Origin of the sequence: Zunongwangia sp. HRR-M8 (assembly GCF_027594405.1) — a bacterium.
GTDB lineage: Bacteria > Bacteroidota > Bacteroidia > Flavobacteriales > Flavobacteriaceae > Zunongwangia.
This window is the reverse complement of sequence record NZ_CP115161.1, coordinates 1,211,097-1,268,767: the sequence shown is the minus strand read 5'-3', so window position 1 is coordinate 1,268,767 and position 57,671 is coordinate 1,211,097. Positions and strand designations below refer to the sequence as shown.

Genomic DNA, 57,671 nt, shown 5'->3' with positions numbered 1-57,671 from the left:
ATACCTCTTCTAACTCTCAAATGTCTTAATATTACATTGTGAGTATTTATATTAAGAGTCCCGGCGATACATATACCATCACCAGGAGCAGATTGACCAGCTACAGTGATATCTGGATTATTGATATTTAAGTCTCCGTCAATTTTAATAGTTCCTGCTACCCTGAATATAACTATTCTGGCTCCTTTTGTTTCTAATGCTTCGCGAAGACTACCTGGCCCACTATCTTTTAAATTTGTAACTGCAATTACTTTTCCTCCCCGGCCTCCGCTGGTAAACATTCCTGCTCCCCAGGCTCCGGGAAAAGCTGGTATGACTTCTTCAGGTAAACGAGGTGGATGTGGTGGTTCTCGTTCTGCTAGTTTTTTTTCGCTTTCTTCTATTCTTTTTTTCCAATCTTCGCCCGCTTTAGCAAGGTCATACCCCCTAGACGACAAATAATTGTTTATTTTACCTTTATATTTCCCAAACCACCAATGTTTTTTATGGGAAGATCCGGCATCCATAGCCTTCTCTCTGGCTTCTTTAAGATTTTTTAGAACAAACTCTTTTTCTTCTTCAGCTAGTTCTGGTAACATTTCTTGAAAAGCACGATACGTTTTTGGAACTACACCGTAAGTCATTCCATCTTTTACCTGTTCGATTTGTTTCTCGTCCAAGTATTTTGATAAATCTCTTAAGAATGATCTATGCAATTTCGCTATTTTTTTGTCGGAATTATCTCTAATTTCCTGGGCTTTTAATTCGTACTTCTCTGGATATTTATCTTTCGGTAACTTTTTCTTAATTTCTTCAATTTCGCTATCTCGTTCTTCGTGAATTTGACTAAGAGATCGATATTGATTTGCAATAGTATTTTTTACTTGTAATTTTTCAGCTTCGTTCTCTATAGAGATATTAGCCACTATTTTTTCTGCTCTTTCATTAGTTACCTTTATATATTCAGGGTCTAAATTCTCCTGTGAAATAGTAGTTGAGATAGAAAGCATACTTAATACTAAAAAAAGTATTTTTTTCATTTTTTTATTTTTTGTATTCATTCAGACCATTCTTTAAATCGGCAAGAGTATCATGATTGTTTTCTAGTTTGGTCCAGTCAGTTTTCTTATTTGGGTCTAATCCGTTTATATACATTTCAATATTGGTATACCCATCTCCATTTAAATCTTTAATAGCATCAGAAGCATAATTGGGATTAAGACCGACAGCTTTCTCATATGCATCTGGCATACCATCTTTATCGGAATCTAAATATTTCTTTCCTTTATACTCTGGGAATCCGCCTACTTGTTTAATATCTGTAATAATTCCCTGCTTATAAGAATCTGCTGGTAATCTTCTGTGCTCAAATTGATAAAATGATTCTGGATCTACATCTTTTTCATAAATAGCCTCTCCTGTTCTAACCGTTTTAATCACACGCTTATCAACCGCATCCCTAACTGGTAGTGTAGCACCTACGTTTTCCAAAACAAATGAATAACTTTCTTCAGCTGTCATAATATTTTTTAACCATGGCATAGGCATTGATTCTTGAGCTTTCATATAAGGGAAATATTTATTGGCTTCTGTATAATCCATTAATTCTCCGCTTTTTCCTTCAATTTGAACACCATCATTCCAGTTATTAGCCGTAATTTCAGGATAATTTTTCATTATATTCCCATCAACATAAGCTCTTCCAAATACCACTGTATCAAGATCGCTTCTACCAGATTCAGGTTTTAATATTCGATGACCAACTCTGTCTTCGCTTGAGGTAATAGGCCCTGGCTTAAAGTAATTATTTATAATATTATAGCTTGCTTTATAATCGCCACCATCTATTGATCTATGCTTCCAATTATAAACAACATTATTTACGAAGTTAAAAATTCCATTCCAGCCAATCGAGGGATTTCTACCCGCATTACTAGCCCATAAATTTTTTGTAAACATGCAATTTTCCCCACCTAGGGTACTCCCAAAAGCATGATTATAAGTATCTAAATCTTCTGAAAAAATACTATTTTGAATAGTAATATTAACCGTAGGTAGTTTTTCGTCTTTGTAGTCTGCTCCTGGGCTATACATATGTCGATATATAGACATGTTCTCATCTAATCCCCAGCTTGCTGAAACATGATCTATCATTATGTTTCCAACGGGATTTCCTCCAATAGCATCATCTCTTCTTGAAACATCTGTAGCTCCTCTTCTAAAACGCATATGCCTTATAACTACATCATGTGTATCTATCCAAACTGTTTCTCCTGCAATACATACACCGTCACCAGGAGCAGTCTGACCTGCAATAGTTACATAGGGTGCTCTTATTATGAGAGGTGTTTTTAATTTTATAATTCCGGCCACATTAAATACTATTATCCGGGCTCCACCAACTTCTAAAGCTGCTCTAAGAGATCCTTCTCCGCTATCCTTAAGATTTGACACAGTAAGTATTTTACCTCCTCTTCCTCCATAAGTAAACATACCTCCGCCTTCAGCTCCAGGAAATGCTGGTATTTTGGCTTGAGGTATATCTGTGGGTCTGGCGGCCCATGGAATGTATGGTTTACCCTCTCTAGCTTCTTTTAAAACTATTTTTTCTGCTACCTTCCAGGCACTATCTGAATGGTTGTAGGCATTTTCAACTATATTTTTTTCACGTTGTCGATCTTCCTCTGTAAGATTTGGATATTGCGCTTTTAAAGTATTCACAATTCCCAAGATGAACAGTATTATCAATATTTTTTTCTTAATCATAAAAACAATTTAAATTTTGAAATTTTAGAAATAAAAAAGAAACTTATCTTTAAAAGATAAGTTTCTAAATCTGTTTTGCTTAAAAATTATTCTAATGGATCAAAAGTTCCTCCCCAACCGATTGTTTGTTCTAAATATGGATTAGTTTCAATTAAATCCTGATTAATTCCTAAGAAATAGTACTCATTGTACCAGGAAAAGGTCCAATTATTATCTGTTGGATCTAAGTTATCCCTAATCTGTATTCGGAAATAATTATCTCTCCACCATTCAACGTATTCGCTTTGATTAGTGATTCCTTCAGGAAACTCTCCGGGCACCCTACTAACTATTGGTACAACTCCCTCTTCATTAGGAGCAAAAGGATCGTCTGCCCCAATATAATCATCACCATTTTCGTTTTGAGCTATAAAATAAAAACCAGTTCTTCGTGTGCCATCAATAGGTTCTATTCCCAATCTAGTACATGTTCCAAAATCACCATTAAATAACATCCAGCGCTTTAGAGTATAATATCTTTTTTGCCTTTCATAGGCTAGTTCTACTTGCCTTTCTTTAACAACTGCTCCAAATAATTTATCTCTAGAATTAACATCCGCTAAACCAAAGCTACCGTCAAGATTTTCTAAACCTGCTCGTTGCCGAATCTCAATAATACCTTGTTTGCCCTCATCTAAATTATTTATTCCAATTGCTGCCTCAGCTAGATTAAGAACCACCTCTGCAAACCTAATTTCTATGTAATCATTGCCTGATTGTGCAAATCGATCGGCATTAGAGACGTTTGGATTGGTCATCTTTTTAACGTAAAAACCACTAGCATTCGCAGCAGCATCAGTATCCTCATTTGGCTGTTCTGAGCCCTCATCGCTAAACCAAGTATAATTCCAAGATCTGTAATCTGAATCTTCCGCATAAGGATATAAATCACCTGGAAATGCAAATGTGGCATAAAAGCGAGGATCCCGATCTTTATAGAAACTTTGCAAATCATAATCATAAGTATCAGATTCACCAATAGGTTTACCATCTTTCATAGGAAAAGCATCTACCGTCTGTTTAGTTGGTTTAGCTGCATAAAATGATGATTGATCACTTGGCCTATTAACAGTTTCCCAACCGCTATTTAACTGCCTATCATTAGTAAGAGTATTAAAGCTCCACACCCAAACTGCTTCTGGATTACCAACTTCCTGATTCCAAATATTAGCCCATTCACCTTCATATAATCCAAATCCATTGGATTCAAGAATATTCCTAGCCTCTAAGTTAGCTTCATATGCCGCCTGCCAGCGTTCCTGATCATCATCCCTATTAAACTGAGGGCTCGCCCATAATAAAGCTGCCCTACCTTTTAGTGCAGCTGCAGTTCCACTAGTTACTCTACCCCAATCTCCAGCATCGTTCCATCTTCCAGGCAATAGCTCTTTCGCCATATCTAAATCAGACATTGCTTGTCCTAATGTTTGCTCCGCTGAGGATCTAGGTGTTTGTCCGGCTGGATCCACTATTGGATTTTGAGCTTCTAATTCTATTGGAACACCACCATACCAGCTTGCTAAATCCAAATATTGATAACCACGCCAAAAATACATTTGACCTTTAAGGTAATTCTTTGTATCCTCATCCATGGTATCGTAATCGTCCACATTATTTATAAATAAGTTAATCTGACGTATTCTTGTATAGGTGGTATTTTCAATTTTTGAAGTCATTTTCCGACCGATATAATCCCATGCATGGCTCTCATTTGGTGAAATAGTTGCCCACTCCTGATTCCATCTGGTTTGACCGAAATATTCATCACTAGTCTGTAACAAATCATCATTATGCGAATGATACCACCATTGAGGCACATTACCGTCGTTAGGTAAAAAAAGAGAGTAAACATAATCTACATAGGCTCTAGCTCTCAATTCATCCTGAAATACTTGCTCATTTACTCCAGTCCAATCTTGTTTCTCCTGAAGAAATTCATCACTACAAGAAACTGAAAGGGAAATAAATGCTAGCAATATTAATCTACCTATATTTTTTTTAAATATTGTTTTCATTGTAATTTTTTTAATTAAGGTCTAATATTTAATCCTAGAGAAAATGTTCGAAGTATTGGGTATCCTCCCCACGCGCTATTAGCACCTTTGTACGAGTAAGGATTATAAAAATTGAATGGATTTAAAGCAGTTAACTGAACGCTTAAAGCAGACAAATTAAGACTCTCTGCAGTATCTTTTGATAATGAATATCCTAGATTTAGGTTTGGCATAGTGAAGCGAAAACTACTTACTCTCCAAAACTCGGAAGGTACCGAATTAATTTGTGAAAAATATGGATTTGGCATAGATCCATTTGGATTAGTCTCTGGATTGTAAACATCATTCCAAATTCTAGGTACACTAGCAAAATTTTGATCTATTTCTGATGTAATATCAATATCCCTTGCATCGATTGCATCAAAACCTCCCCAAGACATTCCTAAAGTAGCCCTAACACTAAAATTTTTATATTTTAATCTAATTGTTGAAGCTATTCCGTATCTATTATTAGGTTTTTCTAATTCTACACGATCATTTTCATTAATAATCCCATCAGGCTCTGCAAATTCGCCATCTCCAAGATGCTCTCCTCTTACATCTCGATAATAAAGCATTCCTGGTCTTAAATCTTCCGTTGGGATTCCAAAAACCTGCTGAATATTGTATTGATCTACATAAGCATCTATATCTGCTTGATCTTTAAACATTCCTAAATAATCGTAACCCCATGTTCCTACTTCGGACATTTCTCCTTGGCTCGCATTCCACGGCAAAACAGATGTTTCATCAAAGTTACCTACCAATACTTTATTAGTACTCCATCCACTGTTCACATCTATTCCATAGCTAAAATCCTTACCTATGTTATCTTGCCAGCCTACAGAAATTTCTCCTCCCCAAAAATCTACTTCTCCATAATTTTCAGCTGCAACGGTACCTCCTATAGAAAATGGCACAGCTCCTGTTCTTTCAATTAACATATTTCTACCCTGATTATAAAAAGCATCAACCGTAACATTTAATCTTCTGTCAAAAAATTGCATATCAATTCCTAAATTGTTTTTATAATCATCACTCCAAACAGCATCTCTATTGGGCGAGAGTTCCATTTTAAAACCATCTGATCTCGGAGAATCACCCCCAAAAACTGCTCCGTTAGCTAATTGAAAAGTATAACGTTGTCTCCACGCCCACATTTTTGTATCGTCCTTACCTAATTTACCGTGAGAAAATCTTATTTTAAGAAAATCTATAATATCAGATGTAAAGAAATTTTCTTCCGAAATTATCCATCCTCCAGAAATCGAGTAAAAATGACCCCAATAATTTTCAGGCGCAAATTTTGTAGAAGCATCCGATCGATATAAAAATTCAAATAAATACTTATCATTATATCTGTAATTTAATCTTCCTACATAAGACAGCGAGCCTGATTCATATTTCCAGGTATATCCATCTACATCCCCAAAAGCGGAATTGAATTGACCATTAGAATCTGGAGCTACCTCTTCTCTTAAAACTTGTTGCTGTGTACCTTCAGTTTCACCTCTCTCTATAGTTACTAGAGCCCCCAAAGCATGTTTACCAAATGTTTGATTATATGTTCCTACAAAATTATACTGTTCTGAAAAATTATCAGAATTTCTGTAGAATATTCGATCTCCATTTTCTATTTCTATTGGATCACCAACTATGGATGCATCAGGAAGATAAATATGACCATTGTCACCACTAGTTTCAAAATTGTATAGTTGATAAACAGATCCCAATTGACTCAGCTTACCAGTTCCCATATTTCTACCATATGTAGCTCTGAAAGAAAGTCCATCTACAAACGGTACCTCATATTCAAGATTCATATTGAATGTTAATGTCTGATCTTGATTTTTCGCATAGTTATCAAGATTTTGAATAGCAAAATAATGATATCCATCTCCACCGACACCTCCATTAGGAACATTTACAGGCAATCCATTAATATAAGGTGGAATGTATCGCGGAGCTCTTAAAAGGCTATTATAATCATCCTCAGCGTTTTCTCCTGTAACTTTATTAAATGTAGAGGAACGATTTGAGAAATTTCCAGAAACCTGCAGATTTGCATTTAACCCTGATGCTATATCTACACTAGTTCCAGCTCTGAAAGTCCACTTATCATAATCAACGTCCGATAAATTACCAGTTTGTTGATAATATGATGCTCCCCCAAAATAGGTAGCACCCTCGGCTCCCCCACTAACATTTACTGAATGTCTTTGAGTACTTGCAGAGGACCATGCTCTATCTAACCAATCATACTCATTGTTTTCAAAATATGCAATCTCATCTTCCGAGAAAAAATAATTATTACTATTACTATCTTCGCGGTTTACATTAGGATTCCCATATGGCCCATTTAGCTCATTAATAAAACGCGCGTATTCAGCCGCACTTAGCATCTTAGTTCTTTCTTGCTCATCGGTTATACCATAAGAACCATTGTAACTAAACTGAGGAGGACCTGCCTGTCCTCGTTTTGTTTTAATAACTACAGCTCCATTCGCACCTCTAGAACCATAAACCGCCGCTGCTGCATCTTTAAGTATACTAATACTCTGAACTTCCGATGGATCGAGCTGATTAAACAAGGTATTATCATTTCTTCCCTGAGCATCAATTTGAAGCACACCATCAATTATATAAAGCGGTTGATTATTTCCACCATCTTTAGATAAAGTTATGGGATTTCTAATAGTTAAAGTTGGCTTCAATCCAGGTCTAACTGAACCACCGGAAATACTAACTCCCGGCAATTTACCTCGTAGTGCTGTAGCTAAATCTCCCACAGGAAGATCTTCAATTTCCTCCATATTTACAGTTTCTACAGCACCCGTTAGATGCTCCCTTTTCTGTTCGCCATATCCAACCACTACTACATCATCAAGTTGCTGGTTGTCATCTTCTAGGACAACATCTATATTGCGTTCCCCTCCAATGTAGCGCTCAGTGGTTTTCATTCCAATAAATGAAAAAACCAGCGTATCTCTACCGTAAGCTCTAATGGTATAGTGCCCATCAAAATCCGTTACTACTCCATTTTGAGTACCCTTAACGAACACATTTACACCTGGTAAAATTTCTCCATCACTATCCGTAACATTACCAGATATTGTTCTTTGATCACCGAGGTCTTGGGCATAAATTAGACCTGCACAGAAAAAAAGAAAAATTGTAAATACCTTTGTAGTTATTTGTTTCATAGGTATTAGATTTTTGTTATTAATAATTGTTAGTTAATAAATTCAATCGATTTCGTAAATTTTCAAAGTTTAAATAAGATTAACAGTATTTACACTTTGTAAAACTCTATTTACTTAATTTAACTCAAATATATCTTAGAGTATTCTAAAACCTATCCTGCACTATACTGCTTATATCTTTTAAATCACCATTTTAAATTAGCAAATTATCAGATTTTTAAATTATTACTTAGTAACCTAATAATATTACAGATCAAATTTAGTTTAGAAAATTTTTAAAGTTCTATAACATTTTTTTAAGATTTATTAATGTTTAAGCCAGACGCTCATTTCTTCAAAATTGCGATTGCCCCACGCATAATAGGGAATCATCTGTATATTAATTTCGGAATCCTGTTCAGTATTCAAAGGTCTATATAATGTATTGTCCCAATTTTCTATTGCACACTTTGCTCTTGCATTCAATACCATCATTTTCCTATTATCGATAGAAATTAAATCTGATGCAAAATTAGTTTGCAAATCAAGACTCACCGAATTAACGCTTTGACATAAATTTTCGCTATTGGATTCCAGGCAATAAACTATAGGTCCCTTTTTTATTGCTACCTGTCCTTTTACTGATTCAACTAATGGATTGGCTACCATTTTTTGTATGGGCATGGGTAAATTTAAAACAATCTTATCTCCCGACTTCCAATTATTCTTTAATTCCAAATAGGTTCCTGATTTGATTTCATCTGTATATTCTTTTCCATTAATTTTTACAACTGCATCACTGCTCCAGCCGGGAATGCGAACATTTAAAGAAAAACTAGTTTTTGGGATTTTCTGTATATTAATTTCTATTTTTCCGTCCCATGGATAATTTGAAGTTTGGTCTATTATTATTTGATCTCCGTTTTTAGTTTTCGTATTAAGATGATTGCTTCCGTATAAATTAATATAAACTCCGTTTTCGGCTAGACTGTATGCATAATTATTAACTTCAGCTAGCGTTCTGGTTACATTTGGTGCACAACAATTTGATAAGGCGATATAACCTTCTCTTTTACTACCCCACCTTTGATCGAAAGGCAGATCCCTAGAAACATTAAGTGGATTATTATAACAAAACTCTTCTCCTTTCAAACTAATTCCTGAAAGAACACTGTTATAAAGAGCCAGCTCAAGTATATCTGTATATTTTGCTTCTCCAGTGATCTGAAGCATTCTCCAATTCCATAATACATTACCAATATTTGCACATGTTTCATTATGCGCTGTAGCATTTGGCAATTGGTAAGGTCTACCATAAGCCTGATGAATTTTCTGTACTTCTGCTGGATTATATGAGGTACCATCCGGAGAAACCCCATCATACAATGCACCGCAAGCCCCGGTTATGTACATTTTACGATAAACAACATCTTCCCAAATAGACTTAAGGTTTTCAAGTAATTTTTCTTCTCCAGTTTCTGCATATAAATCAGCAACACCCGCATATAAGTAATTAGCTCTTACAGCATGTCCCATAGCAACTGTTTGATCCCTAAATGGAATGCGGTCCTGATTATCATCTGTTCCATCATCTGTAGTTCCACGGATATTGATCAAATTATTGGCCAGCTCTAAATATCTTGGATCTTTGGTTGTACGGTACATTTCTACTACCCCCATGTAGTGAGATGGACAGATAGCATTACGTGCTAATTCTGGTGATGCTTTCTTGTAGAAATCATAGAGATAATCAGCTACACCTTTCGCTATATCTAAAAAATCATTCTTCCCAGTGGCACGATAATGAACGCAAGCTGCAGTCATTAGATGTCCCATGTTATACTTTTCAAATCCAAGCTGCTGTTGCAAATATTCTTCGCCAAGCGTTCCCCATTTTTCTTCAATTACTACGGGAGTATGAATATAGCCGTCTTCTCGCTGTGCTTTTCCTATCATTACTATGGCTTCACCCATTTGCTTATTTAGGTTCTCATCTTTCGTTAAAGCATAGGTTGCTGCCATTCCTTCAAAAACTTTATAAAAATCTCCGTCATGAAAAGAAGGTCCATCGTGCTTCCCCTTCATAAGACCTGCGGCAATTTCAAAGTTTCTATATGCATGAGTTATTTCTTCATTATGATACAATTTCCACATATATGGTAATGTATTATCTATTTCGACATCAAGCTGCTCTTTCCAGAAACCTTCTGTCCACTCAACATCAGCAAGTCCTACACTTTTTAATTTTGAGTAAGGACTTTCACTATTAGCCACCAGCCCCTTTCCCTGGCCAAAGCCAAATGTGGAAACTATAAGTCCAGCAAAAAAAATTATTTTATTCATAGATATCGTTATTGGATAAAAATATTAATCTTTCTAGTCATCGAATCTCCATCAGCATCGGTAACCTTAACCCGCAACACATGAAATCCTTTTTCTTTACTAGAAAACGAGATTATGTCATTCTTGATTCTTGCCGAACCTTCAAGCAAAGAATATTTAGGTGACTTTACAAAGCCCTTAAATAGATCTTTTGCAGAAATATCTATTTTCTTTTCTGCTTCAACACTATAATGCGGTTCAGCAAGCCAATTAAGATAATATTCAAGTTCGGTAAATCCGTCTTTATTGCTATCTGAATTCGCTTCACTAAAATCTCCTTTAGCTGAATTTACATTTAAGCCTTTCGCCTTTTCCCACCAGTTTGGTAGACCGTCGTGATCTGTATCCCAATCGGCAGGTCTAGTTTCTTCGGGATATTCTTCCCATCCACCGGCGTCTTCTTCTGTATCGATCATACCGGCAAGTCCACTAATACTACCCTTATATTTATAAGTACTATCTATAGTTTCCTGAATAATTCTTTTATCATGATTATCTAAAGGTAAATTAGATCCAACATCAGATAATACGATTTTATACGCCAAAGTAGCGGGTTGTGTTTCTACATAGGATGGAAAAAATGGCTCATCTACAAAGGTTTCATAGTCTACAATTTCATCATTGGAAATTTTTGAGCGTCTTCCTTTTTCCTGATTCTCCAGTCCAAATGTTCCAGGCATCACATTACCTTTAAAATATGCCTTTTGAGAACCCAATCCTACTCCTTCATGATCCATGGTTAAAGCGAAAAATAAATCTGTTGAAGGTCCCGGTTTATAATAATTATTTACGAAATTAACTTCATGCGCTCCACCATCGGTGGTTCTATGTCCCCAGTTGTAAACCACATTGTTTCGAATGTCTAGCCGACCCGCATAATATCCATTTCCCGTTAATCCGCCACCTAAACTCCAATTTCTTCCATAATTATGAGCCAGAAGATTATGATGAAAGCTTCCAATATCACCACCAATAGTTGCCGCATATCCATGCATTTTGCCTCCTTCATATTTTCCATGATCAGCAATATTTAAAGCTTCAGAGATCAAAGTACGCTGTAATGTAATATTATGTGCTCCTCTCGAACTAAAAGATTCGTCTATAGTCCAACTGATTGAACTATGATCAATAATGCTATGATTTGCACCGGTTAACCCCATACCATCATAGGTTCTTCCCGCTCCAATTCTAACCCGCAAAAATCGCAGAATACCATCATCCCCTGTTAAGCCTATTGGAGCTCTGGAAATTGTAATTCCTTTACCCGGGGCAGTTTGCCCTGCAACGGTTACATATTTATCGCTAATCACCAAACGTGATTTTAATTCGATATTACCAGAAACATTAAAAACAATAGTTCTGGGACCATTAATTTCTTCTACGGCATATCGTAAACTACCTTCACCTTCATCATTTAGATTAGTAACTTCAACAACTTTTCCTCCACGCCCTCCTATTGCAAATCGCCCGTAACCCTGGGCTCCCGGAAAAGCTAATTGTGCAGGTTTGAAGGACCAAACTTCACCTCGAGTTAAATCTCCATTTTCATCGATTTCATCTACCCTCCAATAATATGTTTGCATAGAATACAGATCGGATACTTCAAAATTATTATCGGTGATATCACCTTGAAATTCTTCAGAATCTTCAGACGCCTCTATAATATTATCTTGATTAGTCCCGAAATATAATCTATGACTTTTGATACCGCTAGGAGATTTCCACTTTAAATTTAAATGGTCATCAATGACAACGTGCTCGTCAGAGTTTTCCGGAAATGGGCTTCGCGCCTGATTCATCATATTTTGACCATCCAGTTCAAATCCATTCAGAACTAAAATATCGTTTGCAATATCACTATTAGTATCAACCTCGAAATTTATGGTAACTGCTTTATCATCCTCAACTTCAAATTTTATATAAGCCATGGCTGAATTAACAGTAGCATCAGTCCTATTTGATGGTTTCACCGTTTTTACTTTTTCGTTATTGACAAATATGCTAATCGGAGCAAAAGTTTTTGCCTCCGGACTATCGAAAGTATTATGAAAAGTAAGTAAAGTGTGTTTCCCTTTTTTAAGACCAGAGATAATCATGGTTAAAGATCCTTTAGCCACTAATCCATCGCTTACCAGCTGTGCATAATTAGGAGCCTGTATACCAGCTTTATACCAACCTGACTTAAGATCTCCTTCAAAAGTAATGCTGGTTTCATCAAAGGATTTTGTTAACTTTTTTTCTTCTCCAATAACCCATGATTTATATAAGGGATCATTAACCTCTTTGAGTCTTCTTCCATCAAAATCTAAATCTACTTTTAAAGTTTGAAAGTCTTTTTTATCTAGTGAAGTTTGTGCTTCACATGCCATATTCAGACTCATAACTAACATAAGTATAAGCTTAAAGCTTAACTTTTTACATCCTATCTTATTCATTATCCAAGATTAATTTACTTTTTTCTTCTTCTGAAGATTCGTAAAGATTAATAATATTATTTCTCTCGTAATTTGAACTTATTTCTATAATTTCCGACACACCATTTTCTACTTTTGCCTCAACTATTACATTACCTGGAGCGTGCATTTTAAAATGAACATTCCAGTGCTTGGGCCAGGCAGGGAAAAGTAAAATCTTGTCATTAACTGTTTGTAAAAGCATTTCCTGAAGTCCGATCATTCCCGAACCTCCCCAATTATGATCTGGAACCCAATCAAAACCTGGTCCCCAAAATGCAGCAAATCTTCGACCTGAATTTGCTAATTTCATTTTGGTGAATCTAGCGGCCTCTTTGGTAAAGCCTAATCGTGCAGCGAAAATATTATCTTGTTTCCATCCAATATGACTTCTAAATTTTTTAGCATCGGGATCAAGTCTAAAAGTATTTCTAGCGATATCTAATTCGGGCTTACCAATTCCATAGATTCCCCACGGAAATACAGGATATAATTGTGGAACCTCTGTATTATTCACACGTTCCCAACTTTTGGCCGGAGCAATTACCTTTTTATCTGCTATTTCTCGAAAATTAAGAGGCGGTATTCTATTTTGGAATTCTTTTAAATATGATTTCTCTATATCAGATAAATAGTGCTTCGGTAAATACAGAAGTTTTTCAGAAATGACCCTTAAACCAGCAATTGTTGAGTTGGCATTATAAGCCATTTTATAAGTTTCTGCTGCAGATCCTGGATAAAGTATCAAATCTCCATTAGTATCCAGTTTTTCACTTCCTCGTTTTCCTGCCAGATATTGATAATGCTCATCAAAAAATTGCAAACTACTCATCACCAATGGAAGATATTCAGAAATATCTATTTTCGCATAATAATGTTGATCGAGAATCATCATGCAAAATTCTAAAATAGTGTCCCACTGGTATTCCAGCCAGGCATTGTATTGCATTCCAGGATCGTAATCTTCAGGGCGATTCCAATTGTATTCAGAGGGATTTGGTAGTCCATAATTCTCAATTTGCTCAGTAAAAGATGCCCCCTTATGATTCCAGTACACTATAGAGCGTAACTGAGCATTTTTCAGTATACGCTGGTAAAATTTAAATTGTGGAGTCATCATTTCAAAATCACCACTTTTCAACATAGGAAAATAAACCAGACGTTGATTTTGCGCAGTCATAGTCCCTCCACCCCAATTCCTGAAATCTGGCGTAAATTTATATGTAGAATCAACATAAGCTGGATCGTAAGTAAAAAGACCTCCATTAAATTTGGTTGGATATTCCCCGTAAGCATTACATCCAAGCATATATCGGAATAACTGATAATTCTGTCCTATCTGAAATACAGAATCTTTTTTTGTTGAATTTGTTTCCTGAACGTAGATCCAACTACGATCCCAAAATGCATTCCACCAATCCTGCGATTTCTTTGCTGCTCGGTTTTTATCTTTCTTATATTCCTGAACAGAATTTAATAATACAGACTTCCAATTTTTAATATTTTCTGTTTGTTTCGTATACAGCTGAATTTGGATATTTTGATTCTTTGATGGCTTTTTACTTTTTAGCCGAAAACCTTTAAAATCGGTATTCTGATAAACTCCTTCGTAGATTCCAGCAGGCTGGAAATTCGAACCGTGAATAAGTCCGCCAAAAGTGAGATTTCTTAAAGGGTTCGTCATCTGGTCTTTAACAGATTCCATCTTTTGCTGTTTGACAGCTACATCAAAGACTGTACTATAACGATTTCGGTGATAAAAAAGAATCTTTTCCTCATGAAAAAATATAGAATCTGCATATGTAATGATTTTTCCTTGTGGCGCCCATTTATAAGAATTGGCATTATTCGCTTTTCCTTTTACTTCTCGATCGTGATAGCGCCAGTTTTCATAATTTACCGATGCTTCAATTTTTGTAGAACTTTCAATATCCATGTGAATTACAGGATTAAAAACATCTACCCAGAACTTTATTTGGGTATTATTTTGGCTAATTTCCAAAAAACCATTATTCAGCTTTAATTCTTGTTTAAAGCCTTCTTCAGTACTAAACGGATTTGGTTCTAATTCCAATTTTAAGCGACCTAATTTTAGAAAAGTATTATGCTCATCAAAAGTTCCGCTTCTCGAGAAATACGCATATATAGATCCCTTTTCTACCCAAACATTCATTCCTATATCACCACCACCAACTGGCATAGATTCTGAACTATTATTACTTTGTGACGTCCAAGTAGGATTGTAATCCGCTAAATCAGGAATTTGCGCATGTAGGATAAAACAGGCCAGTAAAAGTATGATGAAAAAATATTGTTTCATTTTGTATATTACCATTCATCAGTTCTAAAAGAAGAAATAGGCAAGCCTCCATTGCTCCATAATTGGGCTTCGACAAAATCCTTAAATAAATATCGCACAGCGATAGGTTCCTTTACTTGCGAAGAGGTAAGTACTACTGATTTTCGTCGAATCTCAGCATCAGCTTTATAAAATTTTTGATCTTCCCCGGCAATCTCAAAACCAGTAACCTTTCTTCCTCTAGACGTAATTCCATTTGGAACATTCTTAAAAGATACAATAACACTATTTTCTTTAACCTCTAAAGCGTTAAATTCAGGACTTTCATACTCAAACCCCTCTAAACCATAGGTTTTAGCTAGTGCAAGATAGGCCAGTCTTTTCCCTCCTTTTTCTTTTTGTGCAGGATGGATATTATCCTTCTCCCCCACATCGGTAAGAATCGCAATTCCAGAGTTTGGAATTATTTTAGCAGCCTTTAATTGAGCTTCTCTTAAATAAGCAGAATTATATTTTTCAACTATAGTATCTGATGTGAATACACTATAATCAAATGGAGCAATCTGCGCAAAATAGAAAGGAAATTCTCCTTGGTTCCATTCTTTTCTCCAATCATTTACCATTTTTGGAAATAGCTTTTGATATTGAAAAGGACGATCGTAATTGGACTCTCCTTGATACCATATAGCCCCTTTAATTCCGTAACCCATCACGGGAGATAACATCCCATTATATAATGCAGTTGCTGTTCTATTAGGCTCACTAATATCTTCCGCTTTTTCTGGAATATTTATGCTATCAAAATCCCTGAGCATTTGCTGGCTCATCCATGCTTCCACATTAGACCCTCCATAAGAGACATGAATAAGCCCTACGGGGACTTCCAGAACCTTGTTAAGCAAACATCCAAAATACCAGGCTGTAGCACTAAAATTTGAAACATTTTTTGGAGAAGCTTCAACCCAACCACCCTCAAAATCTTTTACTGGTTCAATTTTAGAATTTCGTGGAATAGTAATAAGTCTTATATTTTTATTGCTGGAATTAATAATAGCATCATTACCACCATCCACTGGCTGCCCGGGAAAACCTTTTAAAGGCATTTCCATATTAGACTGTCCAGAACATAACCAAACTTCCCCAATGGTAACGTTTTCGATTGATTTGGTATCATTATCATTCGTTACGGTAATTTTAAAATTTCCGCCTGCCTCTGGAGTTTGAATCTTTACACTCCAATTCCCCTTGTTGTTACTTTTAGCTTTATACGTCTTTTGGTCCCAGGATGTAAATATTTGATATTCCGCGTTTGCCTCACCCCATCCCCAAATTGGAACTTGGGCGTGCTGCTGAAGAATCATATTATCTGAAAATAAAGAAGGTAATTTAATCTGCGCATTTAGTTGAAGACTAAAAAATACGCAAATAGCAATTAATGTGGATTTGAAAAAACTCATGTATAACAACGCTTAGATATCCTAAATTTAAGCATTCTATATATCAAACCATCCTGCACCTACTTGGCATCTCAGGCTTTTAAGTGATCAGATTATTTATTTTTTCTCCAGTAATTCGCGAGTAGAGATCCAGAAATATTCATCCAGGGACTAAAAACGGCTGAAGCCAAACCCAAAGTAGCCAATTTTCCCATAACCCCAGCAAGTCCAGATGCCATACCTCCGTTTTGCATTCCAACTTCTAATGCAATGGTTTTGGATGAAATTTTATCCATACCTACAATTCTGCTTAACCAATATCCCAAGGTATACCCTAGTGAATTATGAAGAATAGATGCCAGTAAAAGAAATATTCCTATAGCAAGTAAATTATCCCGGCTAGCAGCAGTAGTAACAGTAGTAAAATAGATAATTCCACACATTGAAATTAATGGCATAATGCGCTGTATCCTGGGATAAATATAAAAAAGCAAATAATATAAATTTCCAAACAACACAGCTCCGAAAACAAAATTAACAAGACCTATTAAATTAAGAATATGCTCAGAAAATATCGTATTCAAATATCCCCAAAATCCAAAATACATAATCAATAACCATAAAATGGAAACTACTGAAAAAGCATTTATTATTTTTATGAATATTCCATCACTATTACGTAATCCATCGAATATCAAAGCTGCTCCAATTGGTATGAGAACTATTTTTATAATTTGAAAACACATATCCAGAAAATTAATCTCTACATAAGTACCTGCTAATATTTTCATCAAAAAAGGTGTCATTAAAGGTGCTATCAAAGTTGCAACAGCTGTAAGCGTAATAGACAAAGTTAAGTTTGCATTAGCCAGATAAACCATAACATTAGAGGCTAGACCACTAGAGCAGGATCCTATCAAAATTATACCGGCAGCGATTTCAGGTTCAAAATCAAATAATTTAGCAAGTAAAAATCCAGTAATTGGCATGATCGTAAACTGGCAAATTAAACCGATCAAAACTCCTTTTCCCATCGTACGCAAACCTCTAAAATCTTTTAGGCTCATTTGCGTTCCCATTCCAAACATTACCAATTGCACAATAATCAATATTAACCAAGGGTTTCTTAGGTCTATCGTGCCCCATTCAAGAAAAGCCGTAGGATAAAACATCCCACAAACAATCGCGCAAATAATCCACGCAGTATATTGGTAAGTTTTAAGTTTCTCTAATGAACCTAGCCCTATCGCGATACTCACTGCGGCCAATACTGCAACCGGTGGAATTAAACTTACAGCATTACTTAACCATAATATAAATAGTAGAATAATTGCTGCTCCCCCTATCCACAAAGCGTACTGGTAAACTTTTTTCATTTTACAGTATTCTGGCAAGATATTCCATAGCTACTGGAGGGCTTGCCAGTATAGGAATTTTTCTATCAATATCATCCAACTGTTCTACCACTCTCGCCATTGAAGCCTGAGCCAAAACTATCACATCAACAGTATCTGTAAGTTCTATTAGTGCAGCTGCTACTTTTTTATCGTGTTCTTGCGCATTCCCATTCATCAAAGCTTCGAAAGCTCCTTCGCATAATTTTGAAGTCAGTTCTATTTCTTTACCCACAGCAAGTGCTCTACGCTGAACAAGATCACTTGTAGGTTCTAAAGTTGTAGGAAGCGTGGCAACCACTCCAATTTTTTTTCCTTCAGCAACCGCTTTATCTGCCATAGGACGATCTACACGGAGCACGGGAACAGAAGTTAAAATTTCTGATGACTCTACCGCAGCACCGATAGAAGAACATGTTACCATTATGTAATCTGCACCGGCTTCTTCGGCAGATCCAACATAATTTACTACCCGCCTAGCGGTATCCGGAGTTAATTTATTCCGTTCTATCGTATTCTTAATGAGACTGTCGTCAACAATATTAAAAATCTGAATATCTTTATCTTTCAGGTATTCTTCGACAAGCTCTTGAAATATTGGCACCAAAGTAGCTGAAGTATGGATTAATGCTAATTTTTTACTCATAATTTTTAATTTGATTTTCAATTTTTCCTTTCTGTAATTCAACGAAATATGCTTTGCCTCCTACCTGGCCTCCTTTTAAATTAATTTCCATATTATTTATTGGAGAATCCATCGCAAAAGCTTTGCATAGTGGTGCGCCCTTGTAAAGCGGAGCAATCATTTCAACAGCATTAATACCCAATTCTCTGGCAGTATAACTTGAAGTATCTCCTCCAGCAATGATAAGCCTTTCCAACATTACTTCTGAGAGAACTCTCAGAGCAGTCTGTCCTAATATTTTCCCAAACTTCGCCGGTAACTCTTTCCTAGTGCGAGATGCATCCCATCCTAGTCTATTAGTAATTTCTTTTGTTACTCCCAACCTTTTATCGTCAGGCCCTTTAGAAGTATGAAAAATAACGCTGATGTCTTTTTTTAAAAATTGAATAATTTTATCGGAATATTTGATAATAAAATCTTCCAAATTCTTTTCTAAAAATTCTGGCTCTACCGAAACTTCAACAAAACCCATTTTTAAAGCGTATTCTATTTGATCTGCTGTAACAGGACTTACACTTCCTGAAAGTACTAAAACAGCTTTATTTTCTTTTAAAGCTTTCCAGTTTTTGCACTCATTTAATTTTCCTTTCTGTTGCCAATAATCTCCTAAAGCTTTTCCTACACCAGAAGAACCTATTGTAAATAGTGACTTATCATCCTCTACTGATTCTTCCAGAAGTTCGCCAAGAATTTTCATTTGGCGCTCATAAAGTCCATCAAAAAAAACAATTTTATTTTCTTTTGAAATCTGTTTGAGTTTATCTTTTAGTTGCTCCAAAGAAAGTTCAAGATCCAGAAGGTTAATTAATCCTGATGAGAAATCACACTGTAAAGCCAATTGATCTCGAAGATCACCTTCTGTAGCAGGAGTTACGGGATGTCTGGACATTGAAGGGTGTTGATCTATCCTAAAAATTTCTCCATCACTGCCTATACCCATTTGAGCAAATAAATTACCGAACGCCATATATCTTCCAAGATTAGGTGCAGCGATAAGAATAGGAACAAAACGGTTTTTGAATTGCTTAAATCCCTCCTTAATAGCAACTCCAATATTCCCGATTTCTGATGAACTATCGAATGTGGAACAAACTTTATAATGAACATGTCTAGGATTGAGTAATGCTATTTTTTCAAAATCTTCCTTAAGTGTGCTTCTCATTTCTTCGGGAATCATCGAACGGGTTAAACCTGCAACACCAATAGCATCTAAATTTTGATATTGTGATAGTAATTCTACTGAAGGCGGCTCCATAAATAGCATTGTTTTTGCACCGGCTCTGGCCATAAATTCCAAGGCATCAGTAGAACCGGTGAAATCATCACCATAAAAAACCATTAATAGTTTCTTATCTTTTTGCATTACCTCCAAATTTTTCTACTGATTCCCTAAATTCTTTATTTTCTTTTGCCGTCTCCTCTAAAGTCTTACCGGCAACCGCATTCTCCCACGCTTGTTTTAAAGCTTTTACTCCTCCTGCGGGTCCCGAAGGATGTGCCATAATACCACCGCCAGCCATATAGAGGAGATTCGTGGTATTTGTAAATTTGTACGTATCAAAAGCCTGTCCTCCCCATTGTCCTGAAGAAACTACAGGCAATAGGTCTTTTAAACCTAAAAAACTAGATGTACAGGATTTAATAGATCTAATTACTGATTGATCTGATTCCCAGAACTTATTACGAATTCCGTTTACATGTAATTGATCTACTCCAGCTAATCGCCATAGTTTAGCGTAGGCGGGAAAATTAATCCCTAGCATTGGATGACGATTAATCATTCCCCAGCCGTTACGATGACCGTGAATAGATAATTCACCTCTATCAGCGATAGCTTTAACCGCGGTCCAACCAACACTGTTTATACTTAGCATTGCACAGTTACCTTGATTTTCTACAATTGTATCATAGTTTCTTTTGAGTGTATCATAATCACCTGATATATTAAAGGCATACATAACCTTTTTCCCTGTTTTTTGCTCAAAACGATTAATTTCATTCATAATAAGCTTTACTCGCCTCTCGAAGGGTGAGTTCGCAGAAGAAGCCATTAACTCATCGTCTTTTATAAAATCGATCCCGGCTTCTATCAATTCTTTCACTAGTTTTGCGGTTTCTTCCGGAGACATTCCTATGCTCGGCTTTATAATCGTACCAATCATAGGCCTTCCTGGCTTCACATTAGCCAGGTTTTTTGTTTTTTCTGAACCAAAGGCCGGTCCCCTAAATTTTCCTTCATACCATTTTGGCAAATCAAAATCATCTAACTTAAGACCAGTAAATTGTCGTAATTCGTACAGGTTTCCCTGCAGTGTAGAAATTAAGGTGGGGATATTAGCCTGGAAATTTTCAACCGACCAAGACACACTAACTTTTGCTCTTTTAAATTTTGAATTATGAATATCTCCCGGTATGCTGGGATGTGTTATAGCCTCCAATTCCTCTATGCGTTCTACACGAGCTGCAAATCTTTTCTTTAGAGCTTCCGTTTCACCAGGAACACTTACAAAGGTTCCACTGGATTGCTCTCCTGCAAGTACTGCAGCAGCATCTTCAAGTTTATAAGGGGTTTCTATTAGATAATGTGCGGTAATTCTATCCATGCATAATAAATTAAGCCTGAATCTAAATTTCCATCAAAACATAAAATTTCGCATCCTGTCCTTACATGCGCTATTTCAGGGTTTCTAATTTTACGGGGCCTATTAGCCCGGCCGGAAGTAATTTCTCACCATTTAATCGATAAGGTGCAGTAGTCCAGCTTAAGCGTTCCTGTTCCGGTAATTTATGATCGCCTATTAGTCTATTTCGCCAAGTATTGGTTATTTTTATTTCCAATTTATTGTTTCCATTTTTGAGCGCTTTGGAAACATTAATGCGATGCGGAAACGTCCAAATTACACCGATATTTTTTCCGTTAAGAATGACTTCAGCTATATCTGAAAACTCCCCGAGATTAAGCCAAATATCATCAGTCTTTCCTTTAAACATAAACTCTTTTTTATAAACGGAAGTTCCTGAATAATACTTGATACTATCATTTTCTGAATCAGACCAATCGAATAATTGATCTATTTTAATATTTTTTTCTGCTCCATAATATTTTTTTTCAAAGGATAGTATCCATTTTTCATCCAAATTATAGAGATTCTCAAACTCATGCCAGTTTTTTCCTTTCGCTAATTGCTCTTCAGATGTTTTTTCTTTAAATAAAAGAAATAGCGAACCATTCTTTGCGAATTTTAGGGGTACGACTGTACGCTTATTTTCTACTTTCCAATTCCTAAGAGGACGGGGTTCATTAGTAACAGGATCATATAAATAGGGTTTTTGGCCAATTATACGGAAAGAAACTTTGACCTCTTTCTCTATGGAATCCTGATTGCTTAGAAAATAAATTTCAGATTTATTTGTCTTCCGGTGAGACCACGAAAATTTCTGAATCCCATCTCTTTCTAGTTGAGGAAACAATACATCTGGCTCAACGCCTATTTCATTAAAATTCTTCCCGTAAAATGGAAGTTGAATTACTTTTCCTTTTCCTATTTTCCAAGAGTTACCAACTTCTAAATTCAAATCGTTTTTATAGCCTTTCCAGATTTCATCGATTGTTTTTTTCCATTCCAATTTATCTATTGAATCCGAAAATCCTGAAATCCGAAGCGGTTTTTCAGCAACGAAAATTGTAGCTCCATTTTTGACTAATTTTAATATTTTATCGGCTACTTTTTTTGAAATCATACGATTAGGCGACATTTTTTGACTTCCGGGAAATACTAACGCCTTGTACTGAATATTTCCCTTAAATTGAACATACCCATCAATAACCTTAGCGTCATTGAGCAAAACATCTGGATTGAATGAATCATATTTATAACCATTCATGGTGTTCACCCAATCCTTTTGATTCGTAACATTTTTAGAATAGGTAACTTCTTTAGGCATTTTTGCCGTAGGCTGTCCTTTATTTTTTAAACGAGATTTTTCAGAAATAACTCGTTCTTCTCCAAAAATATTCGGCATAAAGGGAACCAATCTATCCGGTAAAACTGATCTAGACGGTAATTCTTCTCCACTAAAAACGGCTAGATCTACTACCGGAGTTCCTTTTTGAAGTTGAAACTGAACTCTTCTACAATACTCGACCCATGCTTTACCAGGCTTCCACCAGGTTTGATCTCTTTGAAAATAATGCCCTACGCCATCTAAAGTCATTCCAGGTTTACGATCTAACCATGGGTTATGTACAAAAACATGATAAAAGATTCGATTTACACCAAGCGCAAAATTACGATCTGCCATTGGTTTCAATAACTCTGGGTCTTCATCCCAGTCCATCCTTAGCTCAGTAAATGCTTCAGCCTGAATAATATTTTTATCGTAAATATGCCCTCCTGAAATAGCATCTAACATATCGTTTGGTTTATCGTGGGTCGGACTTTTTAACCAGTATTCACCTCCGGGATAATCAACATTTTTAAAATGCATTAATGCATCACTAACCATAGTTGGCGCTACATTTTCGGAACTGAATTTCACACCTAGTTGATCTGCTTCATTTTTCATGGTTCCGAAGAAATTATCCACAATCAGTTCAGAAATAGTTTTACGTACATCATATAAAACCTGCTCTGAAGTTTCCTTGTCTTCTAAAGGAATTCCAGCAAAAAGCGGAAGAAATGGAACAATGTCATACCCACGACGACTTTTAAATTCATCTCTAAAAACAGTACTCCAGTTCTGGCTTCCTGCCTCCCAGCTATCAATATGCAGAATACTCAGCACTTTTGGAACCAAATCTTCCCCAGCTATCGCTGCTGATTTTCCAAACCATTTATGGAATTGAAATTTTATTGCATCTGGATTAAATTTATCTACTTCCAGCCCTTTTCCTGCTCCTCCGGTTTCATTTTCCTGACCGGTAGTGGTATGTCCAAAACGTATAATCTTCCATTTACCAGAGGGAACATTCCAGCTTAATGATCCTTTTTTGTCTACATATTCAGAAATATCTACAATCTTATCTTTTTTTATATAATCACCTTTAAGAATAGTGGTGGTTTCCGGACTTACTCTCCAGACTAAACCTGATTTACCTTCGTAATTGCCTATTTTTGATTGATTAGAAAGTATAATTTTACTCACCTTCAGGGATTGTTTCCATTTCGCGGCATCGAGATCTTCAGAACCAGGCTCAGATCCTTCAGGATCATACACAAATCGAAAATATTTTGCTTTTACCGGTTCTATACTATGTGTATAAGGAATTCCTGAATCTTGCCAACCATGACGCGGTGCCATAAGCCTTCCAAGATCTTTGAAATTAGTTCCATCATCACTCACCATAACTCGAAGACGATGTGCCTGATAGTTTACTCCTTTACTTTCAATTAAAATAGATTTACATAAAAAGGCTTCTTTAAACTCATACTGAATCCATCCTTTTTCACTCAACTTCAATTCATCTTCACTCGAAGGATCATTAAGAAAATAAGCATCAAAATCAATTTTGGTAGATGTTACTTTTGGCGATTTATCACTAGATGTTATTTCTTCTGAATATTGTGGAATGGCAAACGTAGCGATATCTTTATAGTAATGCTCAATAGTTTCAGGCTGTTTTAAATTGAGATTAAGTGTATTCCCTCCACTAACAACAGTATCTGTCCAAACCAGTTTTTGCATAGATTGTTCTGGTTTTATCCAAGGGCCACCTGCAACGGCAAAACCATCGGCTGCATGCATGGCTATTTTCAGGTCTAAACGATTTGCTTCTTCAGTTGCAAAACCAACCATTTCCCAAAACTCCTCGCTTAATTGTAAGATAGGAGGATTTATTAATGGCGGATCTGTAGGACCTTTAATGGTCATTAAATAAGCACCGGCAATCCCAGCATCTTTCATCGCTTCTAAATCAGCTGTAATCCCTTTTTTGGAATAAGCACTATTCATCCAATACCAGTACACCCAGGGTTTGGAATTTTCGTAGGCTTCGTCTTTCTCCTGTGAAAACAAAGTTTCTGTAGTGACTACAGCTAAAAATAAAGCAATATAAATGAAGCTTTTTTTAATCATCAATACTTAAACTTTTGCAAGTTGTCTTTTAAATTTGTTCCTTTTTTAAAAGGAATCAGAAAAAAACTATACTCGTAATTTTGCGAAGGGATTTGATACTTTTCCAAAGGTTGACCAACAGGAGACCAACTATCATTTCCTCCCACACCCATTTGTTTTAAATCGATATTTAAGGTTATATAACCGGGATTCTTCAAATCTGTGGTATGCTTAGCATTATTTAAATTTTCCTGAGTATATGGCCAGGCACTCATACTCAATGTTTTTTGTTGAGAAACGACTAAAAAACCTTTATTTTTTTTTGAAGTTGTTAATGCCATCCAACGAACTTCTGTACGATTAGCGTTTTCCTGTGGCATCACATAAGGCTCTATAAATTCGTTAAGCTTTTTGGAATATTCACCTATACGAAAACCATGATTTCGATCACTATAATTTTCCATGGGCCCTTTACCATACCAATTCACCAAGTCGTAATTTTTCTTGATTCCTAGCTGCATACCAATTTTCGGAATATTCGGTAATTGTTCAGAAGCATTTAGGGCATAATCTACTTTGATTAAAGCCTCAGGCAAAATTTCGTAAGTTATTGTTAGCGTTGCGCTATCTTTAATGACCTCGTAGTGACTACGGATAGTTACCGATTGTTTTTTGGAATTTACTTTGAAATCGACCAATTTGGGTTCAGCTTTGTACCATTGTTTTAATACTTTATTTGGTTTCCATCCTTTTCGATCATTATCGGTTAACGGACGTACAAAATTTGGTAGTAATGGAGAAAATATCTGTTCTTCTCCATCGATTATTAAGGAAGATAAAGCTCCATTTGTCTTATAGAATTCGGCTTCAAAATATTCCGATTTCACGATAGCTTTTTCTGAATCTTCAGAGACTTGAATATTTGACCTTTCATTGAATTTCGGCTGAATTTCTGGTTTGGACTGTATCAAAAACTGGTCTGAAGCTACTACAAATCCCTTATCAGCCCAAGCTTTATTTTCTTTTAACCGAAACTCAATATTCAATAAATATTCAGATTCTTTTTCAAGATTTGATACGAATAATGAAGGGTTAATAGTTATAGTATCGCCAGGAGCAACATCCAAAGGCTTGACTATTTTTTCTTTAGCAATTTCACCATCTTTAACAAGAATCAAAGCAACATCGTAAACCGATAAATTTTGTACCGGATTTCGGTTGGTAACTTGTAACGTATTTTGATTAATCAATTTGCTGCTCGCAGGTTGGTAAACCCATTTATTTTCAAACATCGCAGCTTTTGGTCGACCATCTGACGCTACAATACCATTAATATTAAAATTACCATCATGCAATTTTTCACCATAATCACCGCCATAAGCATAGAAATTTTCTCCTGTTTTAGGATCGTTTTTTAGTAATCCCTGGTCTTTATAATCCCAAATACAACCACCAATCACTCTTGGCAAAGACCTAAATTCATCCCATAATTCTTTTAAATTCCCTGTTGAATTTCCCATAGAATGAGAATATTCCACAAAAATAATTGGCCTGGTATCGGCCTTTTTATCTACCAGAAATTTTGGCGTAAATACTCCGGGATAAAATCGACTCACCATATCTACATAAGGTGCATCTTTAGGATTCTCAAAACGATGTGAATGGTCACCGGTAGAAGGATAACCTTCATCTAGAGGATCCAGATACCCCTCTAAGCGCGGATCACCTTGGGCGGGTTCGTAATGTACAGGTCTGGTAATATCAAAATTATGAGTCCATCCCGCCATAGCAGCATGATTGGGCCCGCTACCAGCCTCATTACCCAAACTCCAGAATATAATGCTGGGATGATTTTTATCACGTTCGACCATTCTGGTCATTCGTTCCATATAAGCATGATTCCATTTAGGATCATTACTTAACTTACCACCAATTCCATGAGTCTCTAAATTAGCTTCATCCATAACCATCAAACCATATTTATCGCATAAGTCATAAATATATGAATCGTTGGGATAATGGCTTGTCCGTATCAAGTTGAAATTAAACCGTTTGATGGTTTTAATATCCTCTTCCATATCTTCTCGAGTCATTGCTTTTCCTCGAACAGGATGATGATCATGGCGATTTACTCCGTAGACATAGGTTTCTTTTCCGTTAATCAACAATTTGCTGTTTTCTTTAGAAAATTCGATAGATCGAAATCCTATTTTTGATGCTTTTACTTCAGAAATATTTCCTTCAGCATCCTTTAAAATCAATAATAGAGTGTAAAGATTCGGAACCTCAGCACTCCATTTTTTTGGATTTTTTATTTTCTTTTCAAAAAAACCAAACCTTACATTATCCAATCTGGGATAACTTTCATTAATTATTTCTGAAACCACCGTATCCAAAGCTTTTTCAAAAACAGGGTGATTCTCTGGATCGTATAACTGAACTTCTAGGCGATGGTTTTTAATGGTATCCCCAGTAAGGTTTTGCACTTCTGGTCTTAATTGAAATAGAGCATCAGTATAATTTTTATCCAATTTTCCTTGAAAGAAAAAGTCTTCTATATGCAATTTAGGTTCAGCCATAAGAAATACTTCTCTTTGAATACCACTTAATCGCCAATGATCTTGATCTTCTAAATAGGATCCATCGCTCCAACGTAACACTTGTACCGAAAGTGTATTTTCACCTTCTGTTAAATAAGGTGTAATATTAAATTCTGATGGTAAAAAACTATCTTGCCCGTATCCTAAAAAATCACCATTAATCCATACTTTAAAGGCTGAGCTTACACCGCCAAAATGCAACGTAATAGTATGATCTTTCCAATCTACCGGAACGGTGAAATTTCTTTGATAAGACCCCACTCCATTAGTATCTTTTGGTACTGATGGTGGATTTATAGGACGGAAAGGATACACTGCACTTTTGTAAATTGGGATATCGTACCCCTTTAATTCCCAGTTTGAAGGAACTTCAATTGTATCCCAATTGTTTACTTGCTTTTTATAAAAATCTGATGGCGCATTTTGAAGGTTTATAGCATATTTAAAATTCCATTTGCCATTGAGCATTTTCAATCGACTTCTGTTTCGATCACCCGCTAATGCATCTTCAATATTTTTATAGGAATAAGCTGTAGCTCTTGCTGGTTTGCGATTGATACTGGTTACCAAAGGATTCTCCCAGGGATTAGGCTCATAAATTTGGGGTAATTCTGGTATCCCCGCCTTTTCCCCGGTAACCGTTTGACCAAATGTGGACAAACATGTACAGACTAAAACTATAAAATAAAAATTCCTAATCTTTCTTTTTCTCATCAGGGGCTACAAAATGAAGTTCACTTTTTCCTAAATCTTTTGAAGTTGCTACAGCGATACCGCGCTGAAAAGGCTTATTTACTGCACAATAGAAATGATAAACCACTCCGTCATGCTTTACCACAAAAGATTTATGCGCAAAAGATTCATCATAAGGCTCTGATGGCGCAATGAGATCTTCTCCTTCCCAGTCTTTCCAGTTAATTAAATCGTTGGAAACAGCAAATCTATTAAAGGCGCCTTCCTTCCAAAATGCTCCAAAATAAAACATTACCCAGGTATCATTAATCCGTTGAATATATGGATCTCCTGAAATCCCTGTATGGTGATTGATTAATGGCTTATTGCCGTAACGCTTCCAATCTTTCATATTATCAGAAACTGCCATGGCTATTCTTTCTGCACCTTTTCCTGGATTTAAACTATCTCCACGGGCATTATAATACATAATAAATTCGTGACCTGTTTCTCCTTGAAAATCTCTTATCACAGTTTCCTTATACATGGTGCTGTTATCATACCATCTGGCATCTTGATCATGTGGTGTAAGTATAGGTTTTGGCAGTCTTTCAAATTCAACTGGTTTATTAGGTACTTTTTCAGAATAAGCCATGCCTAGCGATAAAGTCCCGGCTTCATAACCTTCACTATCACCTCCAAAATAGCTCATCCAATATTTATTATCATATGTATTCCATTCATAACTACCACCCCATGTTGGATCTTGTAAAGCGATATATCCTGCCTTTTGATTTCTATCCCATTGGGTCGTATCGTTTGAAAAAGACATCACCTTTCCTAGATGTTCCCAGTCGAGCAGATTTTTACTTTTAGCCATCCAGGTTTCATAACCTCTACCGTCATAAATAAGGTAAGTCATATACCAGATATCATCAATTTTATAAACACTTGGGCAATCCATTTTATAGGAATTATCTTCAGGAACCATCACCAAACCATATTTATATGGAGTTTTGATCTCATTATAAATCTCTTCCATCACCGCATTGGTAATCTCCCTTTTTTTATAGGTTTTATTATTAAACTGGCTAGAACAGGATATAAGGCATACCACAAATGGCAGAAACAAAAAAGAGAAATGTAATTTTTTCATTAAAAATAGGTTTGACTCAACAGTAAGACAATATAAGATACTAAAGTTTTATAGCTATCCTGTACTTACTTGAAGATTCTATTTCCAGTTCAAATCAGCAAATTTTAAGAATTGTTCCCAGTCGTATTTAGTGATATCATGTGTTCCCGATCGAATATGATATCCCATTCCTTCTTTAAGCATGGGTCGATTTACTTCCGGAAAATGAATATTGCTAAAAGCCGTTATTCCAAAGAGATTATATACAGGGGAAGCTAGTTTCGCCGAAAGAAATTCGCCTTCTGGATCTGATCCGGGATCGACTTCAGCACTAGCAATATAAACTGGTCTTGGCGCTATAAGAGAAAGCACCATATGCTGATCGAAAGGTAATTTTTCTTCATTTAGATTAAACTCTTTAAATTTTTTACTAAACCAATGCCTATTACCATTATTCAAACGAGCTAGATCTTCCCCCACTTTGCGTTTAGATAGTGCAGCTCCGCCACCGCCGGATTCATTACTGATAACCATTCCAAAGCGTTGATCTTTGGCTCCAGCCCAAATAGCTGCTTTTCCCATCCTGGAAAATCCTAAAACGGCTATTTTTTCAGAATCAATATCTTCATCAGTTTCAAAATAATCCATACAACGACTCAATCCCCAAGCCCAGGCACCCATAGTGCTAAAATTATCTTCTCTATTTTGCAATTCTGGATATAAAGCATGTATTCCGTTTTTAAAATCATCAAAATAATCCGGATCAAGATCACCCGCATAAACCGTAGCTACACCATAACCTTTTTTCAAAATCATTTCTATCGGCCAGCGACTCGAAACTGCACCACGAGATTTTTCGGTTGGATGATTTTTAATTGAGCCCCCTGCTCCTATCCATACCCACTTGTCTGATAAACGAATTTTGGGATCTGAATTAACTGCATGATTTCCCTGAAAATTTAATCCTAAAAATACCGGTGCGGGTTTAATGTTTTTGGGTAGATAAATCAATAAATCTAGTAAATGGTAATCGGTTTTCCCTGGTATATATACAGCCACTTGCTTCCGAATCGCTTTTCCCTTTAAAGCATCTTCTGATTGATCAAAAACTATAAATTTGAGTTCGTCTGGAGCTTCAGGGGAAATTCCATACATTAACTTTTTGACCATTTCTAGAATTTCTGGCCGGCGTACACTTTTCCATTCTTCAATTTTGGTGATTGTAATCCCGTTTTCTGATAGTAGCGGGTCTGGTAATTTTAATTCGGCAGACTTTCTATTCTGTGCAGTTAGGTTGAAAACTATCATTAGAAAAAATGTCGCAAAAAAAAGTATTCTCATATCAGCCCCTTTTCTTCTAGTTTTTTCTTTAGGCTATAATATTTCTGAAGATCAAGCTCATCCTGTGATTTTCTATCTTTTCGTCTTACACGCTCCGGTTCAGAATTTTCAAAGATATCTTTTACTTTCACTTTAATTTCTTCATCTAATTCTAAAGTAGCATTTAACCAATCAATATTTTCATCATTATCCGTATCTAGTCCTCCAAAATGAACATCTATTGTTTCGTGATGTTTTGTTAAAATAACGGTTAAAACACCTTTATATAAAGCTGCTTTAAAGACTTCGCCTTTTACATTTAATTCAAAACCTATCATATTATTTTAAAATTAAATATTTATTCTTCTAATGAAGATGGATCAACCCCGCACTTCTGATTTGAAATGTAAGCCGCTTCAACCGCAGCCATGGTATGAATACAATCTTCCACACTATTATCGGGAATATAATCGGGGTTCTTACGCGCCTTAAATAGTTCTTGCATAGAACCTATAAATGCATGCGGAAACCAAGTACCATTGATTTTTTCTTCTTGCCAGTCGTCGTTTTCATCATATAAAATATATTCAAATTTATCATCCCTGCCTTTTGGATAATCCTTTAAGACTCCAATTTCAATTCGAATTGCCCCCTTGGTTCCCTCAATTTTTATAAAAGAACGCTGATATTTTTGAGAATACCCATGATTATGATTGGTAAGAATATTAGCTCTTATAAAATCACCGTAGTCCATAATAATATTGGATCGCACCTGTGCAAGATTTTCACATTCAGGATGCTTGATAGATTTAGCATAAACCTTCATGGGATTTCCAAGAAAGGATCGAACAAGATCAATATAATGAATGCTATGATAAAGAATTTCCATTCTAGGAATATTTTTCAAAAAATCCCATAAATGCCATGGTGTAAAAACATTTACATTTATCTCTATATCATGTATTTCTCCAAGCTTACCTTCAATGATAAAATCCCTGGCTTTACTAATAAAAGGAGCATAGCGTAATTGAAAATTAACACCTGCCTTTATTTGTTTATCACGACATAGGTTTAAAATTTCCTGCGCTGTTTTCAAGTTTTCACCCATTGGCTTTTGGATAAGTATTACTGAATCTTTAGGTATTTGTTCTAAAACATTAAAAACTTCTTTCCCAGGAACAGCGATGTCATAGACTGTGCTACTATTACTGTATCGTATAGCCTCATCGAGGGATTTAAATACATTAGATATTTTAAAAAGTTCTGCAAGATTTTCAGCTTTCTCTAGATTCATATCAAATATGCCAATCACATTGTAATCAGCAATTTGATAAGCGGGTAAATGGGCATCTTTAACAATTCCGCCTGCTCCTATTATGATTATCCCAGTTTGATCTCTCATTAGGTTGAAATTGAATTACCCATGGTTAATGAAAATACAGCTAAAAGCAATATAATTATAGCCATCACAAGTGAAAAAATTGTTCTTCGTTTGGCATGAATCCATTCTTTTAGTACCAAACCTGCTACCATACTGAATAATACCAGCATAATCATATGTATTGCCCAACTTGTAAATTTATAGGCTCCCATTCTTACATGTCCCAGCCCATAGAAAAAGAATTGGGAATACCACATCATGCCAGTAAACGTCGCTAGGACAAAATTTAATCGAAGAGACTTGCTTTGTAAAATATGATATTCTACCCAAGTTTTTTCTTTATTATGTAGAAAAATGCAATAAATCGAAGTGGTTATAAATGCTCCGGTATTTGAAAAAATATAAACCACATTGGTTTGAAAATTTCCAGCACCGTGTTCTAAAGCAATATCAGCAATAGGTTGTCCTTGATCTATCGCGAAGCCATATAAAGCAGATAATATTCCGGCAAGAATACATAAAGGAAGTCCTTTTTTTACTGAAAATGTGGTATCAATACTACCCGAATATCCAGATATATCAATTTCTTTAAACCTTCCTGCTACTCCACAAAGTGCAATTCCTATCACTCCTAATAACATCCCTAAAATAATCCAAAATGAACCTGATTGAGACAAAACTTCACCTAATTCTCCTTTCACTAAGGGTGATAACAACGTACCTATGACACAGGAAATTCCTATGGAAATGGCGTAAGTAAGTGAAAAACCAATGTATCGTATCGCCAGTCCAAAAGCAGTTCCTCCCACACCATATGCTGCTCCAAGTGCAAATGCTTTCCACATCGCATCTGAAGGCGCTTCGTGTAAAACCTGTATTAATTCAGGAATGGTTATCCATGCTACGATTAACGGAAGTAAAAACCAGCAAACAAATGCCTGAGCAAGCCAGTAGCTTTGCCACGACCAGTTGACCAATTTCTTTTGCGGTGTATAGCATAAAGCTGCAAAAGCAGCTCCAATAGCATGAAATGCCACTCCTCCAATTACACTCATAAATCTTCTAGGTTTAAATTATAAAAAGCATTTGCGTTATCGTAATAGACGGCACGCCTTTCTTCTTCACTTAATAAATCCTGAAGCGTTTCTTCATACTGTCTCCAGGTATAAGAATAACTGCCTGCTAATAAAGAAACTGGCCAGTCACCGCCTACCAAACAACGGTTACTGCCAAAATGATCTAAAATGAATTTTATATAATCAGAAATATCATCTTTCCCCCATTTTTCAGGTTTCCCGGAGGTAGTTCCCAGACCTGAAATTTTCATATAAAAATTTTGATTTTGAGCTGCTTTTTTCATCAAATCTCCCCATTTTCCGAACTTAAGCTTATCCTTAATTGGCGGCTGATTCAAATGATCAAAGACCATTTTCAGTTCCGGCTCCTGTCGGCAAACTTCCAGCGCAGTTTCGATGTGTTCCGGCAAAACCCCTACCACATCAAATGGAATATTTTCTTCAGCTAAGAAACTCAATGATTTTAAAACCTTAGGCTGAAGTAACCATCGAATATCATTTTCATCGTGAATAAGATGCCTAATTCCTTTAAAATATAGGTTCTTTTGATATTTATTCTGCAAGATTGCTTTGGAATAATCAGGATCTAACAAAGGTAACCAGCCTACTACTCCTTTAATCCAAGGCGTCTGGCTTGCAACATGTAACATCCAATCTGTGTCTTCTGAATTATTCGCTGCCTGCACCAATATCCCATATTCCACATTAGTTTTGAGTCTTTCGCCTTCAAGTTCTTCAATAGCATAGGTGCGATTTAAAGGTGAATTATTTCCTTCTAACCACGTGTATTTTGCTTTTTCAAAATCCCAAATATGAATATGGGTATCAATAATCTTCATTTTCTAAGGCTTTAAATTGAATTCTCTCGAAATCGAATCATTGTGCTCTCCCAGAAATGGAGCTCCAACAACCGAATTTAGTTTTTCACCGTTAATTCTAATGGGGCAGCGTGTTGTCTTTATCACTTCACCTTTGCTCGTTTTCACATCCATTTCCATTTCCAGCAATCTGTATCCTTCCTCTTTTTTTAATTCTTCTATATTGTAAACTTTTGCACACCAAATATCAGCAGCCTCCAAAATATTGAGCCAGTAGGATGTGGTATTATCTTTTAAATGTGCTGCTAGAACTTCTTTAATCTCGTCTCTCTTCTTAAACCACTGCTTTGAATCGGGAAACTTTCCCAATTCTGAACAATTTAGAAGTTCTCCCAGTATTGGAATATTTCCCATGGCAAGAGCTAAGAATCCTTCTTGAGTTTTATATACTCCATACGGAGCCGCGATGTAAGAATGTGCATGATTCTTCTTGCTTCTTTCGGGTAATTCTTCGCCGTCATTCAAAAAGGTGGTAAAAACTTCAAACTGAAAATCCAGTGCAGACTCCAGCATACTAACCTGAACAAGACTTCCTTTTCCCGTGTTATCCAGTTTTACCAATGCTGCGAGAATACCCTGAGCCAGATGTGTTCCAGAAAGAATATCAACCACGCTTATTCCCATAGGTGTGGGCAATTTTGTGCTTTCCCCATTTAAATATGGTAAACCGCTAAGTGATTGTAAAAGCAGATCCTGACCAGGTTGTTTTTTCCATTCTCCTTCGTCGCCATACCCACTAATTGACGCATAAATGATCTTTGAATTATTTTTCTGAACCTCATCATAGGAAAAACCGAGTCTTTCCATTACTCCAGGTCTAAAATTATGCATTACCACATCAGCATTTTTCAGTAACTCCAAAACTTGCTTTTTATCTCCCTCAACCTTCAGATCTGCAGCAAAGCTTTCTTTATTACGATTAATAGTGTGAAATAAAGTAGACTCATTGGCAACTTTTATCTCAGAAACATAAAGCTGTCTACAAATATCTCCGGTCCCTTTTTTCTCAATCTTAATCACTCGCGCACCAAAATCGGCTAAACGAAGACTGGCAGATGGCCCCGATAGAAATTGTGAGAAATCTACAACCGTTATTCCTTCCAGCAATTTCATAAATGCGCTGCCTTTAAATTGAACTCCTCTTTAATATTTTCAGAATCTTCGCCGAGTCTGGGGGCACGCACCTCACCCCACATTATTTCACCATCAATTCGGATGGGACAGCGATTGGTTTTAATTTTTTTGTGTTCAGAAATACTGATCTCCTGTTCTAATTTGAGCAGCTCATATGAATCTGAATTTTTAAGCTCCTGCCAGTTTTTTAACTGTGCCGCCCAGAGTCCTTCTGCTTCTAATTTTTCTATCCAGTATTCTGAAGGTTGTTCTTTAATTAAATCAAATATTATGGATTTAATTTCGTCTCGGTGGGAAAAAATCATAGATTGATCAAACTCATTTAACCGATTAGAACGAAGTATTTGTTTTAAGTCGTTTAATGGAATCATCGCCAGAGCGATGTGACCATTTGTTGTTTTATAAATCCCATAAGGAGCGCCAAGTAGTGCGTGTGCATTATTCACAGCTGAACGTTTTGGCAGCTTACCGCTAGCAAAGTAGGTTGTAAACATTTCAAATTGAAAATCGATCAAAGATTCAAGCAAACTTATCTCTATTCTAACGGCCTTTTTCTGGCGCTTGCGATAAACCAGAGCTGCCAGAATTGCCTGTACCACCTGGGCGCCACAAAGAATATCTCCAATTGCAAGACCAAAAGGAGTTGGAGCATCATCTTGATCACCACTGGCATACATTAGACCGCTCATAGCTTGCAAAAGCAAATCCTGACCTGGTTTTTTAGCCCAAGATCCTTCTTTTCCGTAGCCGCTTATTTCAGCATAGACCAGTTCAGCATTGTATTTTTGAACCTTCTCAAAATCCAGTCCTAGTTTTTCCATCACGCCAGGTCGAAAATTATGAATCATTACATCTGCTTTTCCGATCAAATTCCTGACTTCAGCAAGTTCTTCTCCAGATTTTAAGTTGGCAGTGTAACTTTCTTTATTTCGATTTATAGTATGAAAGAGGAGTGAATTATCATCCACCCATTGATCTTTTATAGGCAAAACTCGACACAAATCACCTTTGCCGGGATTTTCAATTTTAATCACTCTTGCACCAAGATCAGCAAGCCGGAGACCAGCTGAAGGTCCGGAAAGATACTGGCAAAATTCCAGGACCAAAATTCCTTTTAAAGGTTTATTACTGGATTTATTTTTCATTTTTCGTTTTCAGGCTTTCCTTATAAATACTATTCATTTCACTAAAGGCATCCAACATCCTTTTCTCTCCTTTCAAAAATTGCTGTAAAGGATCACCAGCATGATCTTGAAAATGTAAATACCCGTTATATCTTGGCCGCAAATAGGAATTGTCCAGAGATTTCAAGGAGTCTTGAAAACAATTATTACTGATGGCATTATTGGTTTCATCAAGCCAGGCTTTCCGATGACCAGGCTGGCCGCCATGTAATACAAATTCAGTGGACTGGTATCTTTCTGAAGCTACCATTTCAGCAAATTTCAAAGCTTCCTTTTTATGCTCGCTAAATTCGGAAACCGATAAACCGGTTCCTCCTAATGTACTTCTTAACTTTTTTCCTTTAAAACTTACAAGGTCACCATAATGTAGTTGATATTTCGCATAACCCCTGTGTGTATAATTTGCATATCCATATGCAAAAGGGCAATACCAGAAATCATTTCCGGAAGTCATCATTTCTGCAACCTTAATGGGATTTGCCTGAAACATTTTACCATCAAGCAAACTGTAAAACTCTTTCATTGTTTCCATTGCAAGGAAAGCTGAGTTTTCGCTAATAAATAATTCTTCAGATTGAAATGGCATCTCACCGTGAGCCTGGCAAAACATGTAGAAATTCATCAAAAGATCGATTGGGATAGCAGGGGCCGCAACTTTCCCTTTTCTAGCCAGATCCAAAACCTGCTCCCAGGTTTTAGGAATTTCAGTATCATTTTTATGAAGTAAATCAGTTCTGAAACTTGGTACCGGTGCAGCGGCATCGATAGCCAGTGCCCACTGATGCCCTCCAAAATTATAGCTATCATGAGATCCTCCCACCTGGTTTTCCTGCTGATTCTTAATAAATTCTTCCGGTAAGTGTTCTTCAAGTGGTAATACACAATGTGTTTTCGCAGCACATCCTACCCAGGGATGATCAATTACTAAAAGATCGTAAATTTTTGTAAGCTCTTCAATTGGATAATCGGCAAATTCCTGCAATGTACGTTGCCTCCATTCAATATGAACATTCGGATAGAGTTCCCTAAAACGCTGTGCGCATGCTTGCAACGGAACGAGTCCGCGGGTATGGCCCCAGGTGATACCTTTTAATATTTTGGGAGAATCATCCATTAGCCTTCTTTCTTTTCGGTTAATAATAAGTGTTCACACAACATCACCAGCTCATCGTTCTGATTAAAAACCTCTACTTTCTCAGTCACAATACCATATTGTGGTTTTTTATGATCTTTTTTATCAGAAATACTAATTTTTACGCGAATGGTATCCCCAATAAAAACCGGATTGGTAAAACGTAGACGCTCATAACCGTAAGTCATTGCCACTTCATTAATCACATTGGCCGTCATGCCGATAGCTACTGAAAAGATCAAAGTGCCGTGTGCGATTCGCTTCTTTAATGCTTGTGTTTTACACCATTCTTTATCCATATGATGCGGAAAAAAATCCCCGGTTTGCCCGGCATGCATCACAATATCGGTTTCGGTTATGGTGCGGCCAATCGTGGTTCGCTCTTCACCGATTTCAAATTCTTCGTAATACTTCTGTATAAACATATATTCTAGATAGCTTTATAGCTTATTTTATATTTCTTTCCAGGATTTATGATCATTTCATATTCATCATTTCCCAGACTTTTTATTGTTTCTGAACTCTTCGGTTTTGATTTACTTTTGAAAATCAACTTACCTTTTCCCTCAACTCCGGTTACTCGTATTTCTTTCTTACTGGCAAATATTTCGATTTCGCCACTAGGTGTTGGTACTTTCCCTTCTATCCAATCGAGTCCGCCAAGATTTGGCCTAATTTCATATTGCGCGTAACCTGGAGCAGTTGGCTTGACCCCTAAATAATATTTACCGAACAGATAAATAGGACTGGCTCCCCAGGCATGGCACAAGCTTTTCCCGTAAGGCCGTCCGTACATCGATAAATGCTGTTCTCCTTCATCTGAAGGGTCATATTTTTCCCAGAATGAAGTGGCGCCTAAATCCAGCATTCCGCCCCAATAATCCCGAATTTCATCAAGAACATATTCCTGCTCCCCAATAGCGCAAAGAGCCTCTAATTCGTAAAAACGCATATAAGGCGTAGTAATTTGTAGAATATCATCGTTCAACAAAACCTTCTCTTTTACGCTTTGCTTCTGTTCTTCATTGAAATAATTGAAGAAAATCCCGAACATATTTGCATAACGGGTTACAATATTCTGCATTTCACCATTAACTCTCTGGTGCTTCATGACCTGGTTTTTTTCATCCCAAAAAACATCGAACAGTTTTTTTTGCATTTCTTCAGCTAAACTTTTATATCTCTTTTGGTCATTATTTTCACCGGCAATTTCTGCACTTCTTGCCATAGCCTCCAGACTTCTAGCCAGGAGCATTTGTTCAAAACTTACTTCACCTGTCTTCGGTAAGCAATCAGCCCAATCGATAAAAACCCAGTCACCTTCTAAAGGCTCCAAGAATCCGGATTTATTACGCCTACCTAGAACAAATTCCATAAGACTTTTCATTCTTGGATAGAACTGTTCTATAAAACTTGTATCACCTGTATAGAGATAGTAATCATATATACCTACAAACCAATACAGTGAATAATCCATAATGGTATTGATATGCGCAGTTACCGGTTCTTTTCCTCTTAACGCAAGCAGCGTTCTTTCTACGGAATTATTATCGAAGAACAAGTAGTAGTTCATCAAATAACTCTGGTAAGCGTCGCCAGACCAAATCCAACGATCTCTTTTAATACCATCGATGAAAAATTCTCTTGAAGTAAGATGCATCGTGTAAGCTGAAACATCCCAGATTTCATTAAGCAACTCATCTGAAGAATTGAATTCCCCCCGATAATCAAGTGGAAGATATTCATATAGCATAGAAATGGAGTCGTATTTTATGGAAGGATCGGCCTGTACCTGCACATATCGAAAAGCTTTTGATTCATCATGTGTATATTCTGAAGAGTGACTCCCGTTGAAATTTATATAATCAAGAGTTTCACATTTTGCGGAGTCCAAAGCTTCTTCGCGAGATTCACCGTAGTATAACGCCAACCTTCCTTCACCTTCTATTCCATGTATTTTTATGTATCCAAAAGTTTCCTTGCCAAAATCGACCAATTCTCCATCACCAATAGGTTCTATTGTCTTTGCATTCCAGGGTTCTGTTTCCAGCTTAAAATCCGAAGGCTTTTCAACTGGCGAATCGAACTTCCAAGATCCCACCGGTTTCCACGGTGTTCCTGATTGTTGTGCGTTACCTTTCTCATCAATCCATAATTTATCCTCATTAGTAACGATCCAGGATTCATCTGAATTAATATATTTTCCCTGTATATAAATAGACGGTAAAAATTCCTGATTATAAACTTTAAGCGAGATAGTGTGTTTCCCTGCTTCTATTGTGAAAGATTTTGGCTGACCATAAATCTGCTTACCGTCAATCAGTAACTGAAAAGAACCTTCTGAATAAATACTAACCTCATCTGCTTCCGGCAAGTCTACTTCTGTTTGAAAAGTTACGAGAGGAAACGGACTATAATAGCGCCAAAGTGGCGGAAATACCGCTTCCCGCTCTGTACGACGTACTTGCATCTTATTGCTCAGCCAAATTTCGAAATCGCCAGGATACCAAATCCAGGTTGCTCTGCTTTCCCTCATATTCTCTTCCTGAGAAATGGCGATATTGCAACTACAAAGAGATATTATTAGAAGTACGGCAATTTTTATAAAGGAGTATTTCAATGATTTCATGAACTAATAGGCCTAAGTTATTGTTGAAATATCCCTAAAATTTATTATGAATTTATCCTGTACCTCCCTGTTATTCTTTTTAATTAGAATCCTGAAATAGCCAGTCTACCGATTTTTTACCTACAAGACCCGCATCCCTGCTATTTATTTTTTGCACTGCCGGGATAAATCCAAGTATTAACACTCTTCCTTTTTCCAATTGAAGTTCATTTTTACCGGTCTCGAAGTGATAGGTATGTATATTTATTTTGGGATAACCATCCAACTTCAAAGCATTAGCAATTGTAATATCAGCCTGTCCCCTAATATTACCCGCTGCATTATTTTCTAAGGTAGGAGCTATTAGATTTTCTTTATCCTCGGCATCTTCAAAAAATCCTACCACTACTTTCACAGGTTTTGTGTTCTCAAACTTGAGAATTGTTCCATTTTCTATCTGATTCTTCTCCTTAAATTTTACGCCGGTTAGTTTTGAAATTTCAGGAGCAGTTTTAATAATTTGTGCACTCATTTTATCATATACAAGACTTCCCACTGCAACCGAATAAGTTTCCTTTCCCGAGAGAATTTTAATTTCAGCAGGTGTCCATGCTTTAACTTTTTCGTCCTGTGAATCAGATTTTACTGAAGAGTCAATATTATTTAAATTTTTTCTAAAATTTTCTAATTCCTGTTCGTAAAGCGGTAACATCTCAGACCACTTCTTATATTTTCCATCATCTCCACCAATAGGAATCCGCCTCATGGATGTTTGCATACTATTAGCATAAAAATAATTTCCCTCGGTCAATTCAACCAGTTTACGATAGTGTTTCAAACTGTTTTCCAGATGAGGGATTGCTTTTAAAAGAGCATTTTTCGCTCCCGAATGATCATATTTTAATACAAGCATAGCTGCTCTTACTTTTTCTGATAAGAAATCTGCAAATGCCTTATAGGCATGAATATCATTCTGAAGTCGAATGAATTCATCTTTATTTTTAATTACATTCGGTTCTGCCTTATCTATAGCCTCAACAGCTTTTTTACCATGGGCCTCAATTTCCTGAATAATTTGTAGTGGAGTTTCTCCAATATGTGGATCATTATTAAATTCTTTTTCGGCGTATTCAATCAGAATTTCTCCTTCTGGCCCGGTGGATTCATAAAATCCCGGATAAACGCGCCACTTATACGGATTAACCAACTGACTCATAAACATGCCTAGTAATAAGGTTTGCCTGTTCCCTTCAGTGATTCCAAATCTTCGTAATGTTTTTGGAGCAATTTCCCCGGTCTCCTCATAAGCCGTTAGAATTTGTTCAGAGGCAGCCCGATCAGTGCCATACTTTTTATAAAATTCGTCGCTCCAGAATTCAATTTCTTCATTTCTTTCTCTTTCTTTTTGCCAGGCATATCTTCCCCAGGCGCTGTACCAGATCCAATCTCGATCCATTTCCAGTAAACGGGGTGCCGTTTTATCTGCGGTATAAGGCCAGTCCCAATAAGAAGCTTGAGGATACAGATGCAAAGCATTTGCTCCGTGAACTTCATGCATAGCTTTAACTGTCTTTTGAATAAAATTAGGAGAACCAAAACGAAATGGCTCCAGATTTGCAAGGATATGAACGTTTGAAATATGTACCGAAGCCAGATTACTTAAATCCTGATGGATTTTTGTCCAAGGACCTCGCGGTTCATAAGTCGTTAAAGACTCACCAGTATACTTATGTGTGGTATAGAGATTTTTATACATGGGAAACGCAGCCTGCACAACCTTTGGAGCATCAGTATCGTGCGCTCTCAAAATGATTGGTGGTTCATCTTTTCTTCCCAGTCGTTGCATGCCATCCTTCACGCCGGGAATAATGGTATTCGTAAACCAGTTTATATCATTTTCAATGCCGCTCATAGCTTCTCCCAGTGCGACCAGAAGCCCAACATTAGGATATTTCTCTATAAAAGCGGCTATTGATTTTCGAGTATAATCTTCCAGTAACGGAGTAATTTCACGTCCTCTATCCTGAGTAGGGATATTATGATGTTCTGCAAAAGGTTTGGAAACGATAATATTATAAAACATTTGAATTACCCAAATTCCGCGTTTATCAGCTTCTGTTGTTAGAAATTCAAATATTTCTTCGTTTTTTCTGAAAGTTTCTTCATCTACTTCAAGTGCATAGGGATAATCTTCTAATTTCACTAAAGACGCAAATGGATGTCCGTTCCATAAATACAAGGAATTATATCGATTTTCAACCAACATATCCATATATTTTATCCATAGTTCCTTATCATAAAACCAGGGAAAGTTTTTTGGAGTATATGGATATTCATAAACATGCCTATCGGGAAGAATATTCATTTTTTGCATTCCTATAGCAGTTCCGCGTAAAACCATCTCCGGATGATCACTGAAATCGAGATTTTCCGGTAATCTTTCTTCAGATTTAATTCTATCCGCAAGCTCCAATGCTCCATAAAGTGCACCGGACTCATCATTCCCTATGACATATATTTTATTTCCTTCCGAAGAAATTCTGAAAGCTTCCTTTGAATTGGTAATTTGGGGCTGATCACTTTCGAAAATATGCTCTCTAAACCAATCGGAATCTTTTTCAGCTACAATGATTAGTCTTTTAGATTCTGAAAAACCGTTTGGCACGTCTTCAAGGAATCGAATATCTTCTCCAATACGATCCAGTTCCAGCATCAACCGTTCTGAACCAAAATTTATTCTTGGTGATTCTCTATCAAATGAAATTGCAATCTGAGCATTCAGTTGCATTGAAAAAATGATAAAAAATGTACTGAAAATGGTTTTCATTAGCGCTTTTTAATTTCCGTTGAAGAATATATAAAGACCTATCATTACGATAAATAAGGCCGCCCACATCACTTTAGCTGAAGGTTTCAATTTTGATAATTCGCCATAGTCCAGCGTACTTACATATTGGTTTTTCGATTTATCGTTAAGCGAAAGAATCACAATTAGTACAGAAAGAAACATGAAAATGTAAAAAGAAAGCAATAGAAAATGCGGCCAAAAATCATAATCTGCTGCTGGGAAAACCCACAAATAGAAGACGCCTATGCCCATGCTCAGAATGGTTCCTAAAATAAGAATGATATTTACGGCACGGGTGGTGGTTTTCTTCCAAAGTACACCAAACAAGAAAACTACCGACATTGGTGGCGCAATGAATCCTAGAATTGATTGAAAAACGTCAAAAAGATTTAATCCTTTGATACTATTTATCGCAAGCGTGATGAAAATGGCTAATACCGCTCCTATAACAGTTACTATTCGCCCAATCTTAACCACTTGTCTTTGGGTTGCTTCAGGTTTAAATTTCTTCACATAAATATCCATTGTAAAAACAGTACTTAAAGCATTTAAAGCCGAATCTATAGTACTTACCAAGGCTGCGATTAAAACTGCCATCACGAGACCTGTCATACCAACAGGAAACATTTTGGTCACCATGGTCATGTAAGCCTCGTCTGGATTTTGTAATTCGGGATAAAGAATAAAGCAAATTACTCCTGGAAGAATAAATAAAGGCACATCCAGTATTTTAAGCCAACCGGTAAAATTGGCACCAAGCTGCCCCTGTTTAATATTTTTCGCTCCCAGGACCGATTGTACCATTGATTGATCTGTACACCAAAACCAGACTCCCATTACCGGATATCCTAAGACAATAGCCAGCCATGGATAGTTAGCATCATCGGCTGGAAGAAAAAGATTCCAATACTCTGAAGGAGTTTCTGAAATTAGCCTTTCTATACCACCAATTTTGTAAATCCCGGTTATTGTTAATGCTAACGAAACCACAATTAATAAAACCATCTGAAATACATTGGTAGCAGCGATAGCTTTGAGGCCACCAGCGATAGTAAAAAAAGAAGCTATGATGATTAAAACGATAATGGATAGCCACATGGGAATTCCTAAAATCTGCTGAATAAGAATGCCTCCTGCAAAAAGTGTAAGAGATAGCCAGCTAATTAATACCGTTACGATCGTATACCAGGCCAAAATATTTTGCGTAGAATTACCAAAACGTTTCCCCATAAATTCGGGTAAAGTTTGTGTTTTTGCACCTAGATAGCGCGGAGCAAATACTACGGCCAGTAAAAAAATAAATATAAAGGCATACCAGGCAAAATTTCCTGCTACAATACCTGTGGTATAGCCAATACTAGCAGAGGCTATCAACATTGAAGGCCCAACGTTAGTTCCCCACATGGTAAAACCAATACTAGTCCAGTTAAGGGAATTACCTGCTAAAAATAGATTCTCGTCTACATCTTTTTTATCTCTAAAGCTGGCCCAGTAACCTATCCCTACAAGAATTAAAATATATACACCCACAACCATAAAATCAGTTATGGTCAATAACTCATGAATTTCCATAAATAATCTTAAAATTTAGGATAGTAGTTTCTGCAGATTGAATTCCTCAATAATTGCTGAGATTTTTTCCGGTTTACCAGAACCAAGAGATCGCTCCATAGCCTTTAATAGAACAATTGTACCTATTCCTTCTATTAAATCGGGGTATGCGGTAAAATCCTGATGAATACTATCAGCAAAATAATTTAAATAGTTCTCGTATTCTCCGGCATGATGACTTTTCCCTTCAAACCTGAAAAAATGCTTTAACTTATGTTCCCACGTTATTATACGTTCTTCACCATCTTTATCTGTTATAGCGTATCGTAAATCCATATAATCCCCTTGACTACAACCTAAATTTCCGCGAAGAATACAGCTCATCTCACTGTCTCTCTGTACTGGTTGTACTGGTCCTGAATAGGCACCTCCAACCCTGGCAATTCTCCCATCTTTGGATTTATATATAAACTGCATGGTGTCGTAATTTTTAAGACCACCGTTTTTACCATTTTCGCTAAGCATGCCATACCCCATTACTTCTTCAATTTCTGGCAAATACCATCTAATGAAGTCTACTGGATGGCTTAAGCCTCCATATAGCCATTTAAAAGAATTTTCCAGGGCCCAGGTTTTTTTCAGAAACCATCGATGATCTGCATTATAATAGGCTTCCACAGTAACTAAATCTCCAATTAAACCATTCTCAAAATCCTGTCGTTGTCGTTTCATCGGTTGAAAAAACCTACTGCTCTGCCCTACAAATAACTTTTTTCCAGTTTTTTCCTGAAGCTTAACTAATTCAGAAGCGTCTTTAAGATCATCAATCAAGGGTTTCGTACAAACTACGTGTTTGTCATGTTCCAGTGCCAGTTTAATATGAGTAGCATGCAAATGATCTGGAGTGTAGATTGCTATAGCCTCTATGGTAGGATCATCAAGCAAATCTTCAAATTTTGTAGTATATTCATAAAAATCAAATTCCTTTGCTCTTTTCTTACAAACTTCGAGATTGAGATCACACATCTTCACCAATTCAATCTTAGGACTTGAAAGTGCTGCAGAAATAGTACTTCTACCTTCTCCCAAACCTAAAATCCCTAATCGTAGTTTTTTATTTTCTGTACTCATTTTTTATTTGTTGAAACTCAGGTTGTAGACCTGCATTATTCTTAATTTCTTTTGCTACTCCAGGACCATTGTTTTCCCACAAATTACCCGGTCCCGGACTGTTCTCGAAAAATTTATCCTTTTCGGTCCAGTTATTTATAGATCTTATGTAGGAAGAGCCCTCATCGTAATAAATATATTGATGATGATGTGGCATATGTGCATAAGATGCCTCTTTTAGATCATATATTGCATTTTCACTAATCTCTGTGTTTGGCTGGGCAGAAAGGGTATAAATACCGCCTACATCATACATTTGCTTAGCGAAATTGTGAATTCTATTAGCGTGAATCCGATTATTCTTAGCAATCGAAATCGTTTTAGTCCAACTCCAACCCAAACAAATCCCACTATAATTGATATCTGAAACTTCATTATGACTAATATCAATATTGTGAGCAACACCAATACTAATGCCTACACATCCCCAATCTTCGTTAGTAACATTGGTTATATAATTATTATGAATATTTAGATGGTGTACTATTTCCCGGTCATCTTTTGGTTGATAAGGCAAGTGAGCCTCATACTGAGGGCCTCCGAAAAAAGCCGCCTGGATTGCAGTCCCGCCTATATCTTCAAAAAGATTACCCATAATTTCACTTTCAGCCACACCACTAATAAGATCTAATCCAGTAGCAGCTAAATGACTGAATTTGCATCCGATAATTTTAATATTATTGGCATTGGATACTTCAAATGCAGCTGGCTGTCTTTCTATCCATGCTTGATTTTCCAATGCGGCTTTGTCTGGTGTTCCTGGTTCTTCTAATTTATAGGCATCGATTATAGACCAACCGGCCTGAAGCGGTACATGACCTTTTTGTGATGGGCGCATCCATGTAGAATGCTGAAAACTTATATTTTCAAATTGAATATTGGAAACTGTTTTATCCAAAGTTCCCTTAATCTCTACAAGACTTTCTAAAGCAGGAACAATAATTTTAGAATTATTGGGGTCCTTTCCGTTTTTCGGGTAATAGTAAACCTTAAGGTTTCTTTTGTCGAGGTACCATTCTCCAGGTTCGCTCAACAATTCGGCAGCTCCAGTAAAATAAAATGCCGAATTTCCGTTATACTCCTTTTTAGAATCTATAAACGGTGCCGGCCACGGATGTTCAAATTCAATTTTACTCTCAGGTTGATGAAATTTCACTGCTGTGCTATCCCCATGCCTTTCCAGTGATTTAACACGAAGATTGGCGATAGCCCACCATTGGTGAATTACAAATTCAAGGTCCTCTGGATTTTTAAAATCCCAATTAGGTGTCGGGATCCACATAATCTCATTTTCAGAATCTACAGAAAGAATTCTATTTAGCTTCTGCTCCCCAAGATTTGTCGCACGCCTTGCTTTTTGACCATCTACCCAGATTTGTCTAAACTGAATCGAATTCCCCCCGAACAGAGGCAGATCTGCAACCCAAAGATTATTATTAATTGCTGAATCTATATTTAAGTTAGTGGTTTTCGCTTTTTTCCAGTTTTTAATTTCTATGCCTCCTGAAAAAACAGGCTTCGATTTATCGGCTGATTTTATGACTGTAGGGGAATCTAATGTTCCAGAATCTTCCGGACGTAATAGAATTGGCTCATAAAGTCGGTAAATACCATGCTCTATAATTATTTGAATACCTTCATTTTTATCCAGTTTATTTAATCTTCTTAATTCCCTGGCTTTTCGAAGCGCAGCTGAAACTGTTGCCAATGGATTTAAACTATCTCCTGTATTACTATCTTTACCATTTGGGGAAACATAAATTTCTGCGGCATGAGAAAATGATCCAAACAGAAGAAGCAATATTGATAGAAGTCTTAAGTAAATTTTAGATAACATAGTTGAGCATGTTGTTTAATTACATCAATGATAATTATTCAACACATTAAACCTATCCTGTACTTACTTGAAGAAAAACAAAAAATCAGTTTTAAAGCTGAAAAACACCTATTGACCTGCTGAAAAATCAAAAAATAATGTCATCTTTTTGCCTCGTATGCGCCAATCATCAAATGTGCCGTAATCGAAGAAAATATTTTTTTGCCCATCTGGTCCAAGCCGTTCTGGCTGATTTGTTTTACTTCCAATAGCAGGAATTGCCTGCATAAAAGAAATATCCCGTTCTGGAAAAGGAGGTGACGTTCGAGCTTCGAACTCCTTTTGAGGATATTCGGGAGTATATAATCTCAAAAATACATCATCGGTAGCCGTTGCTACCAAAAACGACTGTTGTTTTGATTCAATTTTTGCCCAGTACAAATTCGAATGATATCCTTTAAATTCAGGATAAACCATCGGTGAAACACCAGTTACAGTATTGTTATAATCTTTTCGATGAATTCCATATTCTACGCCCTGCATTCTGTTTTTCCAAACTCGATAAGGACCATCTCCAAGCCATGTAACGCCTTCGACTAAATTTTCGGGATATGAAAAATCTACACCCATATAATCGAAATCTACATCGTACTCTTCCGGTTTGTAATAGATTTCCAGTTTTAGCCAGCCCGAAGGATAAAATGTCCAGGTAAATTCTTTCATCCTCGATTCTTCTTCAAATGATGAAATTAACGATAAGGTATCACCAGATTTTTGAGTTTTAAGAGATTTAAATTCAACTTTTCCTGCACTAAGATGAGGGCCATTATTAAAAGGGATGATGCCGTTTTGATTAGCAACTTTTTTTAATAATCCGTCATTTTTACCAATTTTAAATTCAATACCACCTGCCTTTACCGTAATTTGAGTATCATTCTCAGACATTCGGACTGAACCTTCAGATTTCTCGGGGAGCAGCTTATTGATAACTTCTTTTGGAAATTTCAAAGGCCAGTTCCAGCTATAAATTTCTCTGCCAAAATTATCTGTGGCGGTTATATACATCACATCGTAATTTTTCCAGTTTCCAGGAAGTGAAAGGTTTAGGTATCCACTGGCCCCGGGCGCAATGTCTGGTGAGTTTGCTTTATCTGTAAACGGCTTCGTTTTTAAGTCTTCATTTGGCACAGGCAAACTTTCCAGTTTCCAACTGAAATTTATTTCTTTAAGATTGGTGTAAAAATATCGATTTTCGATCTTGAACTTACCATCAAAATACTGACTTATACTTTTATCCTGAAAATGAATCGGAGACCAGATTTCTTTGATTGCATAGTAACTTGCTTCTTTTTCGTGAAATGGACCCAAAATACCATCAGCTGCAGCACCATTATAAGTATCGATTTCACCGGTGTCTGTTCGCTTCACTCCTTCATCAGCAAAAACCCAAATAAATCCTCCTGCAGCAAGTGGATTATTCCAAATCATTTTATTCCAAAAATCATTCAAACCAGCACCAGCTCCACCATCATACATTCCGTGTAAAAATTCAGTTGGAAAAACAACATTCCGGCCATTCCAGTAAGTACCTACTCCATAATTATAAGGTCGATAATGCTCATTAGACAAACCATTAAAGGTTTGCCAGGGATGAATGGTTCTTCGATTTTGGATATCATATTTCTGAAAAAGTGAGTCTAGATCTGTATTATGACCTCCTTCGTTACCATTGTCCCAAAATACAATAGAAGGATGATTAACATCACGAATAACCATTTCCTTTACTAACTTGCTACCTACTTCAGTATCATAAGATGCGTGCCATCCGGCAAGTTCATCAAGTACAAAGAGTCCTAAGGAATCAGCTACTTCCAGAAAATGTTGATCGGGTGGATAATGCGACATACGCACCGCATTCATATTCATGCTTTTAATCAACTCAACATCTTTAATACTTCTGGTTTTACTTGAAGAACGACCCGTAGTAGGCCAGAATGTATGTCTGTTTACACCTTTAAACTTTATTTTTGTTCCGTTTACATATATTCCATCGCGCTCTTGCAATTCGATTGTTCTAAAACCGAAGTTTTGTGTGAGTTTATGAATAGTTTTACTATTATTTTTCAATCTGAACTCTACCTCGTATAAATATGGATCTTCAGGATTCCAAGTTTGGATATTTTCAAAATTTGATTGAATTATTACGGAATTTGAGCCCTTGTTAAGATCAATGGTAAAAGTCTCCCCAACCGGATCTCCTTTTAAACTAAAGATTTGAGCATCCAGACTCCCATTTCTATGAATATTATTACAAAAAATCTCTGCTTCAAACTGGCCATTAGCCCGTGCATTAATAGCTACTCTTTCTATGTTTTGAAAAGGTTTTGCCTGTAAGTATACCGGACGAAAAATCCCGCCAAAAATCCAGTAATCAGCATGTCTTTCGGCCTGATTCACGGATTCATTTGTGGAATGTTTTTTGACGCTCACTTCCAGTAAATTATGTTCAGAACCGAAATTCAGTAAATCTGAAATATTGTATTTGAAACGATAAAAAGCTCCTTGATGTACCGGGCCTGCCAGTTTACCATTGATTTTTACTTCGGTATCCGTCATTGAACCTTCAAAAACGATTTCTATTTGCTTCTTATTCCAATCTGAAGGAATACTGAATTCATATTTATAATAACCTGTTTCCTTGCCTCTTTCTTCGTCTTCTGCATGTCCGTAATTATAAGTTCCAAAACCGAATTGCTCCCAATTAGAAGGTACAGGAATTGTAGTCCATTCGTTTGCTTTTCTCCCATCATCAACCATAAATTTCCAGTCTACAGTCTGGTCACTACCGGTACCAGATAAATATTGAATTTCTGTTTCCTGGGCAAAGGCTTCTGAAAGAAAAAATACGTAAATAAAAAATATAACTAGTTTAAAAAATGATCTCATTTAATTTCCGAGTTAGAGTTGGAAAGCTTAGATTTTTTATACAAAAAATAAATTAGTAACCAGGATTTTGGCGGAGTTCTGAATCAATATTAGCGTCTATAGCAGATTGAGGAATAGGAAAAAGATTGTGATAATCCTGTACACTTGAACTACTTTCCGGATTATATTTTCTTACCCGTTCTGACAACAAACCCAATCGATTTAAAGTTAAACGCCTTGGTTCTTCAATAATTAGTTCTCTGGCACGTTCATCCAATATATAATCTATGTTAATATCCGATGCTGTTATCAATTCTGCCTTGGCTCGCTTTTTAAGCGTATTTATATCGTTTGCAGCTTCTTCAAGATTACCATTACGAAAATATGCCTCCGCTCTCAATAAGTATGTTTCTGCAAGTCGCATAACGTAAGTATCCTTAAAGGCTCTACCATAAGTTGGGCCTTCAGGAAATAACTGTGGTTCTATTTTCATTATCATCGGATAATACTGAACTAATGTATCAAGATTCGTAATTGAGGGATTTACTTTCTCTCCAAAATAAGGAGAATCAGGATTATTATAATAATACTCTCTTTTAATATTGTATTTCGAATTTCTCATATCCATTGGATCTTCATTCCATATCTTATCATAGTAATAAGCTGAAGGTCGAACCCAGGCGACTCCTCTCCCTAAACTATCTGTTGTAAGCTGCATTCCAGAATTACCCTGCGGATCTTTTATATCCCACCATTTAGGTCCCCACGCTCTTAACCATCCATTAGAATACCATTTGGCGCCCCCTGCTGTCCCTCCTGGAGTTTGAAATTCGAATTGCAAAGCCCATATTGTTTCTGTATTGGTAGTACTAGAACGATTTTGATTTTCATCCTTAAATAAATCTGCGAAAACATCTCCCGGCTTGTCAAGATAATTCCCAAATCTTTCAGTCATCAATTCATATCTTGGAGATTCTATAACTTTAGAAGCACTTGCCACTGCAGCATCAAAATCACCTAGACTTATATATATTTCAGACAATAGATGGTCTGCAGCGCCCTTCTCAATTCGTCCATCAAAAGGTGCCTGCACTGGTAGCCACTGGCTTGCAAATTCAAGATCCTCTTTGGCAAAATCGTAAACTTCTATTCTAGGACTTCTCACAAAATCAGTCTTTGGATTATTATAAATCTGATTAACTAGAGGAACATCTCCATAAAGTTTTGCTAAAATATTATATGCATAACCTCTAAAAAACCGGGCTTCAGCTATAACGGTATTTTTTTGTTCTTCACTCTCCCAAACCGCATCTGGACCATTCGCAAATTCTATGATAGTATTTGCTCTTGGAATAACATCCAAATATGCCCAATCCCAATAGAATTCCACAGAAAATTGAGTTGGCGTTAACCAAGTTTGGTAATTCTCAAAATCGGCAAGTGATCTGTCCCCCGTATATGCCACATCGGTTCCAAGCCACAAAGAGTTCATTCTCGAACCATCAGGATAAAAATACATTTCTCTAGCCGCAACATGTAATGCTACAATTGCACTTTCAAAACCGCCTATATCTTTTAAGATGTTATTAGAATTTGGAAAGCCCAATGGTTCTTCTTCCAAAAATTCTTTATTACATGAACTAAGAAACATTAGAAAACTTGCTCCAAATAATATATATTTTAGTAGATTTTTATGTAATTTCATATCAAGAATTTTTATTAAAAACTTAAATCAAGCCCGGCTACTATGGTTCTAGCTGAAGGATATAAATTATTTATATTGTTATATCCACTTTCGGGATCAGGACCCATCCAATCTGTAAAAATCAGTAAATTTCTTCCGCTTACATAAATTTTCAAATTTTTCATATTTAAAGAGTTTACAAAATCAGAATCAAATTTATAAGCTAGTGTAGCATCCTGAAGCCTTATAAAATCTTTGCTTTGATAAAAAGACATTCCTAATGGATTAGTCCAGTTAAGGGATGGTCTTGTGTTAGATTGATTTTCAGGGGTCCAATACCCCGCATCAATCATATTTACAGATCTTCCTGGAAAACTATTTCCTGAATAACCGCTTGGATCCAGAATATTTAAAGGTGCTTCCCAACCCTGTGCACTATTTACAAAAAACGAAAAGGAGAAATTTTTGTATTCAAAATTATTTCCTAATCCGAGTCTATATTTTGGTTGCCCCTGACTAATAATTGTTCGATCTTCAGGTGTAATGCTTCCATCATTATTTATGTCTTTTACTTTTACCCATCCTGGCATATAACCCTCTGGAATATCATCTCCTTCCTGATAAATACCGTCAAATATGTAATCAAAATTTGAATTTATAGGTTGGCCAATAAACCAACGGTTACTAACATCATCATCTTCAATACCATCTCTATTATTATCATTCCCATATAGACGAACAATTTTGTTTTTATTAGTTGAAAAAATAATTGATGAGCTCCATCGAAATTGTGATTTAGGATAATCTATATTAATCGTAGAAAGACTTACTTCTAAACCTTTATTATTTAATTCACCGATATTAGTGAGTACACTAGAAAATCCATTTATCACAGGAATGCTTCTTGCCGTTAATAAATCTATTGTCTTAGTATCATAATATTCAACTGTACCATCTATTCTTCTGTCTAAAATCGTAAAATCTACTGCGATGTTGAAAGATGTAGATGTTTCCCATTTTAAATTTGGATTAGGCATATTTCCAGAGAGTGGAAAAGAGCCCGTATAGGTCTGACTGCCGTCGCCAAAAACATACTGATCGAAAGCAGAACGATCTAAAGAAGAATAAGGATCTATGGATTGATTACCTACTTGTCCAAAAGACAACCTAAATTTTAATAAATCAATTTCATTAACATTGTTTAGAAAATTTTCTTCAGATGCTATCCATCCTAATGCCATTGAAGGAAAAATTCCGTATTTATTATTTGTACCGAAAACTGATGAACCATCACGCCTCATTGTTAAGGTAACAAGATACCTGTCTAAATATTGATAATTTAATCTTCCCATTTCAGAAGTTCCAGTTCTGCCTTCAGCATATGAATATGAGTTCTGAACTTCTCCTATATTAAGATTATTCCAACCATTTACATCCGTAAAAAAATTACTTGATTCAGCAGTCGTAGTTTCGTAAAAACTACTATTATTACCATAAAGCAAGGTGAGATCTAAAGCATGGTCGCCCCAATTTTTAGCATATTTTAAAATATGCTCTATTTGCCAGTTGAATTCATTTTCATTTGTCTTACCTGCCGCTCCAGTGTTATTTATCCCATTTTTTATATAAATAGGAATAAATGTATAATCTCGATCCCATTGAATATTTGGATTATAATTAAAAGAATAAGACAGACCATCCAAAAATGGAAAGTTTATCTCTGCGAAAATATTTGCAAAAAGATTATTTGAAACTTCTTCATTCTTTCTTTGTGAAGCATCAAATAAAGGATTTGTAACTAATTGATCATTTGTTGGGTAAGGTAGTAAATCTCCATTATCATCGTAAACTTTAGCATAAGGACTTAGCCAATATGTTGAAGATAGGGAGGCTGGAATGCCAGACAAATCTCTTTGTGTGTAAGAGCTATTCAGGCCTATCTTCAACCAATCTGTAATATTGTTCTCCAAGTTCATACGCATGGAAATTCTTTCTGACTGGTCTCCATAGATCAAACCTTCTTCTTTCACTAAATTACCGGATAAATAATAACTAATATTATCCATTCTTCCGGAGATACTTAAGTTATAAGATTGCTGTATTGCATCTTGCGCAATAAATTCCCAGGGATCTATTGTTTTTCCGGCATTATATTGCTCTAATTCAGTTTCAGTATCTAAAATTCGTTCTACATCGGTAATAGGTGTTTCTCCTTCATTTGCATTTTGAATATTAAAATCGCGTCTACGTTGAAGGTAAGCTTCTGGACCATATAGAGGCACCTTATCATAATAATCTGATATCCCAGAATATACATTTAATCTAATCGTTGGTTTACCCTGCACCCCAGTTTTTGTAGATATAAGTATAACACCATTAGATGCTCTCGAGCCATAAATTGCGGTTGCACTAGCATCTTTAAGTACCTGCATGGATTCAATGTCGTTAGGATTAATATCTGCTAATTCTCCGTAAAAAAAAGCTCCATCCACAATAATTAAGGGATCGTTTCCAGCAGTCAAGGATGCTTGCCCCCTTATGAGAATGCTACCTCCTTGTCCAGGTCTTCCATTATCATTGAACTGCACACCTGCAACCCTACCACGAAGTGCCTGAGCCACATTTGTATTAGGTTGCGATTCAATTTGCTCAGTTTCCACTGAACTTACCGAACCGGTTATATTTCTTTTATTTTTTTTACCATAACCAACAATTACAACTTCCTCCAGACTTGCCTGATCTGATGCCATAACAACATCATAGTTTTGATTTTCTCCTACTAACTTCTCAATCGTTTTCGTTCCAACAAAACTAAATATCAAAATTTGTCCATCTTTGGCTTCAATACTAAAATTACCATCAAAATCAGACTGAGTTCCTGCATTGGTCCCTTTTATTCGAATGTTAACTCCGGGTAGCGGTAAATTATTTTCATCTTTAACTGTTCCTTCAACTTGTTTAGACTGAGCATGAACAAACAGATTAATAAAAAAAAAGCTTATCCCTAAAATAGCCTTTACTATCGTTTTTTTCATAATATTTTACTGTTTGATGATTTCAAAAACTAATGGATGATATTAAACGAATAATCCCTGGATAAACGCCGAATTCAGCCTTGAGGTAATAATTAAATCTTATATTATAATCATGTTTTTAAAACATAGATTTTGTTATGAATCGTTAATATAATTTTAGTATCCTGGATTTTGCACTAAATTTGTATTGTTATCTAATTCAGATTGAGGGAAAGGCATAAGATAATTAAAACCTCTAAAGATTGGATTTTGCCCTAAAGGGTTGGTTATGTTTGAAATAACATCTTCTGCAATTTTCCATCTTTTCAAATCATTATATCTTATACCTTCAAGTGCTAATTCTACTCTTCTTTCTCTACGTATATAATTTCTTAACTCTTCTTTAGTGTTGTATCGCGTTCTGTCTACAGGAGGCATTTCTACACCTGGCCTATTTCGAACTTCATCGATTGTATTATACGCCATATCATTAGGGCCATTGACCTCGTTTTGAGCTTCAGCAAACATTAGCAGAACATCAGCATAGCGGATATGTATATAGTCCTGATCGGTGTTTATAGCTGTGGAGGAAGTAAACGGTGCCTTTGAAAGATCTACATACTTTTCAGTAAGAAATCCTGTATAAGAATTATAACTTCCATCCCATACTTCACCTTGGTTATTCTTCCAAATTTCGTTAGGAAGTTTGATCGTCATATCTAAACGTGGGTCTCTATTTTCGTAAGGATTATTGGGATTGTAAATCGCAGAATTCTCTGGCAGTTTACCATCAATCATTTCGTAACTATCAACCAGGTCTTTATAAGGCTGAAGCAATGAGTACCATCCTAACTCAACATCATGGCCACCTGCACCCGGTCTAATTCTTTGAGGATTATTAGGCGAAAGGTATTGAGTCGCAAAAATTATTTCTTTATTAATGGAGGGATCTATTTGCCCATTTGTGAGAAATAATAATTTGTAATTATTTGCAAGACCAAAAACTTCAGAATCAATGACCGCTTTTAAATAGGGCAAAGCTTCACCAAATTTTTCTTGAGTGATTAATACACGCCCCATAAGACTATTAGCACTACCTTTCACAGCATGACCTTGAAAATCTTTTCGTGGCAGATTATCTATGGCAAATTGCAGATCTTCCTGGATGAAAGAATATACCTCCTGAACGGTGCTTTTTGCAATTTTAACCTCTTCTAAATTTTGAGGATAATCTCGATAGATTATTACTCCTCCAAAAGTTCTTACTAAATCAAAGTAGGCTAAAGCTCTAATAAATCGTACTTCTGCTCTATAAGTTAAAATTTCTGATTGCTCTATAGGTGCCTTATCAATATTATCTAAAAAATAATTACAAGCTACAATAACGCGGTAAGGAGTTTCATACATATTTGGAATGGCTCCTCCCAAATTTGCCGAAATATTCCCCAATGCCACATTTCCCAGATTGGACTGGTTAGAATTTCCGGGATCAAGAAAGGCATTATCTGTTAATCCATCTAAATATACTCTTTCATAGCCAAGAAAATTTTCTTGTAGTCTATAATATACCCCCGCTAAGGCAGTTTCTACATCTTCCTGTGAAGTCCAGAAGTTTTGGGTAGAAATTGTATCTGGTGGATTTTTATCTAAAAAGTCATCATTACAGGACAAGATTAGCATCGCACTCATTACCAGAATAATTATATTTAAACTTTTCATATTAATTTTATTTAAAAAGTAACATTTAATCCAAAATTGTAAACTTTGGCTTGAGGATATTGTGCCAAATTCCCAGTAAGCGATGTCCTTTCCGGATCGCCCCCTTTGAAATCTGTAATAGTCAAAAGATTATCTGCCGAGAAATAAACATTAATTCTTTTGGCATTTAATGTTTGTAAAACACTACTTGGCAAATCGTACCCTATATTTATATTCTTCAATCTTAAATATGATGCATCTTTTAAATAAAATGTCGAAGCTTTATAGCTAGCAACACCTGGGTAGCCAGCAATATATAAAGCTGGAAGAGCATTCGTTGGATTTTCTGGAGTCCATGCATTTCTCCATTCTTGTGTTGGTGCGGTTCCTTGCATATAAGGATCGACCCCCCAATTTTCTAATCTTGCCTTTATCCCCTTAACTCCCTGAAAGAAAGCACTGAAAGTAAAATTTTTATAGTTAGCATTAAATCCAAAAGAATAAGTGAAATCAGGATACGCCCCATCTACTACTATTCTATCTTCCGCGTCTACTACTCCATCTCCATTTTGATCTTTCATTTTAAGATCTCCGGGTCTAGGATTCGCATTTAATTGATGAAAAGGAACATCCGGATTATTAATATCTTCTATTTGAAAAATGCCATCCCACTCATATAAGTAATGAGAATCGTAAGGAAGACCTTCTTCCCTAATTCTAGATCCGTAATTTGGCACCCGTATTTCTAGAAGCTCATTTCTTATCCTCGAGAATAGGAAGTTTGCATTATAATTAAATTCTCCGATGCTATTTCTATGGGTAAGCTCCAGTTCAAAACCCTTATTTAGCATTTCTCCATCGTTAAGAGTTGGTTCATCTAAGCCAAGACTTGCCGGAACTGGCTGAAAAGCTAAAATATCGTAAGTGTGTTTTCTAAACCAATCAAATGTTATTCCTATCAAATTATTCTTAGACTGAAAATCAAAACCTATATCTAAAACACTTGTAGATTCCCATTTAATCCCCTGATCTCTAAAAACCTCTAGAACAGCTCCTTGTTGCAGGGTTTCATTATCAAATGAATAATTGACATTATCGATTTCTAATACATCCTGATATAAGTAAGTTCCAATATCTTGATTT

At 36.2% G+C, this 57,671-nt stretch carries 34 protein-coding genes (2 of these 34 cut by a window edge); all 34 read right to left on the bottom strand.

Features of this window, described 5'->3' with window-relative positions:
• Positions 1-1,019: the beginning of a DUF3826 domain-containing protein gene (locus tag PBT89_RS05390; RefSeq protein WP_270063733.1), read on the bottom strand. Its footprint begins 1,090 nt before the window's first position; 1,019 of the gene's 2,109 nt are visible here — the first part of the coding sequence; its start codon is at positions 1,017-1,019; its stop codon lies off the left edge, out of view.
• Between the two features lie 4 nt (positions 1,020-1,023).
• The gene (locus tag PBT89_RS05385) at positions 1,024-2,745 is read right to left on the bottom strand and encodes a pectate lyase family protein (protein ID WP_270063732.1); all 1,722 of its coding nucleotides are present in this window, start codon (positions 2,743-2,745) and stop codon (positions 1,024-1,026) included.
• An 86-nt stretch (positions 2,746-2,831) separates the two neighbouring features.
• Positions 2,832-4,799 (bottom strand): RagB/SusD family nutrient uptake outer membrane protein, encoded by a 1,968-nt coding sequence (locus PBT89_RS05380; protein ID WP_270063731.1) that lies wholly within the window; start codon positions 4,797-4,799, stop codon positions 2,832-2,834.
• Between the two features lie 14 nt (positions 4,800-4,813).
• Complete coding sequence (locus tag PBT89_RS05375) at positions 4,814-8,020, bottom strand: SusC/RagA family TonB-linked outer membrane protein (protein WP_270063730.1); 3,207 nt, start codon at positions 8,018-8,020, stop codon at positions 4,814-4,816.
• Between the two features lie 306 nt (positions 8,021-8,326).
• Positions 8,327-10,342: an aceric acid hydrolase gene (locus PBT89_RS05370; protein ID WP_270063729.1), complete on the bottom strand. Its 2,016-nt coding sequence runs from the start codon at positions 10,340-10,342 to the stop codon at positions 8,327-8,329.
• An 8-nt stretch (positions 10,343-10,350) separates the two neighbouring features.
• The gene (locus PBT89_RS05365) at positions 10,351-12,816 is read right to left on the bottom strand and encodes a pectate lyase family protein (protein WP_270063728.1); all 2,466 of its coding nucleotides are present in this window, start codon (positions 12,814-12,816) and stop codon (positions 10,351-10,353) included.
• Positions 12,809-15,154 carry a DUF5703 domain-containing protein gene (locus tag PBT89_RS05360; RefSeq protein WP_270063727.1) on the bottom strand — a complete coding sequence of 782 codons (2,346 nt, stop codon included), beginning with the start codon at positions 15,152-15,154 and terminating at the stop codon, positions 12,809-12,811. Before PBT89_RS05360 ends, PBT89_RS05365 begins: the two co-directional genes overlap by 8 nt.
• 8 nt (positions 15,155-15,162) lie before the next feature.
• Entirely contained in the window at positions 15,163-16,590 is a 1,428-nt protein-coding gene (locus PBT89_RS05355; RefSeq protein WP_270063726.1) for a sialate O-acetylesterase, read from the bottom strand.
• Between the two features lie 92 nt (positions 16,591-16,682).
• A complete protein-coding gene (locus PBT89_RS05350; RefSeq protein ID WP_270063725.1) occupies positions 16,683-17,945 on the bottom strand; it encodes a bile acid:sodium symporter family protein in 1,263 nt (420 codons plus the stop codon).
• Position 17,946: 1 nt separating this feature from the next.
• Positions 17,947-18,609: an aspartate/glutamate racemase family protein gene (locus PBT89_RS05345; protein WP_270063724.1), complete on the bottom strand. Its 663-nt coding sequence runs from the start codon at positions 18,607-18,609 to the stop codon at positions 17,947-17,949.
• Positions 18,602-20,011: a four-carbon acid sugar kinase family protein gene (locus PBT89_RS05340; RefSeq protein ID WP_270063723.1), complete on the bottom strand. Its 1,410-nt coding sequence runs from the start codon at positions 20,009-20,011 to the stop codon at positions 18,602-18,604. The genes PBT89_RS05345 and PBT89_RS05340 overlap by 8 nt, the downstream gene beginning before the upstream one ends.
• Positions 19,998-21,251 (bottom strand): ribulose-bisphosphate carboxylase large subunit family protein, encoded by a 1,254-nt coding sequence (locus PBT89_RS05335; RefSeq protein ID WP_270063722.1) that lies wholly within the window; start codon positions 21,249-21,251, stop codon positions 19,998-20,000. Before PBT89_RS05335 ends, PBT89_RS05340 begins: the two co-directional genes overlap by 14 nt.
• A gap of 70 nt (positions 21,252-21,321) precedes the next feature.
• Positions 21,322-24,723, bottom strand: a complete 3,402-nt coding sequence (locus PBT89_RS05330; protein WP_270063721.1) for a glycosyl hydrolase — start codon at positions 24,721-24,723, stop codon at positions 21,322-21,324.
• Entirely contained in the window at positions 24,723-27,962 is a 3,240-nt protein-coding gene (locus PBT89_RS05325) for a glycoside hydrolase family 2 TIM barrel-domain containing protein (protein ID WP_270063720.1), read from the bottom strand. The genes PBT89_RS05330 and PBT89_RS05325 overlap by 1 nt, the downstream gene beginning before the upstream one ends.
• Before the next feature lie 34 nt (positions 27,963-27,996).
• Entirely contained in the window at positions 27,997-29,130 is a 1,134-nt protein-coding gene (locus tag PBT89_RS05320; protein WP_270063719.1) for a glycosylase, read from the bottom strand.
• Positions 29,131-29,208: 78 nt separating this feature from the next.
• Positions 29,209-30,450 carry a glucuronyl esterase domain-containing protein gene (locus PBT89_RS05315; protein ID WP_270063718.1) on the bottom strand — a complete coding sequence of 414 codons (1,242 nt, stop codon included), beginning with the start codon at positions 30,448-30,450 and terminating at the stop codon, positions 29,209-29,211.
• On the bottom strand, positions 30,447-30,767 hold the full coding sequence (locus PBT89_RS05310) for a hypothetical protein (protein WP_270063717.1): 321 nt from the start codon (positions 30,765-30,767) through the stop codon (positions 30,447-30,449). Before PBT89_RS05310 ends, PBT89_RS05315 begins: the two co-directional genes overlap by 4 nt.
• Before the next feature lie 20 nt (positions 30,768-30,787).
• A complete protein-coding gene (locus PBT89_RS05305) occupies positions 30,788-31,831 on the bottom strand; it encodes a Gfo/Idh/MocA family protein (RefSeq protein ID WP_270063716.1) in 1,044 nt (347 codons plus the stop codon).
• On the bottom strand, positions 31,831-32,865 hold the full coding sequence (locus PBT89_RS05300) for an L-rhamnose/proton symporter RhaT (RefSeq protein WP_270063715.1): 1,035 nt from the start codon (positions 32,863-32,865) through the stop codon (positions 31,831-31,833). Before PBT89_RS05300 ends, PBT89_RS05305 begins: the two co-directional genes overlap by 1 nt.
• Positions 32,862-33,725: an amidohydrolase family protein gene (locus tag PBT89_RS05295; protein WP_270063714.1), complete on the bottom strand. Its 864-nt coding sequence runs from the start codon at positions 33,723-33,725 to the stop codon at positions 32,862-32,864. The genes PBT89_RS05300 and PBT89_RS05295 overlap by 4 nt, the downstream gene beginning before the upstream one ends.
• 3 nt (positions 33,726-33,728) lie before the next feature.
• A complete protein-coding gene (locus PBT89_RS05290; protein WP_270063713.1) occupies positions 33,729-34,877 on the bottom strand; it encodes a CaiB/BaiF CoA transferase family protein in 1,149 nt (382 codons plus the stop codon).
• Positions 34,874-36,043 carry a CaiB/BaiF CoA transferase family protein gene (locus PBT89_RS05285; RefSeq protein WP_270063712.1) on the bottom strand — a complete coding sequence of 390 codons (1,170 nt, stop codon included), beginning with the start codon at positions 36,041-36,043 and terminating at the stop codon, positions 34,874-34,876. Before PBT89_RS05285 ends, PBT89_RS05290 begins: the two co-directional genes overlap by 4 nt.
• The gene (locus PBT89_RS05280; RefSeq protein WP_270063711.1) at positions 36,033-37,196 is read right to left on the bottom strand and encodes an ABC transporter substrate-binding protein; all 1,164 of its coding nucleotides are present in this window, start codon (positions 37,194-37,196) and stop codon (positions 36,033-36,035) included. The genes PBT89_RS05285 and PBT89_RS05280 overlap by 11 nt, the downstream gene beginning before the upstream one ends.
• Positions 37,196-37,639 carry a MaoC family dehydratase gene (locus PBT89_RS05275; protein WP_270063710.1) on the bottom strand — a complete coding sequence of 148 codons (444 nt, stop codon included), beginning with the start codon at positions 37,637-37,639 and terminating at the stop codon, positions 37,196-37,198. The genes PBT89_RS05280 and PBT89_RS05275 overlap by 1 nt, the downstream gene beginning before the upstream one ends.
• A 5-nt stretch (positions 37,640-37,644) precedes the next feature.
• Positions 37,645-39,843, bottom strand: coding sequence for an alpha-L-rhamnosidase-related protein (locus PBT89_RS05270; protein ID WP_270063709.1), 2,199 nt, complete (start codon positions 39,841-39,843; stop codon positions 37,645-37,647).
• Between the two features lie 79 nt (positions 39,844-39,922).
• Complete coding sequence (locus tag PBT89_RS05265; RefSeq protein WP_270063708.1) at positions 39,923-42,649, bottom strand: alpha-d-galacturonidase; 2,727 nt, start codon at positions 42,647-42,649, stop codon at positions 39,923-39,925.
• 9 nt (positions 42,650-42,658) lie between these two features.
• The gene (locus PBT89_RS05260; RefSeq protein ID WP_270063707.1) at positions 42,659-44,242 is read right to left on the bottom strand and encodes a sodium:solute symporter; all 1,584 of its coding nucleotides are present in this window, start codon (positions 44,240-44,242) and stop codon (positions 42,659-42,661) included.
• A gap of 15 nt (positions 44,243-44,257) precedes the next feature.
• A complete protein-coding gene (locus tag PBT89_RS05255) occupies positions 44,258-45,352 on the bottom strand; it encodes a Gfo/Idh/MocA family protein (protein ID WP_270063706.1) in 1,095 nt (364 codons plus the stop codon).
• Entirely contained in the window at positions 45,336-47,228 is a 1,893-nt protein-coding gene (locus tag PBT89_RS05250) for a right-handed parallel beta-helix repeat-containing protein (protein ID WP_270063705.1), read from the bottom strand. The genes PBT89_RS05255 and PBT89_RS05250 overlap by 17 nt, the downstream gene beginning before the upstream one ends.
• A gap of 108 nt (positions 47,229-47,336) precedes the next feature.
• Positions 47,337-50,153, bottom strand: a complete 2,817-nt coding sequence (locus PBT89_RS05245; protein ID WP_270063704.1) for a glycoside hydrolase family 2 TIM barrel-domain containing protein — start codon at positions 50,151-50,153, stop codon at positions 47,337-47,339.
• 52 nt (positions 50,154-50,205) lie between these two features.
• On the bottom strand, positions 50,206-51,837 hold the full coding sequence (locus PBT89_RS05240; RefSeq protein ID WP_270063703.1) for a RagB/SusD family nutrient uptake outer membrane protein: 1,632 nt from the start codon (positions 51,835-51,837) through the stop codon (positions 50,206-50,208).
• Positions 51,838-51,851: 14 nt separating this feature from the next.
• Entirely contained in the window at positions 51,852-54,851 is a 3,000-nt protein-coding gene (locus PBT89_RS05235) for a SusC/RagA family TonB-linked outer membrane protein (RefSeq protein WP_270063702.1), read from the bottom strand.
• A 156-nt stretch (positions 54,852-55,007) separates the two neighbouring features.
• Positions 55,008-56,549, bottom strand: a complete 1,542-nt coding sequence (locus PBT89_RS05230; RefSeq protein ID WP_270063701.1) for a RagB/SusD family nutrient uptake outer membrane protein — start codon at positions 56,547-56,549, stop codon at positions 55,008-55,010.
• An 11-nt stretch (positions 56,550-56,560) separates the two neighbouring features.
• Positions 56,561-57,671: the 3' end of a SusC/RagA family TonB-linked outer membrane protein gene (locus PBT89_RS05225; protein ID WP_270063700.1), read on the bottom strand. The gene runs 1,970 nt beyond the window's last position; only the last 1,111 of its 3,081 coding nucleotides appear in the window; its start codon lies off the right edge, out of view — the gene reads right to left on this strand; the stop codon is at positions 56,561-56,563.

Coding starts and splice junctions, on each gene's coding strand:
- PBT89_RS05280 (WP_270063711.1), bottom strand. CDS start 37,196: ATGGATGATTCTCCCAAAATATTAAAAGGTATCACCTGGGGCCATACC.
- PBT89_RS05310 (WP_270063717.1), bottom strand. CDS start 30,767: ATGATAGGTTTTGAATTAAATGTAAAAGGCGAAGTCTTTAAAGCAGCT.
- PBT89_RS05335 (WP_270063722.1), bottom strand. CDS start 21,251: ATGGATAGAATTACCGCACATTATCTAATAGAAACCCCTTATAAACTT.
- PBT89_RS05230 (WP_270063701.1), bottom strand. CDS start 56,549: ATGAAAAGTTTAAATATAATTATTCTGGTAATGAGTGCGATGCTAATC.
- PBT89_RS05295 (WP_270063714.1), bottom strand. CDS start 33,725: ATGAAGATTATTGATACCCATATTCATATTTGGGATTTTGAAAAAGCA.
- PBT89_RS05370 (WP_270063729.1), bottom strand. CDS start 10,342: ATGAATAAAATAATTTTTTTTGCTGGACTTATAGTTTCCACATTTGGC.
- PBT89_RS05305 (WP_270063716.1), bottom strand. CDS start 31,831: ATGAGAGATCAAACTGGGATAATCATAATAGGAGCAGGCGGAATTGTT.
- PBT89_RS05385 (WP_270063732.1), bottom strand. CDS start 2,745: ATGATTAAGAAAAAAATATTGATAATACTGTTCATCTTGGGAATTGTG.
- PBT89_RS05255 (WP_270063706.1), bottom strand. CDS start 45,352: ATGAGTACAGAAAATAAAAAACTACGATTAGGGATTTTAGGTTTGGGA.
- PBT89_RS05345 (WP_270063724.1), bottom strand. CDS start 18,609: ATGAGTAAAAAATTAGCATTAATCCATACTTCAGCTACTTTGGTGCCA.
- PBT89_RS05330 (WP_270063721.1), bottom strand. CDS start 24,723: ATGATTAAAAAAAGCTTCATTTATATTGCTTTATTTTTAGCTGTAGTC.
- PBT89_RS05290 (WP_270063713.1), bottom strand. CDS start 34,877: ATGAAATTGCTGGAAGGAATAACGGTTGTAGATTTCTCACAATTTCTA.
- PBT89_RS05350 (WP_270063725.1), bottom strand. CDS start 17,945: ATGAAAAAAGTTTACCAGTACGCTTTGTGGATAGGGGGAGCAGCAATT.
- PBT89_RS05360 (WP_270063727.1), bottom strand. CDS start 15,154: ATGAAACAATATTTTTTCATCATACTTTTACTGGCCTGTTTTATCCTA.
- PBT89_RS05320 (WP_270063719.1), bottom strand. CDS start 29,130: ATGAAAAAATTACATTTCTCTTTTTTGTTTCTGCCATTTGTGGTATGC.
- PBT89_RS05240 (WP_270063703.1), bottom strand. CDS start 51,837: ATGAAATTACATAAAAATCTACTAAAATATATATTATTTGGAGCAAGT.
- PBT89_RS05315 (WP_270063718.1), bottom strand. CDS start 30,450: ATGAGAATACTTTTTTTTGCGACATTTTTTCTAATGATAGTTTTCAAC.
- PBT89_RS05380 (WP_270063731.1), bottom strand. CDS start 4,799: ATGAAAACAATATTTAAAAAAAATATAGGTAGATTAATATTGCTAGCA.
- PBT89_RS05300 (WP_270063715.1), bottom strand. CDS start 32,865: ATGAGTGTAATTGGAGGAGTGGCATTTCATGCTATTGGAGCTGCTTTT.
- PBT89_RS05250 (WP_270063705.1), bottom strand. CDS start 47,228: ATGTTATCTAAAATTTACTTAAGACTTCTATCAATATTGCTTCTTCTG.
- PBT89_RS05275 (WP_270063710.1), bottom strand. CDS start 37,639: ATGTTTATACAGAAGTATTACGAAGAATTTGAAATCGGTGAAGAGCGA.
- PBT89_RS05270 (WP_270063709.1), bottom strand. CDS start 39,843: ATGAAATCATTGAAATACTCCTTTATAAAAATTGCCGTACTTCTAATA.
- PBT89_RS05285 (WP_270063712.1), bottom strand. CDS start 36,043: ATGAAAAATAAATCCAGTAATAAACCTTTAAAAGGAATTTTGGTCCTG.
- PBT89_RS05355 (WP_270063726.1), bottom strand. CDS start 16,590: ATGAGTTTTTTCAAATCCACATTAATTGCTATTTGCGTATTTTTTAGT.
- PBT89_RS05375 (WP_270063730.1), bottom strand. CDS start 8,020: ATGAAACAAATAACTACAAAGGTATTTACAATTTTTCTTTTTTTCTGT.
- PBT89_RS05245 (WP_270063704.1), bottom strand. CDS start 50,153: ATGAGATCATTTTTTAAACTAGTTATATTTTTTATTTACGTATTTTTT.
- PBT89_RS05235 (WP_270063702.1), bottom strand. CDS start 54,851: ATGAAAAAAACGATAGTAAAGGCTATTTTAGGGATAAGCTTTTTTTTT.
- PBT89_RS05340 (WP_270063723.1), bottom strand. CDS start 20,011: ATGCAAAAAGATAAGAAACTATTAATGGTTTTTTATGGTGATGATTTC.
- PBT89_RS05260 (WP_270063707.1), bottom strand. CDS start 44,242: ATGGAAATTCATGAGTTATTGACCATAACTGATTTTATGGTTGTGGGT.
- PBT89_RS05365 (WP_270063728.1), bottom strand. CDS start 12,816: ATGAATAAGATAGGATGTAAAAAGTTAAGCTTTAAGCTTATACTTATG.
- PBT89_RS05265 (WP_270063708.1), bottom strand. CDS start 42,649: ATGAAAACCATTTTCAGTACATTTTTTATCATTTTTTCAATGCAACTG.